This window comes from Pseudomonas sp. lyk4-TYG-107, from assembly GCF_030209055.1.
GTDB lineage: Bacteria > Pseudomonadota > Gammaproteobacteria > Pseudomonadales > Pseudomonadaceae > Aquipseudomonas > Aquipseudomonas putida_A.
The window spans coordinates 341,561-388,768 of sequence record NZ_JARVST010000001.1; the positions used below are offsets into that span (position 1 = coordinate 341,561).

Genomic DNA, 47,208 nt, shown 5'->3' on the forward strand with positions numbered 1-47,208 from the left:
CCTGCGCCGCTTCCGACGAGCCGCCGAAGTACAGCGGCGGACGCGGTTGCTGGATCGGTGGATAAAGCAGCTTGGCGCCCTTCACGCTGATGTGTTCGCCGTCGTAATCAACGGTTTCGCCTTCCAGCACCCGACGCCAGATGCGGGTGAACTCCACCGAGGCCTGATAACGCTCTTCGTGGTTGAGGAACAGACCATCACCGGCCAACTCTTCCGGATCGCCACCGGTCACCAGGTTGAACAGCGCACGACCGCCGGACAGACGATCCAGGGTCGCTGCCTGTCGCGCCGCCACCGTCGGGGAAATGATCCCGGGGCGCAGGGCGACAAGGAATTTCAGACGCTGGGTCACCGGGATCAGCGACGCGGCGACCAGCCACGAGTCTTCGCAGGAACGGCCGGTGGGAATCAGCACGCCGCCAAAGCCCAGACGATCCGCCGCTTGCGCGACCTGTTGCAGATAACCGTGGTCGACGGCGCGAGCGCCTTCGGCGGTGCCAAGGTAATGGCCGTCGCCGTGGGTAGGCAGGAACCAGAAGATGTTGAGGCTCATGGAGTGGTCTCCTTGGGGATTCGATTTACTGGGTTTGGCTAACCGAGCTTTGGGCCACAGCGGCCGGTGGTGTCCAGATCACATCCTTGATGCTCAACGGCTTGGGAATCAGCTTGAGCTGGTAGAAGGTGTCGGCGATTTTCTGTTGTGCGGCGACCACTTCCGGGGTCAGGAACAGCGCACCGTAGCCCTGGCGTTTCACCGAGGTCAGGGTGATGTCCGCCGGCAGGCCGAGCAGTGGCGCGACCTGTTGGGTCACGTCTTCAGGGTTGGCTTTGGACCACTCGCCGACAGCGCGCACTTCTTCGACGAGGGTCTTGATCACCTCGGGATTTTTCTGCGCGTAAGGTTTGGTCGCGAGGTAGAACTGATGGTTGTCGACGATGCCTTTGCCGTCACGCAGGGTGTGCGCTTGCAACTGTTGCTCGGCAGCGGCCTGGTATGGGTCCCAGATCACCCAGGCATCGACGCTGCCACGCTCGAACGCAGCGCGGGCATCGGCCGGCGGCAGGAACACGGTCTGGATATCGGAGTATTTGAGGCCGGCATCTTCCAATGCGCGAACCAGCAGGTAGTGCACGTTGGAGCCTTTGTTCAGGGCGACTTTCTTGCCCTTGAGATCCGCTACCGATTTGATTGGCGAGTCTTTCGGTACGAGGATCGCTTCGCTGTTCGGCGCTGATGGCTCGTAAGCGACGTAGAGCAGATCGGCACCCGCAGCCTGGGCAAACACTGGCGGAGTCTCACCGGTCACGCCGAAATCGATCGAGCCGACGTTCAGGCCTTCCAGCAGCTGCGGGCCGCCGGGGAATTCAGTCCATTGCACGTCCACGCCTTGGGCGGCCAGACGCTTTTCCAGCGTGCCTTTGGCCTTGAGCAGCACCAGCGTGCCGTACTTCTGATAACCGATCCGCAATGTCTCGGCTTGAGCTTGAGTAATGGCGCCGAAGGACACAGCCGCAGCAAACAGAGCGACCAGACCACGACGCAAAAATACAGTGCGCATAGCGCTCTCCTTTTTGCTGTTGGGTTTTGGCTGCACCTGCTTGGCCGTTAGCGGCTGAGTAAGGTGAGTGGAGCAAATTCGGGTAAGGCTCAAATGCTCCAGCGAGCACTCAATAAACGTTCATTCAACAGGCCCGGCTCCAGCGGTTTCGGCCGGCGAGCCATGGCACTGACAAACTGATCCAGCGCTTCATGCAGACGCTGTTCCAGCGCTGGCGCCAGTTGCGCCTGGGCGCTGCCTTCGCCGTAAGCGATCTGGCTGTCCTCGGCGAAAATGCCCTGGAGCATTTCCTGGGCTTTCAATGCCGACAGCACGGGCTTGAGCGCGTAATCGACCACCAGCATGTGGGCGATGCTGCCGCCGGTGGCCATCGGCAGAACAATCTTGTGGTTCAAGGCGCGTTCGGGCAGCAGATCGAGTACGGTCTTCAGCGCCCCGGAAAACGACGCCTTGTACACCGGCGTGGCGATCAGCAGACCGTCAGCGTTTTCAATCTGCGCCAGCAGGTCGAGCACCTTCGGGCTGTCGAAGCGGGCGTGGAGCAAATCTTCGGCCGGGAAGTCCCGCACCTGATAACTCACCACTTCCACCCCTTGCGCCTGCAACCAGCGTTGCGAGCGCTCAAGCAACACTCCTGAGCGGGAGCGCTGGCTGGGACTGCCACCGAGTGAGACGACCAGCATTGAGACAATTCCTTAAGCGTTACAGGCGATTCGCGGGTTGCGATCTCGCTTCGATGGGAGTGACCTTACCAGCTGATTTATATATCCATAAATCATATTTATTCATTTGGTTATGCTTTTAAGAGATATGCGATTTGCTTTGTTCCGGGCAAAAAAACAGGCCGTGAAAACGGCCTGAAATCCCCTGCTTTGTGGTTCTGGATTCTCAATTCTGTGTTGCCTGGACTGGCGTCTTCGCGAGCAAGCCCGCTCCCACAGGGGAACGCATTTCAAATATAGGAGTGAGCCTGCTCGCAATGACGGTGGTGACTACACCGCCAATCTCACTGATTCACTTGTTCGGCTGCGGCGTCAGGCGCAGGTATGGTTTCACCGCGCGATAGCCTTTGGGGAAGCGCCGCTTGATTTCTTCCTCGTCCTTGAGCGACGGCACGATCACCACCTCTTCACCGTCCTGCCAGTTGGCCGGGGTGGCCACCTTGTAGTTGTCGGTGAGCTGCAGCGAATCGATCACCCGCAGGATCTCGTGGAAGTTGCGCCCGGTGCTCGCCGGGTAGGTGATGGTCAGGCGGATCTTCTTGTTCGGATCGATCACGAACAGCGAGCGCACGGTCAGGGTGTCGTTGGCGTTGGGGTGGATCAGGTCATAGAGGTCGGAAACCTTGCGATCGGCGTCGGCCAGGATCGGAAAGTTAACGATCGTGTTCTGGGCTTCGTTGATGTCTTCGATCCACTTGTGGTGCGAGTCCACCGGATCCACCGACAGCGCGATGGCTTTGACGCCACGCTTGGCGAACTCATCCTTGAGCTTGGCGGTGAAGCCCAGTTCGGTGGTGCACACCGGGGTGAAGTCGGCCGGGTGGGAGAACAGCACGCCCCAGCTATCGCCCAGCCACTCGTGGAAACGAATCTTGCCGGCGCTGGAATCCTGTTCGAAGTCGGGGGCGATGTCGCCGAGTCTGAGGCTCATGGTGCTGCTCCTGATGAGTTGTTGGAGAACTCAACTGTAGCTCGGGATTCGACATCATGAAAAAGAATAAATAAATAGATATCTAGAATCTAAAGGAATATTAAACATCGTTCACTGGACGCTCGCCCGCATCGCGACGAACATCGCCCTCAAGGTTCGAGAAGGCCTTGAGTAGCTGCAAAAGAGGGGAATTTCGGGCCAGGCTTACGGGGGTGAGCCCTGACCCGAAAATGCAAAAGCCCCGTCCGGCGCGATGCCGGACGGGGCTTTTTTTACATCAACAGCTTGAACGCGCTATTACAGCAGCGGGATCGAGTAGCTGACGATCAGGCGGTTTTCGTCCTGGTCGCGCTGACCTGGGATATCGTTGCGCCAGGTAGCGTTTTTCCACATCAGGCCCAGGTTCTTCAGCGGACCTTCTGGTACGACATAACCAACGGTCAGGTCGCGTTCCCATTCGGAGCGGCCAGTGGCGTTGACGGTAACTTGGTTGTAACCAACTTTGCCGGTGGTATCGATGTTATCGCCACGCAGGTAAATCAGACCGGCTGTCAGGCCAGGGATGCCCACTTTAGCGAAGTCATACGAGTAGCGAGCCTGCCAAGTGCGCTCGCCAGCACGGCCGAACTTCTGGATCTGCATGTCGGTAATGGTGTAGTTCGACGAACCGTCACCCTGGTTCAGCCAAGGGAAGTCGCTGTTACCGTTGCTGACCTGATAACCGCCACCGAAGGTGTGACCTTCAACGGTGTACAAGAACAAGCCGCTGTACAGGTTGTTGTCAACTTTGCCTTTGGTGACGCCAGTACCGTAATCGCCGGAGGTGAAATAGTTGGCATCGTGACCGTTAGCGCCATCGTCACGGCTGTTGAAGTAACGGAAGTCAGACTTCAATACGCCCGGGCCGATTGCCCAGTTGTGAACCAGGCCCAGGAAGTGTTGCTTGTAGAACTGGTCCAGATTGCCGTAGTAGTACTGAGCGGTCAGATCTTTGGTGATCTTGTAGTCACCGCCGGCATAGATGAACTTGTTGCTGTCACGGCCAGACGCAGTACGGCCGTTGGCACCCGCGATCGACAGTTCTTCGTTGTTGCTGGAGTTACGACCTTTTACGTGCTCGATCTGGCCGCCCACAAGGGTCAGATCCTTGATCTCGCCCGAAGTGATCTGGCCACCCTGGAAAGTTTGCGGCAACAGACGACCATCGTTGGTGACGATAACCGGGTTTTTAGGCTGCAAAGTACCCAGCTTCAGTTCGGTCTGGGAGATCTTGGCCTTGGCGGTCAGACCCAGGCTGGAGAAGTTATCAACCGCTTCACCATTGGATTTGCTTGGGAAAACAGTGCCGCCGTAGGAACCGTAGTTAGTCGGTGTCGCCGGGGAAGCACCGTTAGTGCCACCACCGGAATCCAGACGCACACCCAACAGGCCGATCGCATCGATACCGAAACCCACAGTGCCTTGGGTGTAACCGGAGATGAAGCGCAGATCGAAGCCTTGGCCCCATTCTTCTTGCTTGCTCTGCACGCCTGCACGCTTGTTGGCAGGAGCGTTGACGTCGCTGTCACGGTTGTCAGTATTGATGTAGAAGTTGCGCAAGCCCAGAGTGGCCTTGCTGTCTTCGATGAAACCGGCGGCGCCTGCCTGCTGCGCCATAACCCCTACGGCCACAGCCAGGGCCAAGGTGGACTTGTTCATGTAAAGCTCCTCTCGTTTCTAATTCTTGTGTTCCTGGCCCGGGGTCTGATGCCCTGGATCCTAAGATGCGCGATTAGCGCCAGACCGTGACTGACAAGTCAATCGTAACCTTGTGTGTCTACGACCAAGGTCTAATCGCAGTGATTTGGTCCGTGCAGAGTAAAGATTTCCTGATAAACCCAAAAAGAATTTATTCATTCTTTTTCATATCATTCGGGAATATGGCCACTATCTCGCCATCCTCGCCCGGATACAACGTATCGGCGACTAAGCTCATTCCTAAATGGTATTTGTTAGCCTTTTTTTATATCGATTAGCTTTGGCGCAACCCCAATTCGTCAAACCCTATCGAAAAGGCGACGCCATGATGGCTAAACGCGCACTATCTAGTCAATTTGTTACAGTTTGTGTGTCGGCGCTGATTTGTTTTTCCGCGCAGGCTGCCAACCTCACCATCGGTTATCAAACCGGGATCGACCCCAGCAAAGTCCCCCAGGCCGACGGTACTTACGAAACAACCATCGGCCAGAAGATCGACTGGCGACGCTTCAATAGTGGCCCGGAAGTTGTGACAGCCATTGCCTCCGGCGATGTGCAGATCGGCAACCTCGGCTCCAGCCCTCTGGCAGCGGCCGCTTCACGCAATCTACCAATCGTCGCCTTCATTGTTTCAGCACAGATCAATGCCGCCGAAGCCTTGGTGGTGCGCAATGGCAGCGGAATCAATTCGCCGCAGGATCTGGTCGGCAAGACCATCGCCACGCCCTTCGTTTCCACGTCCCACTACAGCCTGCTCGGCGCACTCAAGCACTGGGGCCTGGACACCTCGAAAGTCAAAGTGGTGAACCTGCAACCGGCGGAAATCGCCGCAGCCTGGAAGCGTGGGGATATCGACGGTGCGTTCGTCTGGTCGCCAGCGCTGGGGGAAATCCGCAAGAGCGGCAAGACCCTGACCGATGCCGCTCAAGTCGGCCAATGGGGCGCACCGACCTTCGAAGTCTGGGTCGCGCGCAAGGACTACGCCGAGAAGCATCCTGACGTCGTCGCGAAGTTTGCCAAAGTCACGCTGGATTCATTTGCCGATTACGCAGCGCATAAAGACAGCTGGACGGCTGACTCGGCGCCGGTTCAGAAAATCGCCAAACTGACCGGTGCCAATGCCGCCGATGTACCGGAACTGCTGGCCGGTTCAGCCTTCCCGGATGCCAAGGCACAGCAATCCACCGCACTGCTGGACGGCGGCACGGCCAAGGCGATTGGTGAGACGGCGAAGTTTTTGAAGGAACAAGGCAAGGTCGAGACGGTGCTGCCGGACTACTCGCCGTACGTCAGTGCGAAGTTTGTAACCGAAAACAATTGAATAGGTGGCGAGGGGATTCATCCCCGATGGACTGCGCAGCAGTCCACTGCTTTTGCTGAAGCGGGGGCCGCTGCGCGGCCCATCGGGGATGAATCCCCTCGCCACAAAAGTCCTTCGCTAATCTTCAGAGGGTCTTTTCGAAGATCTTCGAGTTACGCTGATAGTTGTACAGCGACGCCCGTGCCGCCGGCAGACGCTCGACGCTGCTAGGTTCGAACCCGCGCTCGCGGAACCAGTGCGCGGTACGGGTGGTAAGAACGAACAGAGTCTTCAACCCTTGCGCCCGGGCACGGGTCTCGATGCGCTCCAGCAGCTCATCGCCTCGACCACCGTGACGGTACTCCGGATTCACCGCCAGGCACGCCAGCTCACCGGCATCCGAATCGGCAATCTGGTACAGCGCCGCACAGGCGATGATCATCCCTTCGCGCTCGACCACGCTGAACTGCTCGATCTCGCGCTCCAGCACCTCGCGCGAACGACGTACCAGAATCCCCTGCTCTTCCAGCGGACTGATCAAATCGAGCAAACCACCGACGTCTTCAATCGCCGCCTCGCGCACCAGCTCGAATTGCTCTTGCGCGACCAGTGTGCCGCCACCGTCGCGGGTGAACAGTTCGGTCAGCAGCGCACCGTCTTCGGCATAACTGACGATATGGCTGCGCGCCACGCCGCCACGGCAAGCCTCGGCGGCGGCATCCAGCAGCTCCGCCTGATAGTTGTTGCCCAGACGCGCCAGATGCGCCGGCACCTGTTGCGGACGCAGTTCGCGCACCAGTTTGCCGTTCTCGTCGATCAGACCGAGGTCGGCGCCGAACAGCAGCAGCTTGTCGGCACCGAGGTCGATGGCGGCGCGGGTGGCGACGTCTTCGCAGGCGAGGTTGAAGATTTCCCCGGTCGGCGAGTAGCCCAGCGGCGACAGCAGCACGATCGAACGCTCGTCGAGCAGACGATTGATGCCTTTGCGATCGACCCGGCGCACTTCACCGGTGTGGTGATAGTCGACGCCTTCGAGCACGCCGATCGGCCGCGCGGTCACAAGGTTGCCGCTGGCCACCCGCAAGCGCGAGCCCTGCATCGGCGACGAGGCCATGTCCATCGACAGCCGCGCTTCGATAGCGATACGCAGCTGACCGACCGCGTCGATCACGCACTCCAGCGTCGCCGCATCAGTGATGCGCATGCCGTGGTGGTAGTGCGGGGTCAGGCCGCGCGCAGCGAGGCGGGTTTCAATCTGCGGGCGCGAACCGTGGACCAGCACCAGGCGCACGCCGAGGCTGTGCAGCAGCACCAGGTCGTGGACGATGTTGCCGAAGTTCGGATGCTCCACGCCGTCGCCGGGCAGCATGACGACGAAGGTGCAGTCGCGGTGGGCATTGATGTAAGGGGACGCGTGACGAAGCCAATTGACGTATTCGGGCATGAACCTGGGCCTGTAATAAATAGCAGCCGGAAATAAGGGCGAAACGGAAAACGCACAGCGGGCTGATGGTTATCGTCGGAACAGGCTTGGCGACACGCGCGCTCTCCTCATGAATACGGGTTGGGGTGCTGGCAATTTACAGCGTTTGATCGGATAAAACACATACCTCCTGTGGGAGCGAGCCTGCTCGCGAAAGCGGTGTATCTGTCGACATTGAGGTGTCTGGAATGGCGCTTTCGCGAGCAGGCTCGCTCCCACAGGGGTTGATCATCGTTCGTCAGCTGTCAGGCAGTAATGTTCAATCAACTGCCGCAATAGATGCACGGTAGGCTGCAAACGTGACATTTCAAGGTATTCGCCGGGCTGGTGTGCACAGGCGATGTCGCCAGGGCCGAGCACGATGGTTTCGCAGCCAAGGCGCTGAAGATAAGGCGCTTCGGTGCCGAACGCTACTGCTTCGGCACTATGACCGGTGAGCTTTTCAGCGATGCGCACCAATTCAGCGTCTTCGGCCTGCTCAAACGACGGCACTTCCGGGAACAATGGCTGGTAGTCGATCTTCACTTGATGCCGCTCGGCCACCGGGTTGAGCTTGCGCAGAATCTCCGCACGCAAAATTTTCGGGTCCATGCCCGGCAACGGGCGCAAGTCGAACTCCAGCGAACACTGTCCGCAAATCCGGTTGGGGTTGTCGCCGCCATGAATACAGCCGAAGTTCATGGTCGGCTGTGGAACGCTGAACTGCGGGTTGTTGAATTCACGCTGCCATAGCAGACGCAAACCGCGCAGCTCGCCAATGGCATCGTGCATCGCTTCGAGGGCGCTGTGGCCCAGGCGCGGATCCGACGAATGGCCGCTCTGCCCGAGGATATCGATGCGCTCCATCATGATGCCCTTGTGCATGCGGATCGGTTTGAGCCCGGTCGGCTCGCCGATCACCGCCGCACGGCCCAGTGGCTTGCCGGCCTCGGCCAGCGCCCGGGCACCGGACATCGAGCTCTCTTCATCACAGGTGGCGAGGATCAGCAGCGGTTGCTTGAACGGTTGCTCGAGCAGCGGCTGCACGGCTTCGATGATCAGGGCGAAAAAGCCCTTCATGTCGCAACTGCCCAGGCCGACCCAGCGACCATCGACTTCGGTGAGTTTCAGCGGATCGGTCTGCCACAGCGCATCGTCATAAGGAACAGTATCGCTGTGCCCGGCCAGCACCAGGCCGCCGGGCCCGCTGCCAAAACTGGCGAGCAGGTTGAATTTGCCGGGGCTGACCTGCTGGATATCGCAGCTGAAGCCCAGATCCCCCAGCCAGCCGGCAAGCAAATCGATCACCGCCCGGTTGGACTGATCCAGGCTCGGTTGGGTGCAACTGACCGATGGTGCGGCGATCAGTGCAGCGAACTGGTCTTGCATGGATGGCAAAGGCATCGCTGACTCCAACTCCCGATTTGAAGTCCATCATAGAGCCATCCGGCGCTCGGAATAAACCGCCGCAGGGCGTAGGAAGTTTGAGTCCTGTACACTGCACGGCCTTGGCAGCCACACATTCCCCCGGCTGCGCTCCCGATCCTGGATTTTCCGGCCATGCAGAAAGAAACCGAAATCAAACTCCGCGTCAGCCGCGAAACCCTCGCGGCCCTGCGCGAGCACCCGCTACTGAAAAAACGCAACAAAAATGGCTGGGAACGCCGTGAGTTGATGAACCAGTACTTCGACACCCCCGAGCGCGATCTGGCTCAAGCCAAAGTCGCCCTGCGTCTGCGCAAGGACGGTGACGAAGTGATTCAGACCCTCAAGACCCGCGGCCAGAGCGTGGCCGGTCTGTCCGAGCGTAACGAGTACGACTGGAAGTTGCCCAAAGCCAAGCTCGACGTGAAGAAACTCGACGGCGAATGCTGGCCCGAGGCGCTGGCCGAGCTGGACAAGAAAACCCTGAAACCGATCTTCACCACAGATTTCGTCCGCGAGCGTGCGGAAATCGCCTGGGGCCGCGGCAAGGCCAAAGTGGTGATCGAAGCCGCGCTGGACCTCGGTCACGTGGTGGTCGGCAAACAGAAAGAAGAAATCTGCGAGCTGGAACTGGAACTGCGCGAAGGTGAGCCTGCCGCGTTGCTGGAATTGGCCGCCGAACTGGCCGAAACCCTGGCCCTGATGCCGTGCGACATCAGCAAGGCCGAGCGCGGCTACCGTCTGTACGACGCCAACAGCTACTCGCTGAGCTTGCCCGCGCCGCAACTGACCCCGGAAACCCAACTCGACGACGCCTTCGCCGCCCTGCTCTGGCACTTGCTCGGCAGCAGCCAGCGTCTGGCCGAACAATATCGCTTCAACGGCCACTGGCGCCTGCTGCAGGACTGGGTCGAGAACCTCGCGGAAATGCGCGCCCTGCTCAGCAGCCTCGGCCAGGCCGCACCGCGTCCGGCCACTCACGACCTGCGCGTGGCGCTGGACGCATTGCTGGAAGACTGGCGCCCACTGGTTCAGGTCGGTATCGAAGACGAAGACGTACGCAAGGCCGCGCCGGAGCAATTCCTCGAAGAACTGGAAGACCCACGCTGGGGCCTGTTCTCGCTGACTGTTTCGCGCTGGCTGCTGGCCCGCACCTGGGCCGCCGAGCGCAACACCCGCGGCAATCGTCAGGGCGCCGCGCAACTGCACAGCTGGCTGCCGCGCATGCTCGGCGAAGAAGCCACGTCCCTGCAACTGCAGCGCTATCAGCAGCAGCCGGAAGATCTGGCCGAGCAACTGCCGCGCATCGAACGCATCCAGGTCTGGCTGCACCATGCGCGTAACGTGCTGGAGATCGCGGAAATGGATCGCCTGTACGGCGAGCTGAACAAACTGGCGCAACTGGCCAACGAACCGACCATCACTGACGAACTGCTCGATGCGCGCAAGCAGCAGGCGATTGCGGTTTATCAGAATCGTGCGTGGAAAATGCTGCTGCGCATGTAAAACCGCTTTCGCGAGCAGGCTCGCTCCCACATTGGAATGCAATCCCCTGTGGGAGCGAGCCTGCTCGCGAAGAGGCCATCTGCCTTACCTCAGACAGGCAAGCTTGTTGTGGACTTGATCTCCGACAGCGCCACAATCGAGTTCACCTCCTGAATCCCTGGCACCAGCGACAGCTTTTCGAAGAAGAATCGCTCATACGCCTCGATGTCCGCCGCGACAATCCGCAACAAAAAATCCACCGCACCCATCAGCACATAACACTCCAGCACTTCCGGAAAACCGCGAATCGCCTCGGTGAATTCGGTGAAGTTCGAACGCCCGTGGGCGTTGAGTTTGATCTCGGCGAAGATCTGCGTGTTCAGGCCGATCTTCTTGCGATCAAGCAAGGTCACCTGCCCGCGAATGATCCCCTCCTCCTTCATCCGCTGAATCCGCCGCCAGCACGGCGACTGCGACAGCCCCACCTGCTCGGCGATCTGCGCGCTAGACAGTGACGCGTCCTCTTGCAGCAGGGCGAGAATCCGCCGGTCGTAGCTGTCCAGCTCGCTATGCATAATCAATCCTCAAAATGATCATTTTGCGAATCGTTCCAGTCGAGCAATCCGCGAATCCGCTCATCTTAGACAAGAAATGCCCGGCATCGAATGTAAAAATTCCTCCACTGACTCTGGAGACCGGACATGCCTCACCTCGAAGCCGTAAATACCCCTGCGCCCCGCGCCGATGTGTGGAACGTCAACAATGCCCACCGCTGTGCGCGTTATCAGTTGCTCGCCGAAGCCGAGCCGGATCTGTTGGTGCGGGTGCTGAATCTGTTTGCGCTGCAATTCCTCACGCCGCAACAGGTCCACGTCGAGCGGCTCGACGATCTGCTGTCGATCGATATCGTCATTGACGGTCTGAGCTGGCATCGCGCCCAGGTGATTGCGGAAAAACTTCGTAACCTGATCAGCGTCTGCTCGGTGAACCTGCAAGACGCCGACACGGCGTGGGCTGCGCCGGCCCAGGCGTCCGGCTGACAAATCCGGCAACGGCTTTGTCGGGTAGTGGCCCAACAGTCTGCGGGGCCACGACTATCCTTTGCGCACAGTCGTTCAAAAGGAGCCCGCATGTCCGTTCAACTCGCCACTCAGGACCGCTGGCTGGATCTCAACGATGTGTTGCGTGAGCTGGTCGCCCAAGGCTTTATCAGCCAGGACTCGGCGGAGCAGGCGCTCAACGCCCGGCGCCGCCATGCGACCCACGGCCAGCAACATCCGCTGGAGTTCATCGCCAGCCAGCAACTGGATGACCTCAGCCGTCCGGGCAAACATCTGGACCTGGAAAGCCTGACCCTGTGGCTGGCGCAGCAGGCCGGCCAGCCGTACATGCGCATCGACCCGTTGAAGATCAACGTTGCGGCGATCACCCCGCTGATGTCCTACGCCTTTGCCCAACGCCACAAGATTCTCGCGGTGGCGGTCGACCGCGATGCGGTGGTCGTGGCCAGCGCCCAGCCCTACGTCACCGGTTGGGAGGCTGACTTGACCCACGTGCTGAAGCTGCCGATCAAACGGGTGGTCGCCAACCCGGTGGACATCCAGCGCTTCAGCGTCGAGTTCTTCCGCCTCGCCAAATCGGTCAGCGGCGCCAACAACGCCGATCAGCAAAACGGCAACCTCGGCAACTTCGAACAACTGCTCAACCTCGGCGCCAGTGATCAGGAGCCGGACGCCAACGACGCGCACATCGTCAACATCGTCGACTGGCTGTTCCAGTACGCCTTCCAGCAGCGCGCCAGCGATATCCACATCGAACCGCGCCGCGAACAGGGTACCGTGCGCTTTCGCATCGATGGCGTGTTGCACAACGTCTATCAATTCCCGCCGCAGGTGACCATGGCGATCGTCAGTCGCCTGAAAAGCCTCGGGCGGATGAACGTCGCCGAGAAGCGCAAACCCCAGGACGGCCGGGTCAAGACCAAGACCCCGGACGGCGGCGAAGTGGAACTGCGGCTCTCAACGCTGCCCACCGCGTTTGGCGAAAAAATGGTCATGCGGATCTTCGACCCGGAAGTGCTGCTCAAGGACTTCGATCAGTTGGGCTTTTCCGCCGATGACCTGCGCCGCTGGCAGGACATGACCCGCCAGCCCAACGGCATCATCCTGGTCACCGGGCCGACCGGTTCGGGCAAGACCACCACGCTCTACACCACGCTGAAGAAACTGGCGACGCCGGAGATCAACCTCTGCACCATCGAAGACCCGATCGAAATGGTCGAGCCGGCGTTCAACCAGATGCAGGTCCAGCACAACATCGACCTGAGTTTCGCCGCCGGGGTACGCGCGCTGATGCGGCAAGACCCGGACATCATCATGATCGGCGAGATTCGCGACCTGGAAACCGCGGAAATGGCGATTCAGGCGGCACTCACCGGCCATCTGGTGCTGTCGACCCTGCACACCAACGATGCCCCCAGCGCGATCAGTCGGCTATTGGAACTCGGCGTGCCGCACTATCTGATTAAAGCCACGGTGCTCGGGGTCATGGCCCAGCGTCTGGTGCGCACCCTGTGCCCGCACTGCAAGGCGCCGCTGACGCTGGAAGAGGAAGACTGGCAAACCCTGACCCGGCCCTGGCAGGCGCCGCTGCCGGGCAATGCGCAACGCGCTATCGGTTGCCTGGAGTGTCGCGACACCGGTTATCGCGGACGCGCCGGGGTCTACGAAATCATGCAGTTGAGCGATAGCCTCAAAGCGCTCATCACCCCGGACACCGACCTCACCGCCATCCGCCGGCAAGCCTTCAAGGAAGGCATGCGCAGCCTGCGCCTGTCGGGTGCGCAGAAGGTCGCGGCGGGGCTGACCACCCTCGAAGAAGTGCTGCGGGTGACACCGCAGAGCGAGCAGAAATAGGCCACTACGGAACCGGATTGGCGAATCGTTATCCAACGCCGTAGTTAACCCCCAGGAGTCACTCAATCATGCGTCTCAAACTTGCTGTCGCCACCCTTGCCTTGCTGTCCCTTCCCGTTGGTTCAGCGATGGCCGACAGCTTTTGGCGTAACGTCATTTCGTCCGGCGCCACCACCGGTTCGACCTACCTGACCTTCAAGGATCACAAGCTAATCGTTGCCGCACAGGACGATGCGGGTAGCTTCGTCGCCAGCGATGGCGGCATCCGTGGGCCGTACCTGGAAGCAGCGATGCAGAAAGTCCGCGCCGACAATCCGGGCCTGCAGGCCACGGACATGGAACTGGCGAATGCGATTCTGGCGAAGAACGCAGTGGCTTCCGAGTAAGCAGGGCGCCAACAAAAATGCCGCTCGATCGAGCGGCATTTTTTTGCCCGTAATGTCGAATTCACCACGCCCCCCCTGTGGGAGCGAGCCTGCTCGCGAATAAAGTGGGTCAGATACATGTTTGTCTTCTGACACGACGCCTTCGCGAGCAGGCTCGCTCCCACATTTGGACGGTTGTACAACCTGGAAATCAGCGGTAATCGTCTACCGGGACGCAGGCACAAAACAGATTGCGATCCCCATAAACGTTATCCACCCGATTCACCGCCGGCCAATACTTGTGCGCCTTGGTGTGCGCATCCGGGGTGATCCCCTGCTCGATGCTGTAAGGCCGCTCCCAGACTCCGGTGACGTCGGCCAAGGTATGTGGAGCACGCTTGAGCGGGTTGTCTTCCGCCGGCCAGTTGCCGTTCTGCACTTCGGTGATTTCCGCGCGGATGCTCAGCATCGCGCCGATAAACCGGTCGAGTTCGGCCTTGGACTCGCTCTCGGTTGGCTCGACCATCAACGTCCCTGGCACCGGGAATGACATGGTCGGCGCATGGAAACCATAGTCCATCAGGCGCTTGGCGACGTCCTCTTCACTGATCCCGGTCTGCGCCTTCAACGGCCGCAGATCGAGAATGCATTCATGGGCCACCCGCCCGTTGCGCCCGGTGTAGAGCACCGGGAATGCGCCGGATAAATGCTGCGCCAGATAGTTCGCCGCGAGGATCGCCACTTCGCTGGCATCCGCCAGTTGCGGCCCCATCATCGCGATGTACATCCAGCTGATCGGCAAAATGCTCGCACTGCCCCACGGCGCCGCGCTGACCGCGCCGTTCTGTGGCAGCGGGCCGTCAATCGGCACCACCGGGTGATTGGCAACGAACGGCGCCAGATGCGCACGAATACCGATCGGCCCCATGCCCGGCCCGCCACCGCCGTGGGGAATGCAGAAAGTCTTGTGCAGGTTCATGTGCGACACGTCGGCGCCGATGTCCGCCGGCCGCGCCAGCCCGACCTGCGCATTGAGATTGGCGCCGTCCATGTACACCTGCCCGCCGTGCTGGTGAATAACTTCGCAGATCTCGCTGATGCCCTCCTCGTACACACCATGGGTCGACGGATAGGTCGCCATCAGGCACGACAACTTGTCCCCCGCCTCGGCAGCCTTGGTTTTCAGGTCGTCCAGATCGACGTTGCCGGCCTCGTCGCACTCGACGATCACCACGCGCATCCCGGCCATCTGCGCCGAGGCCGGGTTGGTGCCATGGGCCGAGGAGGGGATAAGGCAGATATCCCGCGCGCCCTGCTGCCGGCTCTCGTGATATTTGCGAATCGCCAGCATCCCGGCGTACTCGCCCTGAGCGCCGGAATTGGGCTGCATGCAGATCGCATCGAACCCGGTGATCGCGCACAACCAACGCTCCAGTTCTTCAATCATCAAGGTGTAACCGACCGCCTGTTCCCGTGGCGCGAACGGGTGCAGATTGGCGAACTGCGGCCAGGTGATCGGGATCATCTCGCTGGTGGCGTTGAGTTTCATGGTGCAGGAGCCCAGCGGGATCATCGACTGGTTAAGCGCCAGATCCTTGTTCTCCAGTTGCTTGAGGTAGCGCAGCATCTCGGTTTCGCTGTGATGCGCATTGAACACCGGGTGGCGCAGGTACGGCGTGTTGCGCTGCAGGTGGTCGGGAATGCCGGAAACCAGTGCTTCTGCGTCAATGTCGTCGACGTTCAAACCATGATCGGCACCGAGCAGCACATCGAACAGCTTCGCCACCGTGTTTTCATCGCACGTCTCGTCGAGGCTCAACCCCACTCGGCCACGGCCGAGAATCCGCAGGTTGATCTGCGCAGCCTTGGCGCTGTCGATGATCGCGCTCTGCGCGCCGCCAACCTCCAGCGTGAGGGTGTCGAAAAACTGTGCGTTGATCCTTTGGATGCCATGGCGCTCAAGGCCCGCCGCCAGGATGCAGGTCAAGCGGTGCACGCGCTGGGCGATGCGTTTCAAGCCTTGCGGCCCGTGATACACCGCGTAGCAACTGGCGATGTTGGCCAGCAGCACCTGCGCGGTGCAGATATTCGAGTTGGCCTTCTCGCGGCGAATATGTTGCTCACGGGTTTGCAGGGCCATGCGCAACGCGACGTTGCCACGAGCGTCTTTCGACACGCCGATGATCCGTCCCGGAATCGCCCGTTTGTACTCCTCACGGCTGGCAAAAAACGCTGCGTGCGGGCCACCGTAGCCCATCGGTACGCCAAAGCGCTGGGACGAACCGAACACCACGTCCGCGCCCAGTTCACCCGGCGGTGTCAGCAGCAACAGGCTCAGCAGATCGGTGGCGACACACGCTAACGCCTGCTGCGCGTGCAACTGATCGATGACCGGACGCAGATCACGGATCTCGCCGTGAGTGTCGGGATACTGCAGCAACGCGCCGAACACCTGATGCTGGTTGAGGTTATCCACAGCGTCGATGATCAGCTCGAAGCCGAAACCTTCGGCGCGGGTCTGCACCACGGAGATGGTTTGCGGATGACAGTTCTCATCGACGAAAAACAGATTGCTCTTCGACTTCGCCACCCGCTTGGCCAGCGCCATGGCTTCTGCAGCGGCGGTGGCTTCGTCGAGCAAAGAGGCGTTGGCCAGTTCAAGCCCGGTGAGGTCGATGGTCAGTTGCTGAAAATTCAGCAACGCTTCGAGACGGCCCTGGGCGATCTCCGGTTGATACGGGGTGTAGGCGGTGTACCAACCGGGATTTTCCAGCACATTGCGCAGGATGACCGTCGGCGTGAGCGTGCCGTGGTAGCCCATGCCGATCAGGCTGGTCCAGACCTGATTCTGCTCGGCGTAACTGCGCAGCTTGGCCAGCGCCGCCTGCTCATCAAGGGCCGGCGGCAAGTCCAGCGCCCGATTCAGGCGAATGCCCGGCGGCACCGTCTGCTCGATCAGTTCGACCCGGCTGCCCAGACCGAGGCTGTCGAGCATCGCCTGTTGTTCGGCGGCGTCGGGGCCCAAATGGCGGCGCAGAAAAGCTTCGGGGTCGCGTAACTGGCTCAAGGATGGCAACTGGGACATGACGGGCTCTCTCTTGGCTGGCGCTCGGCGTCAATGCAACACGGTCAAACCAGCATAGCAGCCGATCCCGACGCGCACGGCTTGGCGGCAGAGGGGGTTCCGGGGCATGCTGTAGCGCCTGCATCAGGCGTCCAACCTTCGGATGATCCAATCCTCATGAACCAACTGCCGTTCCTGCCGTTTTCCAAACCTGTCATTGATGAAGCCACGATTGCCGCCGTCGGCGATGTGCTGCGCTCCGGCTGGATCACCAGCGGGCTGAAGGTCCAGGCCTTTGAAGCACAGTTGTCGGAATACTTCGGCGGACGCCCGGTGCGCACCTTCAACTCCGGCACCTGCACCATGGAAATCGCCTTGCGCATCGCCGGCATCGGGCCGGGTGACGAAGTGATCACCACGCCGATTTCCTGGGTCGCCACCGCCAACGTGATCCTCGAAGTCGGCGCCACACCAGTGTTTGCCGACATCGATCCGGTGACCCGCAACATCGATCTGGACCAGTTGGAAGCGGCCATCACCCCGCGCACCAAAGCGCTGATTCCGGTGTACCTCGCCGGTCTGCCAGTGGATATGGATCGGCTATATGCCATCGCGCGCAAACACAATCTGCGTATCGTCGAAGACGCCGCTCAGGCCCTGGGTTCGAGCTGGAACGGCCAGCGCATCGGCGCCACCGGCGATTTCGTGTCGTTCAGCTTTCAGGCGAACAAGAACGTCACCTGCTCCGAGGGCGGCTGCCTGGTGCTGAACACCCCGGAAGAGGCGCGGCTGGCGGAGAAGTACCGCCTGCAGGGCGTGACCCGCAACGGCTTTGATGGTCTGGACGTCGATGTGCTCGGTGGCAAGTTCAACATGACCGACATCGCCGCCACCATCGGTCTGGGTCAATTCGCCCATATCGAGGCGCTGACCGCCCATCGTCAGGAACTGGCCCGGCACTACTTCAAATGTTTTGGCGATGACTTTGAAGCGACTAATGGCGCCCAACTGCCACCGGCGGACTTTACCCAGAGCAACTGGCACCTGTTCCAACTGGTCCTGCCGGAGCGCAAGGACGGCTTGCCGGCCCGCGCCACGTTCATGGAACAGATGCAGGCCAAAGGCATCGGCATCGGCTATCACTACCCACCGATTCACTTGCTGAGTCTGTACCGCGAGCGCGGTTTCAAGGAAGGCATGTTGCCAGTTGCCGAGCGCGTTGGACGCTTGATCGTGTCATTGCCGATGTTCACCACCATGACCAAGGACGACGTCGAGCGTTCGGTGGCGGCAGTGAAAGCGGTATTGCGCGACGCCTGATCGACGCCTACAAAAAAGCCCCGAGAGATCGGGGCTTTTGCAGTATTACAGTCTGCTTATTCGCCGATGGCAGCCTTGTAGGCAGCAGCGTCCAGCAGCTTGTCCAGCTCGGCCTTGTCGCTTGGCTTGAGCTTGAAGATCCATGCGGCGTACGGATCGTTGTTCAGCTCTTCCGGCGAGTCAGCCAGCGTTTCGTTGACCGCGATCACTTCACCGCCGATCGGGGAGTAGATGTCGGACGCGGCCTTCACCGACTCGACAACACCGGCAGCCTCACCGGCAGCAAACACCTTGCCGACTTCGGCCAGTTCAACGAACACCACATCGCCCAGCGCTTCCTGCGCGTGATCGCTGATGCCCACGGTAACGGTGCCGTCGGCTTCCAGGCGTGCCCATTCATGACTTTCGGCAAAACGCAGTTCAGCGGGGATATTGCTCATGCTCGGTGTCCTCAAGAAAATTGTCAGCGGTCAGGCCCGCCGGAAAAGGTCAGATCAAGGTTTTACCATGGCGCACGAAGGTCGGTTTGACCACTCGTACCGGATACCACTTGCCACGGATTTCCACTTCGGCGCGGTCGGCGGTAGCCATCGGTACACGCGCCAAGGCAATCGATTTGCTTAGCGTAGGAGAGAAACTACCACTGGTGATCTCTCCTTCGCCAACATCGGCGATACGAACCACTTGATGGGCGCGCAAAACACCGCGCTCCTCAAGCACCAGACCCACCAGTTTGTGCGCAACGCCGGCGACTTTTTCCGCTTCCAGCGCCGAGCGACCGATGAACTGCCGCGAAGCCGGTTCCCAAGCGATGCTCCAGGCCATATTGGACGCCAGCGGCGAGACATCCTGATGAATGTCCTGGCCGTAGAGGTTCATCCCGGCTTCGACCCGCAACGTGTCGCGGGCGCCGAGGCCGATTGGCGAAATGCCGGCACCGACCAGATCGTTGAAAAACCCCGGCGCCTGCTCGGCCGGCAAGGCGATTTCCAGGCCGTCTTCACCGGTATAACCGGTGCGGGCGATGAACCAGTCGCCATCGACTTCGGCTTCGAACGGTTTGAGGTGCTGGATCAGTGCGGCGCGGGACTGGGTCACCAGTTCGGCAATCTTCTGCCGGGCCTGCGGGCCTTGAATGGCGAGCATCGCCAGATCCTGACGCTCGTGCAGATGCACGTCGTAACCGGCGACCTGCGCCTGCATCCACGCCAGATCCTGGTCGCGAGTGGAGGCGTTGAACACCAGACGATAACGGTCTTCGAGGCGATAGACGATCATATCGTCGACGATGCCGCCACGTTCGTTGAGCATCGTGCTGTAGAGCGCGCGGCCGGGGCGATGCAGGCGTTCGACGTCATTGGCCAGCAAATGCTGCAGCCAGGCCTTGGCCTGTGGGCCATCAACGTCGATAACGGTCATATGGGAAACATCGAACACCCCGCAATCGCGGCGCACCTCGTGGTGTTCCTCGACCTGCGAGCCGTAATGCAGTGGCATGTCCCAACCGCCAAAATCGACCATCTTCGCGCCGAGGGCGAGATGCAGGTCATACAGAGGCGTACGCTGTCCCATGGGTTTCTCCTTCCGGGCGTGGCGAAGGTGCGGACAGCCGCTGTACGGGGTGAAAGCCTCGAAATAGAAGGCTTTCAGCCGATTTCAGCGAACGGGTCTGTCAGACGAACCGCACCGAATGCCGCGCATTGTAGCCGCATGATTCAGGACTGACGACTAAGTGTTTCGGTGCGCCGAGCGGCGGATCAGGCCGATGACCGGTAACAGGCCGACCAACACCAGGGTCAGCGCCGGCAGCGATGCCCGCGCCCATTCCCCTTCACTGGTCATTTCGAAGATCCGCACCGCCAGCGTGTCCCAGCCAAACGGGCGCATCAGCAAGGTCGCGGGCATTTCCTTGAGCACATCGACGAACACCAGCAACGCCGCGCTCAGCGTGCCGGGCAGCAACAGCGGCAGATACACTTTGAAAAACAGTCGCGGTCCACTGACACCCAGACTACGTGCCGCTTCGGGCAATGAAGGCCGTATACGCGCCAGACTGTTTTCCAGTGGTCCGTAGGCCACCGCGATAAAGCGCACCAGATAGGCCATCAGCAACGCCGCCAGACTGCCCAGCAGCAATGGTTTGCCGGCGCCGCCGAGCCAGCCCGACAGCGGAATCACCAGTTCGCGGTCGAGATAACTGAACGCCAGCATGATCGACACCGCCAGCACCGAACCCGGCAGCGCATAACCAAGATTGGCCAGACTGACCCCGGAACGGATTGCCCGGGTCGGCGCCAGACGTCGGGCAAACGCCAGCAGCAGCGCGACGCTGACGGTGATCAACGCCGCCATGCCGCCCAGATACAGGGTGTGCAGGATCAGCCCGGCATAACGCTCATCGAGATCGAAGCGCCCGCGCTGCCAGAACCATACGAGCAGTTGCAGCAACGGAATCACGAACGCGCAGGCAAACACCAACGTGCACCAGCCGGTCGCCGCGAACGCCTTTAGCCCGCGCAGCTGATACAACGCCTTGACCCTGGGGCGCTCGTTGCTCGCCCGGTTGGCGCCACGTGCGCGCCGCTCGCCATAGAGCACCAGCATCACCACCAGCAGCAACAGGCTCGCCAGTTGCGCGGCGCTCGGCAGGCTGAAGAAGCCGTACCAGGTCTTGTAGATGGCGGTGGTGAAGGTGTCGAAATTGAACACCGAAACAGCACCGAAATCCGCCAACGTCTCCATCAGCGCCAGCGCCACACCGGCGCCAATCGCCGGACGCGCCATCGGCAACGCCACCCGCCAGAACGCCTGCCATGGCGATTGCCCGAGTACCCGCGCCGCCTCCATCAAGCCTTTGCCCTGCGCGAGAAACGCGGTGCGCGCCAGCAGGTAGACGTAGGGATAAAACACCAGCACCAGTACCACAATCACCCCGCCGGTAGAGCGCACGCGCGGCAGGCGCAGGCCGCTGCCGAACCACTCACGCAGCAGGGTTTGCACCGGGCCGGCATAGTCCAGCAGACCGACAAAAACGAACGCCAGCACATAGGCCGGAATGGCGAATGGCAACATCAGCGCCCAGTCGAGCCAGCGCCGTCCGGGGAATTCGCAGAGGCTGGTGAGCCAGGCGAGGCTTACACCGAGCAGCGTCACGCCGACGCCAACGCCGAGCACCAGCGTCAGGGTGTTGCCGAGCAGGCGCGGCATCTGGGTTTCCCACAGGTGCGACCAGATCTGCTGATCGATGGTCTGCCACGACAGCAGCAGGACACTCAGGGGCAACAGCACCAGCGCGGCAATGGCGAGGACGATGGGGTACCAGCGGCGTTGGGCGGGGTGAGCCAAGGGGGTTCTCTAATAAATCGTGGGTTGGCGCAAGAGTAATGCCAGCCCCAATTGTGGCGAGGGGATTTATCCCCGATGGGGTGCGAAGCACCCCCATGTCGTTAATCAAGGCGTAGTGATACACCGCGGGCATCGCCTTTACGAATGCTGCGCATCCGATCGGGGATAAATCCCCTCGCCACAGGATATAACCAGGTTTTAGTTCCAACCCGCCCGATCCATCATCCGGATCGCTTCCGCCTGACGCTTGCCCGCCACTTCCACCGGCAAGGTGTCAGCGACGAACTTGCCCCACGCCGCCACTTCTTCCGAAGGTTTCACTGCCGGGTTGGCCGGAAACTCCTGGTTGACGTCGGCGAAGATTTTCTGCGCCTCAGGCGTGGTCATCCACTCCACCAGCGCCTTGGCTGCTTCCGGGTGCGGCGCATGCTTGGTCAGGCCGATGCCCGACAGGTTCACGTGTACGCCGCGGTCGGCCTGATTCGGCCAGAACAGTTTCACCGGCAGGTCGGGCTTCTGCTTGTGCAGGCGACCGTAGTAGTAGGTGTTGACGATGCCGACGTCGCACTGCCCGGCGTTGATCGCCTCCAGCACCGCAACGTCGTCGGAGAACACATCGGTGGACAGGTTGTTGACCCAGCCCTTGAGGATCTTCTCGGTCTTTTCGGCGCCGTGCACTTCGATCATGGTCGCGGTCAGCGACTGGTTGTAGACCTTCTTCGCCGTGCGCAGGCACAGACGCCCTTCCCAGTTCTTGTCGGCCAGCGCTTCGTAGGTGGTCAACTCGCCCGGCTTAACGCGCTCGGTGGAGTAAGCGATGGTCCGCGCGCGCAGGCTCAGGCCAGTCCAGGCATGGGTGGACGAGCGGTATTGCGCGGGAATGTTGGCGTCGATGGTCTTCGAGGTAAACGGCTGCAGGATGCCCATCTGCTCGGCCTGCCAGAGGTTGCCGGCATCCACGGTCAGCAGCAGGTCGGCAGTGGCGTTTTCGCCTTCGGCCTTGATCCGCTGCATCAGCGGCGCTTCCTTGTCGGTGATGAACTTGATCTTCACCCCGGTTTTCGCGGTGTAGGCGTCGAACACCGGTTTGATCAGCTCATCGATACGCGAGGAGTAGACCACCACCTCGTCGGCGGCCTGGGCGGCAGTGCTGCCGATCAGGGTCAGGGCCAGTGCGGTCAGGAGACGCTTGGGTGCCAACATGGGAGTGATCTCTCGGTCGGAAAATGTGGGCCAAATGATAAGGACTCACATTTACCAGCTCAATCGAACACTTGGGCAAGGAGTTACCAGATGTTGCACAAGCTGAAATTCATGGCATCGGTTCTGGCCCCTTCGCGAGCAAGCCCGCTCCCACCCTTGAAATGCATTCCAATGTGGGAGCGGGCTTGCTCTCGAAGGGGCCATCAGCCTCAAACAGATCTCAGGGTTTGGCCAGTACCGGCAGATCCCCGGTCAACCCCAGCGCCTCACGCACAAACAACGCCTTGGCCTCCGGCATCTGCTCCACCAGTTTCAATCCGGCGTTGCGCAACCAGCGCACCGGCAACGGGTCAGCCTGGAACAGACGCTCGAAGCCCTCCATCGCCGCCATCAATGCCAGGTTGTGCGGCATGCGCCGACGCTCGTAACGACTCAGCACTTTCACATCCGCCAGCCGTTCGCCGCGTTCCGCCGCCTGCAACAACACTTCAGCCAGCACCGCCGCATCAAGGAAACCCAGGTTCACCCCCTGCCCGGCCAACGGGTGAATGGTGTGCGCGGCGTCGCCGATCAGTGCCAAGCCTTCGGCCACGTAGCGTTTGGCGTGGCGTTGACGCAACGGCACGCACAGCCGTGGATCAGCGCTGATCACCTCGCCCAGGCAACCTTCGAATGCCCGCTCCAGCTCACGGCAGAACGCGGTTTCATCCAGCGCCATCAGGCGTTCGGCTTCACTTGGCGTGGTCGACCAGACGATCGAGCACCAGTCCTGCTGCCCGTCACGTTCCAGCGGCAGAAACGCCAGCGGCCCGTGATCGGTGAAACGCTGCCAGGCGGTCATCCGGTGCGGCTTGCTGCTGCGCACGCTGGTGACGATGGCGTGGTGCAAGTAATCCCACTCGCGGGTGGCAACGCCGGTCAGCCGGCGCACCGCCGAATTCGCACCGTCCGCCGCAATCACCAGCGGCGCACGCAACTGCCGACCATCGGCCAGGGTCAGCAGCCAGTCGTCACCGGAGCGGCGCATCTGTTCCAGCCGTGCGTTGGCCAGCATGCCCAGATCGCAATCGTGCAAGCGATCGAGCAAGGCATCCTGCACCACACGGTTTTCGACGATATGACCGAGCACTTCGGCATGCACACTGCTCGCCGAGAAATGAATCTGCCCGGTGCCGCTGCCGTCCCACACGTGCATGTCGGTGTAGGGGCTGCTGCGGCGCTTGGCGATGCCGTCCCAGACGCCAAGGCGTTCGAGTATCCGCTGGCTGGCCGCCGACAAGGCGCTCACTCGCGGCTCGAACGGCGCGGCGGCGTCGAACGGTTTGACGCTCAGCGGGCTGCCGTCGAGCAGCAACACTTCCAGGCCGCTGTCCTGCAACGCCAACGCGAGGGCGCTGCCGACCATTCCGGCTCCGACAATCAGCAGATCTGCGCGCATTTCCATGCTTTAAGCCTGTCTCGCTGGCGGCATGCGCCGCTCGTAAAAGGTTTTAGCGAGCGCGCCAGTTAGCGGCGCGCTGCTGAAAGTGAAAGTGCCGACCCGCCGCTCAAGCATCCGGCCGCGTCCCCAGCCCCATGGCCTGACGAGCAAACCAGCGCTTGGCCGGTGGCAACAGATCGAGACCGAGCAGGCCGATGTTGCGGCCCAGCGAGACCAGCGGCTGGGTGCTGCCGAACAGTCGGGTGACCTGATCGGAGAAGCCCACGGTGAGCTCCTGATCCAGACGCTGCCGCTCGCGATACGCCTGCAATGTAGCGATGTCGCCCAACGGTTTATCGCTCGCAAGCAGCGCCGCGGCCAATGCATCGGCATCACGCAAGGACAGATTGAAACCTTGTCCGGCAATCGGGTGCAGGCTGTGCGCGGCATTGCCGAGTACGGCCAGATGCGAGCGTACTTGCTCTTCGGCCTCGACCAGCGACAACGGATACAAATGCCGCGCGCCGACCTGTTTCAAGGTGCCGAGGCGGTAGCCGAACACACCCTGCAGTTCGCTGAGGAAATCGCGCTCGCTGAGGTCGGCCAGACGTTGCGCGTCCATGCCCAGGCGGGTCCAGACCAGTGCGCAACGGTTGTCCGGCAGCGGCAGCAAGGCCATCGGGCCTTCGTCGGTGAAGCGCTCGAAGGCCATGCCGTTGTGCGCTTCGCTCGGAGTGATGTTGGCGATCAGCGCGCTCTGGTTGTACGGACGCTTGCGCACGTTGATGCCCAGTTGTTCGCGCAGACCGGAGCGACCACCATCGGCGAGCACCGCCAGATCGCACTCGACGGTGGTTTCATCGTTGAGGGTCAGGCGATAGCCGTCGGGCAGCGGCTCCATGCGCGTGACTTCCGCCGGGCAGCGCCAGCTGATCACGTCTTTATCCAGATGCTGCCACAGGCACTGGCCGAGCCAGGCGTTTTCCACCACGTAGCCCAAGGCCGGCACGCCCTCTTCCATCGCCGACAGACGGGCGGTGGAGAAGCGACCACGGTCGGACACGTGAATCTGTTTGATCGGCTCGGCGCGGCGGGAAATCTCCTGCCACACGCCCAGCCGTTGATAGATCTGCCGGGAACCGAAGGACAGCGCCGACGAACGTGCGTCGTAGCTCGGCTGCCAGCTGTCGCCGGGGGCGAACGGTTCGATCAGGACGATTTTCCAGCCGCGGGCCTTGGCCCCGGCCTGCAAGGCCAGCGCCAGACTGGCGCCGACCAGGCCGCCACCGATGATTGCCAGATTGACTCGACTCATGCCGCGTGTGTCCGTGCTTGCGCCATCAGCGCTTCGATTTCGGCAACGGTTTTCGGTACGCCGCTGGTCAATATTTCACAACCGGTCTTGGTCACTACCACGTCATCCTCGATGCGCACGCCAATGCCGCGCCATTTCTTCGCTACGTGCTGGTTGTCCGGGGCGATGTAGATGCCCGGTTCCACGGTCAGCGCCATGCCGACCTCCAGCACCCGCCATTCGCCGCCGACCTTGTACTCGCCAACGTCATGTACATCCATGCCCAGCCAATGGCCGGCACGGTGCATGTAAAACGCTTTATAGGCTTCGGTCGCGATCAACTCATCGACCTCGCCTTGCAGGATTCCGAGCTTGACCAGGCCTGCGGTAATCACCCGCACCGTCGCTTCGTGCGCCTGGTTCCAGTTTTTGTTCGGGGCGATTTCAGCGAACGCGGCTTCCTGCGAGGCCAGCACCAGTTCGTAGATCGCTTTCTGCTCGGCGGAAAACTTGCCGTTGACCGGCCAGGTGCGGGTGATGTCGCTGGCGTAGCAGTCGATTTCGCAACCGGCGTCGATCAACACCAGATCACCGTCCTTGAGCAGCGCGTCATTCTGCTGGTAATGCAGGATGCAACTGTTGCGCCCGGCGGCGACGATGGAACCGTAGGCCGGCATCTTCGCCCCGCCCTTGCGGAATTCGTAATCCAGTTCGGCTTCGAGGCTGTATTCGTACAGTCCCGGCCGGCTGGCCTGCATCGCCCGGATATGCGCCTGAGCGGAAATCCGTGCGGCTTCGCGCATCACCTTCACTTCTGCCGCCGATTTATACAGGCGCATGTCGTGCAGCAGATGATCCAGGGCAACGAATTCGTTCGGTGGCTGGGCGCCGAGGTGCGCCTTGGAGCGGATCACGTTGATCCAGTCCATCAGATGGCGGTCGAACTCCGGGTTGCTGCCCATCGCCGAATACACCCGGTCGCGGCCTTCGATCAGGCCCGGCAGGATGTCGTCGATGTCGGTAATCGGGAACGCGTCGTCGGCGCCGTAATCACGGATCGCGCCTTCCTGGCCGGCGCGCAGGCCGTCCCATAACTCGCGTTCGGCGTTGCGCTCACGGCAGAACAGTACGTACTCGCCGTGCTCGCGGCCGGGCATCAGGACGATGACGGCTTGCGGCTCGGGGAAACCGCTGAGGTACTGAAAGTCGCTGTCCTGACGGTAGACGTGCTCGACGTCGCGGTTGCGGATCGCCACTGCGGCGGCGGGCAGGATCGCGATGCTGTTGGGTTCCATCTGCGCCATCAGGGCCTTGCGGCGACGGCTGTATTCCGCTTTGGGGATATGGGTCATGGGCAGATGGCTTTCCCTGGCACGCGATTAATGCAGCGACGGCTTGGCGGCTGGCGGCACGTCGGCTTTCTTGGTTTCCGAGAACAGCAGCAGCGGCGCGACGCGCAGGTATTCCATGACTTCCATGTAGTCGCTTTCGCCGTCTTCGGATTCTTCCAGAGCGTCTTGCACCTGGGAGATCGCCGCCAGATCCTGCAGCACTTCGGTGGCTTCAGTGCTGAGCATGCTGCTGTCGCGGCAGTTCAGGCCGAAACCGCTGAGGAAGCCCTGGCACCATTGGCCCAGTGCGGCGGCGCGGTCGGCCAGCGGCGCGTCATCGGTCGGCAGCAGCAGAACGACGGTGACGTCGTCACCGGTCAACTCACCCTTGACCATCTCTTGCAGGCCGATCAGGGCGTTGCGGACGTTGTCCTGTGGCTCGTTTTCCAGAAGTTCGGCGGCATCGATCAGCCACTCGTCGGCGTTGAAGCCGGCACCGGCGCAGCTGCGGCCGAGCAGCAGGCCGTGCAGTTCGGCAGGCGAGACGTTGTGGCCGCTGGCAGTCAGCAGAGTGGCAAAGGCTTGGTACGGGGAATTCGCAATGGTCATGGGCAGCTAGGCGCCAGACGGCGCTATGTCTAGAATGAAGGCCTTGTATCCTACATCGACAGACTCGCCAAGACTATTAAAGGCTGTCCGCCAGCCAGGCGCCTGCCGCCCATCAGATGAATTCAGTGGACACAATGGAAGACACCGACCTGCAAGCGCTGATGGCCAGACTCGAAAAGCTGATTAGCCGAGTCGAGCAACTAAAGAGTCAAAACGCACTCTTACTAGCTCAGGAAAAGACCTGGCGCGAGGAACGCGCTCACCTCATTGAAAAAAACGAAATCGCCCGGCGTAAGGTCGAATCGATGATTTCGCGCCTCAAGGCCCTGGAGCAAGACTCATGAGTTCAAGCAATAGCGTTACCGTGCAGATCCTCGACAAAGAATATTCGATCATCTGCCCCCAGGAAGAACGCAGCAATCTGGTCAGCGCCGCCCGCTACCTGGACGGCAAGATGCGCGAGATCCGCAGCAGCGGCAAAGTCATCGGCGCCGACCGTATTGCGGTAATGGCCGCGCTGAACATCACCCACGACCTCTTGCACAAAGAAGAGCGCCCGGACATCCAGGCCAGCGGCTCGACCCGTGAACAGGTGCGCGACTTGCTCGATCGTGTCGATCTGGTGCTGGCCGACGATCCGGACATCAGCAAGGGCTGATTCGCCAGGCCGCTTGAGGTATACTCGCCGCACTCCCTGGGGTGCTTGCCAGTTGACGATGTCCCTGAGCCGATTTGCACTACCCTGGAGGTTGCACGTTGGGCTGGTGTGCATGTCCGCCAGACGGAAAGCCTTAAAGTCTACTGCATCCTCCACCTTGAACTTTCGGGTTCAAGGGCTAAGTTGACAGCGGTTCATCCGGGGAGCCTGATTCGAATCCGATGCCGGTTTTTGCCGGCATCGGATTTTTTATGCGTGCGTTTTCGCCCTCACCTGCCGAAGCCGAACCATGACCGAACCTGCGCTGCTGCCCCGCCCGCAACTCCGCCGCCTGCTGCGCAAGGCGCGCCGCTCACTGACTCCCGCCGAACAACGGCAGGCCGCCAAAGGCCTGTTCCGCCAACTGACGCAAGACCCGCACTTTCGCCGGGCGAAACACATCTCTCTGTATCTGCCCACCGACGGTGAAATCGACCCGCGCCTGCTGCTGCGCGAAGCCCAGCGGCGCGGCAAAGCCACCTACCTGCCGGTGCTCAGCGCCTGGCCGCGAACCAAAATGGTGTTCCAGCGAATTCGCCCCGGCGACAAGCTCAAGCCCAATCGCTTCCGCATCCTCGAACCGCGGGCCAATCTGGCCCATCAGCGCAAGATCTGGACCCTGGATCTGGTGCTGTTGCCACTGGTGGGGTTTGACGATGTTGGCGGACGCCTGGGGATGGGCGGCGGATTCTACGACCGCAGTCTGGCATACCTGGCCCGGCGCAAGAACTGGCGCAAGCCGACGTTGCTGGGCCTGGCCCATGAATGTCAGAAGGTCGAACGCCTGGCGCAGGCCAGCTGGGATGTACCGTTGCAAGGCACGGTCACCGATAAGGCGTGGTATTTCGCAGGATAGACGCCGCGCAGATCAGCGGCGTCGGGAAGGCAGTTTCAGCGTTTGAAGGCGGTCGACTGTTGGACCTGTTGCGCGACTTCAACCGGAGCATCGGTCTTGCTCGTCCACAGACTTTGCGCGTAACCGGTGGTCACGACACCAAGGCCGAACAAAATAACCAAAGTCCATAGCAAATCCGGTTTGCGTTTCATCGATTGCCCCCCTCAAGGCACATCATCACGATGACAGCAGCGGTTTCCGTTCGTAGGCCGTGCAGCAGCGTCAAGCTTTAAAGGCCGGCATTTTGCGACAACGTGAACCCGGGCGCAAACGCTGACGTCAACCGACCGTCGGTTTGTCATAAAATTGCCCGACAACCTGCCCAATCACCGCTTGAGGAGCAAAAGACATGGCCTATTGGCTGATGAAATCCGAGCCCGACGAACTCTCGATCAAAGATCTGGAGAAACTCGGCAAAGCGCGCTGGGACGGGGTTCGCAACTATCAGGCGCGCAATTTCCTGCGGGCGATGGCGGTGGGCGATGAGTTCTTTTTCTACCACTCCAGTTGCCCGGAGCCGGGTATCGCCGGAATCGGCAAAATAATCGAGGCGGCGTACCCGGATCCCACCGCACTGGAACCCGAGAGCCATTACTTCGACCCGAAGGCCACACCCGAGAAAAACGCCTGGAGTGCGATTGATGTGGCACACGTCGAGACGTTTGCCCGGGTGCTGAAGCTCGATTACCTGAAACAGCAGACTGCGCTGGCCGAAATGCCGCTGGTGCAAAAAGGCAGTCGCCTGTCGGTGATGCCGGTGACGGCCGAACAGTGGGTCGCGGTGCTTGGTTTGCGCTGAGAACTCGCCGGTCACGGTTTTTACCGACAAAAGGGGCTAGGCTTGGCGCTCATTTGACTGACATCAAGCGAATGGAACGCTTGAACAGTCAGACTGCAAGCCACAGCCGCAGGATGCCCCCATGTCGACGCACAGCCGTTCTTCACTTCTATACGCCGGTTCGCTCCTGGTATTACTCGCCGCCGCTGGCGGATTAGGTTACTGGATGTCCATCAGCAGCCGCCTGGTCGAAGGACTGTCGATGGGCAACGGGCGGCTGGAAGCCACCGAAGTGCAGATCGCCAGCAAGACCCCCGGGCGCCTCGCCGAGGTGCTGGTCGACGAAGGCGATAAGGTCAGCAAGGGCCAACTGCTGGCGCGTATGGACACCCGCACCCTTGAAGCCCAGCGTAATCAGGCCGAAGCCGAAGTGTTGCGCGCCCGGGAGAATCTCAACGCCGCTCAGGCCAACGTGCAATTGCGCCAGAGTGAACTGCTGCTGGCCCAGCAAGAGCTCGGGCGTTCGCAATCACTGTTCAAGCACGGTTATGTCAGCGCGCAGATCATCGATCAGCTGCAGTCACGCATCGGCACTGGCAACGCTGCCGTTGTCGCCGCCCGGGCCCAAGTGTCTGCTGTCAGTGCGGCGATTGGCGCGGCACAGGCTCAAGTCGCACAGTTGACCAGTGAAATTGACGACAGCAGTCTGCGCGCGCCGATTGATGGCGTGATCCAGCTGCGCATGGCCGAGCCCGGCGAAGTGCTGGGAGCCGGTGGCCGGGTCTTGCTGCTGATCGATCCCAACGACCAATACATGAACCTCTATCTGTCAGCCGCGGTGGCCGGGCGCCTGGCGGTGGGCGATGAGGCTCGCGTGCTGCTCGATGCCTTGCCCGATAACCCGCTGCCGGCAAAAATCAGCTTCGTCGCAGCCAAATCGCAGTTCACTCCCAAAGAGGTCGAGACCCGCGACGAGCGGCAAAAACTGGTGTTCCGCGTCAAGCTGCGCCTGGTCCAGCCCAGCGCCGTGCCGCAGGCCAAACCCGGCATGCCCGGGGCCGGCTACGTGCGGATCGCGCCCGTCGAATGGCCGGCCAATCTGCAATGAGCGGCCTTGCGGCTCAAGCGAACGGTATCGCCCACCGCTACGGCAAACAGCAAGCGCTGAGCAACATTGCCTTCAGCCTGCCCACCGGCACCCGCTGCGGGCTGATCGGCCCCGATGGCGCGGGCAAATCCAGCCTGCTGGGGTTGATTGCCGGCGTGAAGACCTTGCAGCAAGGGCAACTGGACGTGCTCGGTGGCGCGATCGAGGATCGCCGGCATCGCGACACACTCTATGCGCGCATCGCCTTCATGCCGCAGGGACTGGGCGGCAACTTGTACCCGGAGCTGTCGATCCGCGAGAACATCCAGTTCTTCTCGACGCTGTTCGGCCTGTCCAAGGCTGAAAGCGAGCAGCGCATGCACAGCCTGTTGCTCGCCACGGATCTGCTGAAGTTCGCCGAGCGCCCCGCCGGCAAGTTGTCCGGCGGCATGAAGCAGAAACTCGGGCTGTGCTGCGCGCTGATCCATGAACCGGATCTGCTGATCCTCGATGAGCCGACCACCGGCGTCGACCCGCTCTCGCGCCGGCGCTTCTGGGAGTTGGTCGACGATGTGCGACGCCAGCGCCCGCAACTGACGCTGCTGGTCGCCACGGCCTATATGGAAGAAGCCGAGCAGTTCGAGCATTGCCTGATGCTCGATGCTGGCAAGTTGATCGCCACCGGCCTGAGCCGCGAGCTGGCGAACGTCACCCCCAGCGGAAAACTCGATGACGCCTTCACCCATTTTCAGGGTGACAGCCAGCATGACGCTCAGCCGCTGGTGATTCCACCGCGCACCGGCAACAGCAGCGACATCGCCATCGAAGCCCACGACCTGACGCTGCGCTTCGGCGATTTCACCGCCGTGGATCACGTCAGTTTTGCCATTGGCCGTGGCGAGATTTTCGGTTTTCTCGGCTCCAACGGCTGCGGCAAGACCACCACCATGAAGGTCCTGACCGGGCTGATGCCGGCCAGTGAAGGCAGTGCGACGCTGCTCGGCAACCCGGTGAACGCCAAGGATCTGGCCACGCGCAAGCGGGTCGGCTTCATGTCGCAGAGTTTTTCGCTGTACGGCGAACTGAGTGTGCGGCAGAACCTCGAGCTGCACGCGCGGCTGTTCGACCTGCCCAAAACCGAGAGCGCACAACGCATCGAGGCATTGATTCAGCGCTTCAATCTGCTCGCGGTCGCCGACCAGCCATCCGGAGCATTGCCATTGGGGCTGCGCCAGCGTCTGTCACTGGCGGTGGCGGTGCTGCACCGCCCGGAGGTGCTGATTCTCGACGAGCCGACTTCCGGCGTCGATCCGGCAGCCCGTGATGATTTCTGGCGACTGTTGATCGAGTTGTCCCGCGAACAGGGCGTGACGATCTTCCTCTCCACGCACTTCATGAACGAAGCGCAGCGCTGCGACCGCATCTCGCTGATGCACGCGGGCAAAGTTCTCGCCTGCGACACCCCGGCGGCGCTGCAACGCCAGTTTGCCGGCGAGACGCTGGAAGCGGCCTTCGTCACCTGCCTGGAACAGGCTCAGGGCGCTCAGCCACCAGCGCCTGTGGCCGAGCCGCAAATGGCACCGCCGAGCGCAGCGACAACACCAGTGCCCCGCCATGGTTTCAGCCTCGGTCGCCTGTTGGCCGTGGCCAGTCGCGAAGGCAAGGAGCTGTTGCGCGACAAGGTGCGCATGGCGTTCGCCTTGGCCGGGGCGATTTTCATGATGGTGATTTTCGGTTACGGCATCTCGCTGGACGTGGAAAACCTCGCGTTCGCCGTGTACGACCAGGATCAGACGCCGCAGAGCCGGGCTTATCTGGAGGCGTTTCGCGGCTCCCGGTACTTCGACGAACAGCCGGCCATTCATGACCCGCAGGAACTGCACCGGCGCCTGCAACGCTCGGAAATCAAACTGGCGCTGGAGATTCCCCCCGGATTCGGCCGCGATCTGTACGCCGGGCGCCAACCCGCTGTGGCGGCGTGGCTGGATGGCGGCATGCCGTTTCGCGCCGAAACCAGCCGCAATTATGTTGAAGCCGTACACATGGGCAATCTGCAACAGTTGGCCGAACAAAGTAGCCCGGCGCTGGCCCACCCGGCGGCGGCCAGCCTGGAAACCCGCTTTCGCTACAACCAGGACGTAGTCAGCGTCAACGCCATCGGCCCCGGGGTCATGGCGCTGATCCTCGCCTTCATTCCGGCGATGCTCACGGCGCTGGGCATCGTCCGCGAAAAGGAGTTGGGGTCGATCACCAATTTCTACGCCACGCCCCTGACCCGCCTCGAATTTCTGCTGGGCAAACAGGCGCCGTACCTGCTGGTCAGTCTGGTCAACCTGGCGCTGCTGGTGGCGATGAATCGCTGGCTGTTCGGCGTGCCGTTCAAGGGCAGCCTGCTGACGCTGGCATTCGGCGGCCTGCTGTACGTGCTGGCGACCACCAGCATGGGCCTGCTGATCTCGGCGTTCACCCGCACACAAATCGCCGCGATCCTCGGCACCATGATCATCACCAGCCTGCCGACCATCCAGTTCTCCGGGCTGATCGTGCCGCGCTCGTCGCTGGAAGGTGCGGCAGCAGTGATGGGCATGCTGTTTCCGGCGGGGCACTTCCTCGACATCGCGGTGGGTACGTTCACCAAGGCGCTGGACTTGCGTCAGCTGTGGCCACAGTGCCTGGCGCTGTTCGGGTTCTTTGTCGGGTTCACCGGGCTGAGCCTGATCATGCTGAAAAAGCAGGAGGCCTGATGCACAAGTTCGCGCACATCCTGCGCCTGGGACTCAAGGAACTGACCAGCCTGCGCCATGACAGCGTGTTGCTGCTGTTCCTGTTCTACGCCTTCACCGTGGCGATTTACATGCCCGCCGCCGGTTCGGTGATCGGCGTGCACAACGCCAGCGTGGCGATCGTCGACGAAGACCACAGCGCCCTCTCACGCCAATTGGCCCAGGCCCTGCAGCCGCCGGAATTCCAGACGCCGGTGCTGCTGCCTTATGCGCAACTGGATCAGGTCATGGACAGCGGTGAGTACACCTTCGTGATCAATATTCCGGCGGGCTTTCAAACCGACTTGCTCGCCACGCGGCAACCGGCGATTCAGGTCAACGTCGATGCCACAGCCATGAGCCAGGCGTTCATGGGCGCCGGCTACATCGGCCGGATCTTCCAGCGCGAATTGCTCGACTATGCCGGTCAGGGCGGTGCAGCGGCCAAGGCACCCGTGCAACTGACTACTCGCGCCCTGTTCAACACCAATCTGGAGGGCGGCTGGTTTCTGGCGGTGATTCAGATCGTCAACAACATCACTATTCTGGCGATCATCCTCACCGGCACGGCGCTGCTGCGCGAACGCGAACACGGCACGCTCGACCATTTGCTGGTGCTGCCGCTGACGGCGCTGGAAATCATGCTGGCGAAAATCTGGAGCAACCTGCTGGTGGTGGTGTTGTGCACCTGGCTGTCGCTGGAGGTGGTGGTCAAAGGCCTGTTGGGTGTGCCGTTGGCCGGCTCGATGAGCCTGTTTTTGCTGGTGACTGCGGTTTATCTGTTTGCCAGTACCGCGCTGGGTATCTTTCTGGCGACGCTGGCGCGCTCGACGCCGCAGTTCGGTCTGCTGGCGATTCCGGTGATCATCCCGATGTTGCTGCTGTCGGGCGGCAGCACGCCATTGGACAGCATGCCGCAGTGGCTGCAATGGGTCATGCAGGGCTCGCCGTCCACACACTTTGTCAGCCTCAGCGCCGCGATTCTGTTTCGCGACGCCGGGCTGAGCGTGGTCTGGCCGGACTTGCTGGCGCTGACGGCCATCGGCCTGCTGTTCTTCGTTATCGCCCTGGCGCGCTTTCGCAAAAGCCTGGCGTCCTGAACAGCGGCCAGCGTGGTTACTGAATGATCAGGTTGTTGAACAACAGATCTTCAACCACCGGCTTGCCGGTCTCGTCATTCATCACTTGCTGGGTCTGCTTCAGGGCTTCCTGACGCAGCTTTTCCTTGCCTTCGATGCTGCCCATCGCCTCGGTGGTCTGCTGAGTGAACAGCGCCACCAGTTGATTGCGGATCAGCGGCTCGTTGGCCTTGACCAGTTTGGTCGCCTCTTCGCCCGTTACACGCAGCGCCACGTCGGCCTTGTAGACCTTCAGCTTGGGCGTGCCGTCCAGCCCGTAGTTGCCCACGAACGGCGGGCTCAGGGTGATGTAGTTGACCTTCGGCGCCTCGCCTTCTTTGGCTTCTTCGGCCAGCGCTGCCACAGGCAGAGACAGGGCCAGCAACAACATGATCCACGCTTTCACAATTCGCTCCTTATCCGGTTTGCGGCCTAGCATAACGACCCGCCGCGCAAGCACAAGCTTATGGCTGACTATCAGGGCCGGGCATGCTCGTTGACCCGTTGACTGACACACCTACACTTATCGGCCATCACTCCCAAAGGAATAGCCCTGATGAAAGCCGTGCTGTGCAAAGCCTTCGGCCCTGCCGAATCGCTGGTGCTGGAAGACGTCGCCAGTCCTGTCGCGAAGAAGAACGAAATCCTGCTGGAGGTGCACGCCGCCGGGGTCAACTTCCCGGACACGCTGATCATCGAGGGCAAGTATCAGTTCAAGCCGCCCTTCCCGTTTTCGCCGGGGGGCGAAGCGGCCGGCGTGGTCAGCGCCGTCGGTGAGAAAGTCAGCCACCTGAAAGTCGGCGACCGGGTCATGGCCCTGACCGGCTGGGGCAGCTTCGCCGAACAGGTCGCGGTGCCGGGCTACAACGTGCTGCCGATCCCGCCGTCGATGGATTTCAACACCGCCGCCGCGTTCAGCATGACCTACGGCACTTCGATGCACGCCCTCAAGCAACGGGCCAACCTGCAACCTGGCGAGACCCTGCTGGTGCTCGGCGCTTCCGGTGGCGTCGGTCTGGCGGCGGTGGAAATCGGCAAAGCCATGGGTGCCCGGGTCATCGCCGCCGCCAGCAGCACGGAAAAACTCGCCGTGGCAAAGGCCGCCGGTGCCGATGAACTGATCAACTACAGCGAAACCAGCCTCAAGGACGAAATCAAACGCCTCACCGACGGCCAGGGCGCCGACGTGATCTACGACCCGGTCGGTGGCGACCTGTTTGACCAGGCCATCCGCGCCATCGCCTGGAACGGCCGCCTGCTGGTGGTCGGCTTCGCCAGCGGACGCATCCCCGAGCTGCCGGTCAACCTCGCCCTGCTCAAGGGCGCCGCGGTACTCGGCGTGTTCTGGGGCTCCTTCGCCCAGCGCCAGTCGCAGGACAACGCGGCGAACTTCCAGCAACTGTTCGACTGGTTCGCCGAGGGCAAGTTGAAACCGCTGGTGTCGCAGGTGTATCCGCTGAGCAACGCGGCGCAGGCGATCAACGATCTGGGGCAGCGCAAGGCGGTGGGCAAGGTGGTGGTGCAGGTGCGCTGAGTGTTTTCTGGCCGGTGACCTCTCGGAGCCGGCCTGATTCGCGCCAGGCAGCAACACAGCGTCGCTGGCTCAAAGCAACTCACGAACCTCTCCCGGCAGAAAACTCATGTAGCTACGCATAGGAGCTTCCCGGCAGCCTCTGACGATCATCGGTACGCGCCGGTTCATCTTGGCGATGATTGCCAGACGTTGTTCATCGGCCAACTGACTCTTGAGAATCACGTTGGAAACGTAAGCACGGGTGTAATTAAACACTTCTGCGTCGACCCAGGCGTGCTCAGGCATGTTCCTGAAACCGTCATTGATGACGCGACACTTTACTGACTTCAGCCACTGGTTGATGTCGATCGGCTGGTCCCTGGCCAATCGAAAGAGCATCGGCGCCACGACGGGCTGTTCCGCAGGCCGACCGTCTTCAATCGTCCAGGGCCTGAAGCGCCACTGTGTTATGGCGTCTTTGACCGCCTCAGCCAGATCGGGGTGATCACTTTGCACGATGTCGATCGCGCTGACCGAGCCATCCGCCTTGACGATAAAGCTGACCCTGACCTCGCCTTCGACCCCTGCCCTGGACAACCTCTTCGGGTAAATCGGCTGCGGGTTGTTTTCAGGTATGAGTAACCCTTCTGCCGCCAGTGCAAGACTGAAGATCGTCAATAAAAGCCCTGCAAAAAACCACCGCATGATCGCGCCCCTTCCCTATTGAGATGCCTGTCCGGCAACAACAGAAAGTTTAAGGAGCACTGTCTTTTTACTGAATGGCGCAGCTTCGCTATTGAATGCAGGACATTTCCTGATCCCGATGGGAAATCCGACGAAACCGCTGGGCAAATGACGGCAGGTACATTTTCTGACGGACGTTTAGCCGCCGTTCGGCCCGGCAGAGTCGCCCGGCAACAAGTGCTCCTGCACCTTCAGACTGCGCGACGGAATCAGCCGGCCCTTGTCATCGAAGCGCAGGACGATTAGCCAGTCGAAGACATCATCCGGCCATTTTTCCTGGCCCATCAGCGCTGTGGGGTCGCCGCCAAAGGCTTTGAGCAGTTTATTGATATGGCCGTGGTGCCAGGCAATCAGCACCGTCTGCGCCTGATTGCTCTTGCGCAACAGTTTGACCATTTGATGCAGATCGCCGTTGACGTAGGGCTGCTCGATCGCAAGGTTCAAGCGCTGGGCCAACGGGGTCAGGGTCAGGCGTGAGCGCGAACTTTCCGGGGTATCGCCGGCAGCGATCAAACGCTGGGGGGTGAACGTCTGGCCGTCGAGTTTCAGCGGATTGAAATAGTCGACGTAGGCGGCGGCGCGTTGCTCGCCTCGGGCATTGAGCACCGATCCTGTATCCGGTTTTTCCGCATGCCGAATGATCAGCACCGTGGCATTGCGCAGGCCGGAATGAGCAGGATGATCGGTGACGATCAATGTCAGCAACACGACGGCAAGTCCCGCTGCCACCAAAAATCTCGGCACCAACATGCGAACCTTCAGTGACATTGCTTATCTCGGCTGATCAATCGGCTGAACGGGCCGCGAGTCTAAGTCACTCCAGGTAGATAAGTGGTGAAAACGCCCTGTTCTTACAGCTGAGCGACAGGTTCGTAAAAGAACGCGCGAATTCCAACATTTCCCCTGTTTTGCCAATGCGAACCGGTGCTATTTTCGGTAACGAAACTGTAACATTCGCATCCGCAGTCAAAACAAGAAATCTGGAGCTCTTGAATGTTTGCTTTCTTTCGTCCTGCCGCACATCAGGCTCCATTGCCTGAAGAAAAAATAGACAGTACTTACCGACGCCTGCGCTGGCAGATCTTCGCCGGTATCTTCTTTGGCTACGCGGGTTACTACCTGCTGCGCAAAAACTTCTCGCTGGCCATGCCGTACCTGATCGACGAAGGCTACAGCCGTGGCGATCTGGGTCTGGCGATGTCGGCCATCGCCATTGCCTACGGTCTGTCGAAGTTCCTGATGGGCCTGGTGTCCGACCGTTCCAACCCGCGCTACTTCCTGCCATTCGGCCTGCTGGTGTCAGCCGGGGTGATGTTCATTTTCGGTTTTGCGCCTTGGGCGACTTCCAGCGTGACCATGATGTTCATCCTGCTGTTCATCAACGGCTGGGCCCAAGGCATGGGCTGGCCGCCGAGCGGACGCACCATGGTGCACTGGTGGTCGCAGAAGGAACGTGGCGGCGTGGTTTCGGTGTGGAACGTGGCGCATAACGTCGGTGGCGGTCTGATCGGCCCGCTGTTCCTGATCGGCATGGGCCTGTTCAATGACTGGCACGCAGCCTTCTACGTTCCGGCAGCGGTGGCGCTGGGCGTGGCGGTGTTTGCCTTCATCACCATGCGCGACACCCCGCAATCGGTCGGCCTGCCGCCGATCGAGAAGTACAAGAACGATTACCCGGAAGGCTACGACGCCAGCCACGAAGACGTATTCAGCGCCAAGGAAATTTTCGTCAAATACGTGCTGCGCAACAAAATGCTCTGGTACATCGCCATGGCCAACGTGTTCGTTTACCTGCTGCGCTACGGCGTACTGGATTGGGCGCCGACCTACCTGAAAGAAGCCAAAGGTTTCACCGTGGATAAAACCTCGTGGGCCTATTTCTTCTACGAGTGGGCGGGCATTCCGGGCACGCTGCTGTGCGGCTGGATGTCGGACAAGATCTTCCGTGGCAATCGTGGCCTGACCGGCATGGTGTTCATGGCGCTGGTGACCGTGGCGACGCTGGTGTACTGGCTGAACCCGGCCGGCAACCCGACGGTGGACATGATCGCGCTGTTCTCGATCGGCTTCCTGATCTATGGCCCGGTGATGCTGATCGGCCTGCAGGCGCTGGAACTGGCACCGAAGAAAGCCGCCGGCACGGCTGCGGGCTTCACCGGTCTGTTCGGTTACCTGGGTGGTTCGGTCGCGGCGAGTGCGGCGATGGGCTACACCGTTGACCACTTCGGCTGGAACGGTGGTTTTGTCCTGCTGGTGGGCGCTTGCCTGCTGTCGATGGCCTTCCTGGCCCCGACCCTGTGGCACAAGCAAGTCGCCAGTCAGAGCCGCGAAGCCGTCGCCTGATCGACCTTTGATTTGCAGCGCTTGAGCCGCGCCTCCAGATTTCGATCCGGCATGGCGTGGCTGCGCAGGGCGTGGGCGGTCTGCTCGACATAATCGCGAGTGGTGCCGTAACGCCCGCAAGCGCTTTCGAATACCTGACTCAGCACGTGATCCGGCAAGTTGCCGGCATAGCTGGGCAGGTGTCGCTCCAGAACAAATCCCAACGCCTGCACCTGACTGCCATCTTCGAGCCGGCAGTTCAGCCAGTGCGGGCGATAGGACGGGAACGGCATCTCGCGTTTCCACAGCGCGTACAGCGCAGCGTCGAGGTTCTCTTCCGGCAGCCGATAGGCGAAGCCGCTGCATGAACCGCCGCGATCCAGACCAAATACCAGCCCGGGCATTTCCGGCGTCCCCCGATGCTCGTGCGACCACAAATACAGGCCGCGGTGGTAGCCATGGACGCGCCCGCGCACCCGCTCCACCGCAGTACATTCCGGGCGCCAGATCAGCGACCCGTAGGCGAACAGCCACACCGGGCCTCCCTTGTGGCGCGCCATGGTCGATTGCATCGAGACGACAAGTTGTTCGTGGGTCAGCTGCGGCCCCAGATCGAGCCGCGGAGGGTAAGCCAGATTCACAAAAGCAGATTCAATGGCTGTCATGACGGAAGTGTTCGGCCCCGCAAGTATTACAAGATGTAAGCACAATTCGCTGGATAGAACATATAGCAGTAACTGTAAAACGAAAAGTGCTAAAGGATGTATGGCCTGCCCGATAGCGCTACTGGGGGTTATCAGCCCCGGCTATGCGGCTTTATATAGCCTAATACCATTGCAGAAATATCTTAAATACCCGAATGAAATATGCATAAGCCTTCGCTTGTTCAGGTTTCGTTCATGAAGGCGCAGGAAACTTCCTACTAAAATGTCGGACTTTCTTTCTTCTCCGTCGCTGAACGCCTACGTATAACGGCCTTCCTCTGGCGCAAGCCATCCCGTTTAACCGAGGCTGCACTATGAAAATCCCAAGACTTCTGGCCGCGTTGCTGATGGCTCAGGCCGGCCATGCATTGGCCGAGGACAATGCGCAAGGCAAAGGCTTCTGGTATGCCCAGACCAGTGTCTACACCCGACATTACTCGCCCGACCCCGAACACAATAATCATCAGGACTTGATCGGCATCGAACGCAATCAGGCTTCCGGCTGGGTATTTGGCGGGGCAACTTTCCGCAACTCGTTCCGCCAGCGCTCGAACTACGCCTATGTCGGCAAGCGCTATGACAGCAGCGAATATCCGCTGTATCTGAAAGTCACGGGTGGGCTGTTGCAGGGTTATCGCGGTGATTACAAGGACAAGATTCCTTTGAACCGCTACGGCATTGCGCCGGTGATCATTCCGTCCGTCGGGACTCACTACGGCCCATTGGCCGCCGAGCTGGTATTTCTCGGCGCCAATGCGGCGATGGTGACTAGCGGCGTGCGTTTCTAGAAGCGCGGCTCAGGCGCGGGACGCAAGAGCTCGGCTCAAGAGCTCGGCTCAATTCGCGCGGCTCAAGAGCGCGGCGCATACGCAAATACATCGGCGCGCATCTGGTGCGCATCCATCCCGGCTTCCACCAGCGCATCCAGCGTGCCGTAGACCATCGCCGGCGAGCCGCTGGCGTAGACGTGCAAGGGCTTCAGATCCGCGAAGTCTTCACACACCGCCTGATGCAACATCCCGCAGCGCCCTTCCCAACCGCACTGGTCGCTGACCACTTTGTGCAGGAACAGGTTGGGCAGCTTCAGCCACTCGTCCCAATGCTCGATTTCATAGAAATCTTCCGGACGCCGCACGCCCCAGTACAGATGCACCGGGTGTTTGAAGCCGTTGGCGCGGCAGTGTTCGATCAGGCTGTGAATCTGCCCCATGCCGGTGCCGGCGGCGATCAGCACCAGCGGACCGTCAGGCAATTCGGCGAGGTGGGTGTCGCCGAACGGCAGCTCGACGCGCACCAGCGGGTTGCGTTGCAGCTGTTCGATCAGGCTCAGCGCACTGGCTTCACGGGCCAGCACATGGATTTCCAGATCACGCCCGCCGTGCGGCGCCGAGGCCATGGAGAACGCCGATTTCTCGCCGTTCTCACGCTCGATCATCAGGTATTGCCCGGCGTGATAGCGCGGCGGCTTGCCGGCCGGCGCACGCAGGCGCACGCGCCAGGTGTCGCCACCGACATCCCGGCATTCGATGACCTGACACGACAGGCTGCGCACCGGCAGTTCTCCCAGCGCGAGCACGCCATCCCACAGCAGGACGCAGTCTTCCAGCGGCTCGGCTATGCAAGTGTAGAACTCGCCGTGGTCGTGCACCTTGCCGGCCTGCTCGACCCGGCCTTCCACCAACAGCGCCGCACACACGTGGCAATTGCCATTGCGACAGCTTTGCGGACATTCATAGCCCAGGCGCCGCGCACCATCGAGAATCCGCTCGCCGGGCCGTATCTCAAGCACCGCTCCGGAGGGCTGCAGGGTTACACGCATCAATCTATTCCTAACTGATTCCAGATGGCATCGATCCGCTGGGTGACGGCGTCGTCCTTGACGATTACGCGGCCCCACTCGCGAGTGGTTTCGCCCGGCCACTTGTGGGTGGCATCCAGGCCCATTTTCGAGCCCAGGCCGGACACCGGCGAGGCGAAGTCGAGGTAGTCGATCGGCGTGTTGTCGATCATCACTGTGTCGCGCTTGGGGTCCATGCGCGTGGTGATGGCCCAGATCACGTCGTTCCAGTCCCGGGCGTTGATATCGTCGTCAGTGACGATAACGAACTTGGTGTACATGAACTGTCGCAAAAACGACCAGACACCGAGCATCACGCGCTTGGCATGCCCCGGATACGACTTCTTCATCGTCACCACGGCCATGCGGTACGAGCAGCCTTCCGGCGGCAGGTAGAAGTCGGTGATCTCCGGGAACTGCTTCTGCAGGATCGGCACGAACACTTCGTTCAGCGCCACGCCAAGGATCGCCGGCTCATCCGGAGGACGGCCGGTGTAGGTGCTGTGATAGATCGGCTTGATCCGGTGGGTAATGCGCTCGACGGTGAACACCGGGAAGCTGTCGACTTCGTTGTAGTAACCGGTGTGGTCGCCGTACGGGCCTTCGTCGGCCATTTCGCCCGGATGGATCACCCCTTCGAGGATGATTTCGGCAGTGGCCGGCACTTGCAGGTCGTTGCCACGGCACTTGACCAGCTCGGTGCGGTTACCGCGCAACAGACCGGCGAAAGCGTATTCGGAGAGACTGTCCGGCACCGGCGTCACGGCGCCGAGGATGGTCGCAGGGTCGGCGCCCAGCGCCACGGAGACCGGGAACGGCTGGCCCGGGTGCTTCTCGCACCACTCACGGAAGTCCAGCGCACCGCCACGGTGGCTGAGCCAGCGCATGATCACCTTGTTGCGGCCGATCACTTGCTGACGGTAGATGCCGAGGTTCTGGCGATCCTTGTTCGGGCCTTTGGTGACGGTCAGGCCCCAAGTGATCAGCGGGCCGACGTCGCCGGGCCAGCAGGTCTGCACCGGCAGCATCGCCAGGTCGACGTCGTCGCCTTCGATGACCACTTCCTGGCACACCGCGTCTTTGACGACTTTGGGCGCCATCGAGATGATCTTGCGGAAGATCGGCAGTTTCGACCACGCGTCCTTCAAGCCCTTCGGTGGCTCCGGCTCCTTGAGGAAAGCCAGCAGCTTGCCGATCTCGCGCAGTTCGCTGACCGACTCGGCGCCCATGCCCATGGCCACCCGCTCCGGGGTGCCAAACAGGTTGCCGAGCACCGGGATGTCGTAGCCGGTCGGCTTCTCGAACAGCAGCGCCGGGCCCTTGGCCCGCAGTGTGCGGTCGCACACCTCGGTCATCTCCAGCACCGGCGAGACGGGAATCTGGATGCGTTTCAACTCTCCGCGCTGCTCAAGCTGCTGCACGAAATCCCGAAGATCCTTGAATTTCATTGACGATGGCACCCTCAAAATAGGCGTACATCCTACCTGCTATGCAGGCCTGTGGCAGCCTGTCGCTGCTTACTTGGCTGCATTCGTCTGCGCTTTGCCAAGGTTTTCCCGGCCTTGCAGGCCGATAAACAGCGGCTCGAGGATCGGCGCCACAAACCGCGCACCGACTTCGGACAGGTGATTGTCATCGGTGTACAGCGAGTAGCCGCCCAGTTCGGCGTGGCACAGGCCCTTGTCATCACACAGCCGCGGCGCCGGATCGACCACGCGCACCGCCGGATCCTCCTGCGCCAGTTGCGCGAACAACTGACTGATGAACACCTGACGCTTGTGGTGCGCCTCGACGGCCAGTCCGACGTCATCCACCGGACGATCGAGCATCGCCAGCCGCGTCAGCCGATACGGCGGGCTGAACGCCTGCAACGGCGCCTCTTTCACCAGCCATACGCGATGCCCGGCCCCCCGCAATTGCGCGACACGAGTGCGCAGGCCTGCGGCAAAACGCTGCTCGGCCTCGGCGCGATCGTAACGACCGTCTGGCGTTCTCAAGACATGCCCGAGATCACCCTTGGCATCGCCGTACAGGTACAGGCTCCAGCGGGCGACCAGCACCACATCGCTGATCGCCTGGGTTTTCAACCCCTGCTCGACCCGCTTGTTGAAGCGTGCACAAACCCCGTCATGCTCCAGCCCATCGACCGGAATGCAACCCGGAGAACTGGCCAGAATCACGCTGACACCGTGGGCTTTGGCACCGTCATCGAACACCGGGATCAGCGCCGTGGCATGGCTGTCGCCCCAGACCAGCGCGCGAGTCGGCAGATCCGCCACGCCGTAATGGCAGAACAGCTTGTCGTCCGGGGTCTTGTCGTCCGCCAGACATGCCATCAGCTCCGGCCGCCACTCGCGGCCCTTGGCATATTGCAGCGCCTGCTCGGACAGGCGCCATGGCAAGCCATCGGTCCAGCGCAGTGATTGCCCGGCCAGACCGAGCACCAGGATCCCGCAGAAACCGGCCAGCAGAATCTGCCGACGACCGGCGAGCAGGCGCCGTTCACGGAACGGCGTTTCGACGAACTTCCATGACAGATAACCCAGCACCAGGGTCAGCAGAATCAACCCGGCCGTGTCGAGCGCGCCCGGCTCATCGACACTGGCGTAGCTGGAAAACACGAATACCGGCCAGTGCCACAAATACCAGGAATAGGAGATCAGCCCGAGGCCGACCATCACCCGACTGCTCAACAATTGACCAACCAGCGTTTCGCGATGACCGTTGGCCAGAATCAGCAGCACCACGCCCAGTACAGGCAGCAACGCCGTGACACCCGGGAACGGCGTCGACTTGTCATAGGCAAACACCGCCAGCAGGATCAACCCCATGCCGAGCAGGCTCAAGACCTGGGCGGCCAGCGGTTTCAAGCGCCAGGCGTGTTTCGGCGCAACCGCCAGCATCGCCCCGGCCAGCAACTCCCAGGCGCGCATCGGCAGCAGGAAGAAGGCTTTCTCCGGATGATGCTGGATCGCCCACACACTCAGCCCGAACGACACCAGCAGCACGCCGAACAGCGCCAGCCGCCAGTGTTTCAGGCGGCTCGAGAGCAACGTCAGCAGCAGCGGGAAGAAGATGTAGAACTGCTCCTCCACCGCCAGTGACCACGTGTGCAACAGCGGTTTCAGGTCAGAGGCAACGTCGAAGTAGCCGTCCTGACGCATGAACAGGATGTTCGAGACGAACGTCACCTGATAGCGCACCGAACGCCCCAGCTCTTCGTAGTCCTTGGGCGCCAGCAGGAACCAGCCCACCGCCAGCACCGCAATGATCATCGCGAACAGCGCCGGCAGAATCCGCCGCGCACGCCGCGCCCAGAACTCGACGAAGCTGAAACGGCCAGCCTGACGCTGATTCCAGATGATCGAGGTGATGAGGTAGCCGGAAATCACGAAGAACACGTCCACGCCGACAAAACCGCCGGTAAACCCCGGGACGCCAAAATGGAACAGCACCACGGCGATCACCGCGACTGCTCGCAGGCCGTCGATATCCCTTCGATAAGCGAGTGTGCTCATAAAATCTTTAATGCCAATCAGGTGGTTGTTTTTTGTACAGCTCGAGCCTTATTCACAGAGGCTCCAAGCGCTGTTTGTGGGTTGCCCGATCACAGACCTTACCAGATCAGGAACCTCCCATTGCCGGGGTAAATTTCATGCAAAAAAAAGGCGCCCCCCAAAGGGGCGCCCTTTTTATCGGTTCAACCGGCGATGTTACTTGCGCTTCATCGACAGGAAGAACTCGTCGTTGGTCTTGGTCGTTTTCAGCTTGTCGACCAGGAACTCGATGGCAGCCACTTCGTCCATCGGGTGCAGCAGCTTGCGCAGGATCCACATGCGCTGCAGTTCGTCGTCGGCGGTCAGCAACTCTTCGCGGCGGGTGCCGGAACGGTTGATGTTGATGGCCGGGAACACACGCTTCTCGGCGATCTTGCGATCCAGAGGCAGTTCCATGTTGCCGGTACCCTTGAACTCTTCGTAGATCACTTCGTCCATCTTCGAGCCGGTTTCAACCAGCGCGGTGGCGATAATGGTCAGCGAGCCGCCTTCTTCGATGTTGCGCGCAGCACCGAAGAAACGCTTCGGTTTCTCCAGGGCGTGAGCATCGACACCACCGGTCAGCACCTTGCCGGAGCTCGGGATCACGGTGTTGTAGGCACGGGCCAGACGGGTGATGGAGTCGAGCAGGATCACCACATCCTTCTTGTGTTCGACCAGGCGCTTGGCCTTCTCGATCACCATTTCGGCAACCTGCACGTGACGGGTCGGCGGTTCGTCGAAGGTCGAGGCAACCACTTCGCCGCGCACGGTGCGCTGCATTTCGGTTACTTCTTCCGGACGTTCGTCGATCAACAGCACGATCAGGTGAACTTCAGGGTTGTTACGGGCGATGTTCGCCGCGATGTTCTGCAGCATGATCGTCTTACCGGCTTTCGGCGGTGCAACGATCAGACCACGCTGGCCTTTGCCGATCGGGGCGCACAGGTCGATCACACGACCGGTCAAGTCTTCGGTGGAACCGTTGCCGGCTTCCATCTTCATGCGCACGGTCGGGAACAGCGGGGTCAGGTTCTCGAAGAGAATCTTGTTCTTCGCGTTCTCCGGACGATCGAAGTTGATCGTGTCGACCTTGAGCAGAGCGAAGTAACGCTCGCCTTCCTTCGGAGGGCGGATCTTGCCAACGATGGTGTCACCGGTGCGCAAGTTGAAACGACGGATCTGGCTCGGCGAGACGTAGATATCGTCCGGGCCGGCGAGGTAGGAAGCGTCAGCGGAGCGCAGGAAGCCGAAGCCGTCCTGGAGAATCTCCAGCACGCCATCACCGGAGATTTCCTCGCCGCTTTTCGCGTGCTTTTTCAGCAGGGAGAAAATCACGTCCTGCTTGCGCGAACGGGCCATATTTTCTATGCCCATCTGTTCGGCCAATTCGAGCAGTTCGGTAATCGGCTTTTGCTTGAGTTCAGTCAGATTCATATAGGAATGACGTAATCATTTATGGAGGGGGGAAATTAAGCTTTTGGCTTAATGAGGCCGCGCCGCGGAGAAGGCGACAGGATCGCGAACTTGTTCGAAAAGGAGTGCGTCGGCGACGGCTAGCAGGGGGCAGTGGAGAAACCAGTGCGGGGCCGAATGTACCACCTGAGTTTCGGAGCGTCTAGCCCTGAATACGCAAAAAGCCCCGCAAATTGCGAGGCTTTTTTTCGGCGATTTGTCGCGTCCTGAATAAGGTTTACACCTTCTGACCAATCTTCAGGAGGATTCAAT

42 protein-coding genes and 1 other RNA gene (1 of these 43 running past the window's edge) are annotated in these 47,208 nt (G+C 61.1%); 17 read left to right on the top strand and 26 right to left on the bottom strand.

Going from position 1 to position 47,208, the window contains the following annotated elements:
• The 5 genes from ssuD to QRN61_RS01555 all read right to left on the bottom strand — a co-directional run.
• Positions 1 to 553, bottom strand: partial view of an FMNH2-dependent alkanesulfonate monooxygenase gene (gene ssuD, locus QRN61_RS01535; RefSeq protein ID WP_003229262.1) — the 5' end (the start) only. It extends 596 nt beyond the left edge of the window; 553 of the gene's 1,149 nt are visible here — the first part of the coding sequence; the start codon lies at positions 551 to 553; its stop codon lies off the left edge, out of view.
• Between the two features lie 25 nt (positions 554 to 578).
• Complete coding sequence (locus QRN61_RS01540) at positions 579 to 1,559, bottom strand: sulfonate ABC transporter substrate-binding protein (protein ID WP_285373058.1); 981 nt, start codon at positions 1,557 to 1,559, stop codon at positions 579 to 581.
• 89 nt (positions 1,560 to 1,648) lie between these two features.
• Positions 1,649 to 2,242, bottom strand: a complete 594-nt coding sequence (gene ssuE / locus QRN61_RS01545; RefSeq protein WP_096797603.1) for an NADPH-dependent FMN reductase — start codon at positions 2,240 to 2,242, stop codon at positions 1,649 to 1,651.
• Positions 2,243 to 2,573: 331 nt separating this feature from the next.
• Positions 2,574 to 3,212, bottom strand: a complete 639-nt coding sequence (locus QRN61_RS01550) for a peroxiredoxin (RefSeq protein ID WP_285373059.1) — start codon at positions 3,210 to 3,212, stop codon at positions 2,574 to 2,576.
• A gap of 297 nt (positions 3,213 to 3,509) precedes the next feature.
• Complete coding sequence (locus QRN61_RS01555; protein ID WP_103368205.1) at positions 3,510 to 4,910, bottom strand: OprD family porin; 1,401 nt, start codon at positions 4,908 to 4,910, stop codon at positions 3,510 to 3,512.
• A 364-nt stretch (positions 4,911 to 5,274) separates the two neighbouring features.
• Here QRN61_RS01555 and tauA point away from each other — a divergent pair, with 364 nt between their 5' ends.
• A complete protein-coding gene (tauA, locus tag QRN61_RS01560; RefSeq protein WP_285373060.1) occupies positions 5,275 to 6,270 on the top strand; it encodes a taurine ABC transporter substrate-binding protein in 996 nt (331 codons plus the stop codon).
• A gap of 124 nt (positions 6,271 to 6,394) precedes the next feature.
• Here the strand turns inward: tauA and argA are convergent, their stop codons facing one another.
• Together argA and argE are read right to left on the bottom strand one after the other, a co-directional pair.
• The gene (argA, locus tag QRN61_RS01565) at positions 6,395 to 7,693 is read right to left on the bottom strand and encodes an amino-acid N-acetyltransferase (protein WP_007967974.1); all 1,299 of its coding nucleotides are present in this window, start codon (positions 7,691 to 7,693) and stop codon (positions 6,395 to 6,397) included.
• Positions 7,694 to 7,960: 267 nt separating this feature from the next.
• Positions 7,961 to 9,115, bottom strand: coding sequence for an acetylornithine deacetylase (gene argE / locus QRN61_RS01570; RefSeq protein WP_103368202.1), 1,155 nt, complete (start codon positions 9,113 to 9,115; stop codon positions 7,961 to 7,963).
• A gap of 156 nt (positions 9,116 to 9,271) precedes the next feature.
• Between argE and QRN61_RS01575 the strand changes: the two genes are divergently transcribed.
• Positions 9,272 to 10,642 carry a CYTH domain-containing protein gene (locus QRN61_RS01575; RefSeq protein WP_285373061.1) on the top strand — a complete coding sequence of 457 codons (1,371 nt, stop codon included), beginning with the start codon at positions 9,272 to 9,274 and terminating at the stop codon, positions 10,640 to 10,642.
• Between the two features lie 89 nt (positions 10,643 to 10,731).
• On the opposite strand, the gene QRN61_RS01580 is transcribed toward QRN61_RS01575, so the two are convergent.
• The gene (locus QRN61_RS01580) at positions 10,732 to 11,196 is read right to left on the bottom strand and encodes an Lrp/AsnC family transcriptional regulator (protein WP_027610503.1); all 465 of its coding nucleotides are present in this window, start codon (positions 11,194 to 11,196) and stop codon (positions 10,732 to 10,734) included.
• A gap of 126 nt (positions 11,197 to 11,322) precedes the next feature.
• Here QRN61_RS01580 and QRN61_RS01585 point away from each other — a divergent pair, with 126 nt between their 5' ends.
• From QRN61_RS01585 to QRN61_RS01595, 3 genes are all read left to right on the top strand, one after another.
• Positions 11,323 to 11,661, top strand: coding sequence for an ACT-like domain-containing protein (locus tag QRN61_RS01585; protein ID WP_097089583.1), 339 nt, complete (start codon positions 11,323 to 11,325; stop codon positions 11,659 to 11,661).
• A gap of 90 nt (positions 11,662 to 11,751) precedes the next feature.
• Entirely contained in the window at positions 11,752 to 13,536 is a 1,785-nt protein-coding gene (gene tfpB / locus QRN61_RS01590) for a type IV pilus assembly ATPase TfpB (protein WP_027610501.1), read from the top strand.
• A 65-nt stretch (positions 13,537 to 13,601) separates the two neighbouring features.
• Positions 13,602 to 13,922: a DUF2388 domain-containing protein gene (locus QRN61_RS01595; protein ID WP_169843014.1), complete on the top strand. Its 321-nt coding sequence runs from the start codon at positions 13,602 to 13,604 to the stop codon at positions 13,920 to 13,922.
• Positions 13,923 to 14,112: 190 nt separating this feature from the next.
• Here QRN61_RS01595 and gcvP read toward each other — a convergent pair whose 3' ends face one another.
• Positions 14,113 to 16,986, bottom strand: a complete 2,874-nt coding sequence (gene gcvP, locus QRN61_RS01600) for an aminomethyl-transferring glycine dehydrogenase (RefSeq protein WP_285373062.1) — start codon at positions 16,984 to 16,986, stop codon at positions 14,113 to 14,115.
• Positions 16,987 to 17,142: 156 nt separating this feature from the next.
• Between gcvP and QRN61_RS01605 the strand changes: the two genes are divergently transcribed.
• Complete coding sequence (locus QRN61_RS01605) at positions 17,143 to 18,285, top strand: DegT/DnrJ/EryC1/StrS family aminotransferase (protein WP_285373063.1); 1,143 nt, start codon at positions 17,143 to 17,145, stop codon at positions 18,283 to 18,285.
• 56 nt (positions 18,286 to 18,341) lie between these two features.
• On the opposite strand, the gene gcvH is transcribed toward QRN61_RS01605, so the two are convergent.
• The 8 genes from gcvH to QRN61_RS01645 all read right to left on the bottom strand — a co-directional run bounded on the left by gcvH (position 18,342) and on the right by QRN61_RS01645 (position 27,487).
• Positions 18,342 to 18,725, bottom strand: coding sequence for a glycine cleavage system protein GcvH (gene gcvH, locus QRN61_RS01610; protein ID WP_027610498.1), 384 nt, complete (start codon positions 18,723 to 18,725; stop codon positions 18,342 to 18,344).
• A 49-nt stretch (positions 18,726 to 18,774) separates the two neighbouring features.
• On the bottom strand, positions 18,775 to 19,857 hold the full coding sequence (gcvT, locus tag QRN61_RS01615) for a glycine cleavage system aminomethyltransferase GcvT (RefSeq protein ID WP_285373064.1): 1,083 nt from the start codon (positions 19,855 to 19,857) through the stop codon (positions 18,775 to 18,777).
• A gap of 156 nt (positions 19,858 to 20,013) precedes the next feature.
• The gene (locus QRN61_RS01620; protein WP_285373065.1) at positions 20,014 to 21,630 is read right to left on the bottom strand and encodes an ABC transporter permease; all 1,617 of its coding nucleotides are present in this window, start codon (positions 21,628 to 21,630) and stop codon (positions 20,014 to 20,016) included.
• A gap of 198 nt (positions 21,631 to 21,828) precedes the next feature.
• Entirely contained in the window at positions 21,829 to 22,833 is a 1,005-nt protein-coding gene (locus QRN61_RS01625; protein ID WP_096796138.1) for an extracellular solute-binding protein, read from the bottom strand.
• A gap of 220 nt (positions 22,834 to 23,053) precedes the next feature.
• Entirely contained in the window at positions 23,054 to 24,271 is a 1,218-nt protein-coding gene (locus QRN61_RS01630) for a 2-octaprenyl-3-methyl-6-methoxy-1,4-benzoquinol hydroxylase (protein WP_179353296.1), read from the bottom strand.
• A gap of 109 nt (positions 24,272 to 24,380) precedes the next feature.
• Positions 24,381 to 25,568 carry a 2-octaprenyl-6-methoxyphenyl hydroxylase gene (gene ubiH, locus QRN61_RS01635; RefSeq protein WP_183782963.1) on the bottom strand — a complete coding sequence of 396 codons (1,188 nt, stop codon included), beginning with the start codon at positions 25,566 to 25,568 and terminating at the stop codon, positions 24,381 to 24,383.
• The gene (gene pepP / locus QRN61_RS01640; RefSeq protein WP_183782965.1) at positions 25,565 to 26,899 is read right to left on the bottom strand and encodes a Xaa-Pro aminopeptidase; all 1,335 of its coding nucleotides are present in this window, start codon (positions 26,897 to 26,899) and stop codon (positions 25,565 to 25,567) included. Before pepP ends, ubiH begins: the two co-directional genes overlap by 4 nt.
• 27 nt (positions 26,900 to 26,926) lie before the next feature.
• Positions 26,927 to 27,487 carry a YecA/YgfB family protein gene (locus QRN61_RS01645; RefSeq protein WP_285373066.1) on the bottom strand — a complete coding sequence of 187 codons (561 nt, stop codon included), beginning with the start codon at positions 27,485 to 27,487 and terminating at the stop codon, positions 26,927 to 26,929.
• 134 nt (positions 27,488 to 27,621) lie between these two features.
• On the opposite strand from QRN61_RS01645, the gene QRN61_RS01650 reads away from it, so the two are divergent.
• From QRN61_RS01650 to QRN61_RS01665, 4 genes are all read left to right on the top strand, one after another.
• The gene (locus QRN61_RS01650; protein WP_047597101.1) at positions 27,622 to 27,831 is read left to right on the top strand and encodes a TIGR02449 family protein; all 210 of its coding nucleotides are present in this window, start codon (positions 27,622 to 27,624) and stop codon (positions 27,829 to 27,831) included.
• Positions 27,828 to 28,145 (top strand): cell division protein ZapA, encoded by a 318-nt coding sequence (locus QRN61_RS01655; RefSeq protein WP_007967943.1) that lies wholly within the window; start codon positions 27,828 to 27,830, stop codon positions 28,143 to 28,145. The genes QRN61_RS01650 and QRN61_RS01655 overlap by 4 nt, the downstream gene beginning before the upstream one ends.
• Before the next feature lie 30 nt (positions 28,146 to 28,175).
• Positions 28,176 to 28,354: non-coding RNA, 6S RNA (gene ssrS, locus QRN61_RS01660), on the top strand.
• A gap of 80 nt (positions 28,355 to 28,434) precedes the next feature.
• Positions 28,435 to 29,040 (top strand): 5-formyltetrahydrofolate cyclo-ligase, encoded by a 606-nt coding sequence (locus QRN61_RS01665; RefSeq protein WP_285373067.1) that lies wholly within the window; start codon positions 28,435 to 28,437, stop codon positions 29,038 to 29,040.
• Between the two features lie 35 nt (positions 29,041 to 29,075).
• On the opposite strand, the gene QRN61_RS01670 is transcribed toward QRN61_RS01665, so the two are convergent.
• Positions 29,076 to 29,231 (bottom strand): hypothetical protein, encoded by a 156-nt coding sequence (locus QRN61_RS01670; RefSeq protein ID WP_003229308.1) that lies wholly within the window; start codon positions 29,229 to 29,231, stop codon positions 29,076 to 29,078.
• Positions 29,232 to 29,428: 197 nt separating this feature from the next.
• Between QRN61_RS01670 and QRN61_RS01675 the strand changes: the two genes are divergently transcribed.
• From QRN61_RS01675 to QRN61_RS01690, 4 genes are all read left to right on the top strand, one after another.
• Complete coding sequence (locus QRN61_RS01675; protein WP_183782975.1) at positions 29,429 to 29,878, top strand: EVE domain-containing protein; 450 nt, start codon at positions 29,429 to 29,431, stop codon at positions 29,876 to 29,878.
• 121 nt (positions 29,879 to 29,999) lie between these two features.
• Positions 30,000 to 30,965, top strand: a complete 966-nt coding sequence (locus QRN61_RS01680; protein ID WP_202369138.1) for an HlyD family secretion protein — start codon at positions 30,000 to 30,002, stop codon at positions 30,963 to 30,965.
• A complete protein-coding gene (rbbA, locus tag QRN61_RS01685) occupies positions 30,962 to 33,688 on the top strand; it encodes a ribosome-associated ATPase/putative transporter RbbA (RefSeq protein ID WP_285373069.1) in 2,727 nt (908 codons plus the stop codon). Before QRN61_RS01680 ends, rbbA begins: the two co-directional genes overlap by 4 nt.
• Positions 33,688 to 34,806, top strand: coding sequence for an ABC transporter permease (locus tag QRN61_RS01690; RefSeq protein ID WP_285373071.1), 1,119 nt, complete (start codon positions 33,688 to 33,690; stop codon positions 34,804 to 34,806). The genes rbbA and QRN61_RS01690 overlap by 1 nt, the downstream gene beginning before the upstream one ends.
• 16 nt (positions 34,807 to 34,822) lie before the next feature.
• Here the strand turns inward: QRN61_RS01690 and QRN61_RS01695 are convergent, their stop codons facing one another.
• Complete coding sequence (locus QRN61_RS01695; RefSeq protein ID WP_027610485.1) at positions 34,823 to 35,230, bottom strand: flagellar basal body-associated protein FliL; 408 nt, start codon at positions 35,228 to 35,230, stop codon at positions 34,823 to 34,825.
• 150 nt (positions 35,231 to 35,380) lie between these two features.
• On the opposite strand from QRN61_RS01695, the gene QRN61_RS01700 reads away from it, so the two are divergent.
• Positions 35,381 to 36,358: an NADPH:quinone oxidoreductase family protein gene (locus tag QRN61_RS01700; RefSeq protein ID WP_285373072.1), complete on the top strand. Its 978-nt coding sequence runs from the start codon at positions 35,381 to 35,383 to the stop codon at positions 36,356 to 36,358.
• 69 nt (positions 36,359 to 36,427) lie between these two features.
• On the opposite strand, the gene QRN61_RS01705 is transcribed toward QRN61_RS01700, so the two are convergent.
• Positions 36,428 to 37,042: an energy transducer TonB gene (locus QRN61_RS01705; protein WP_027610483.1), complete on the bottom strand. Its 615-nt coding sequence runs from the start codon at positions 37,040 to 37,042 to the stop codon at positions 36,428 to 36,430.
• Positions 37,043 to 37,219: 177 nt separating this feature from the next.
• Complete coding sequence (locus QRN61_RS01710; RefSeq protein ID WP_285373075.1) at positions 37,220 to 37,849, bottom strand: flagellar basal body-associated protein FliL; 630 nt, start codon at positions 37,847 to 37,849, stop codon at positions 37,220 to 37,222.
• Positions 37,850 to 38,074: 225 nt separating this feature from the next.
• On the opposite strand from QRN61_RS01710, the gene glpT reads away from it, so the two are divergent.
• A complete protein-coding gene (glpT, locus tag QRN61_RS01715) occupies positions 38,075 to 39,424 on the top strand; it encodes a glycerol-3-phosphate transporter (protein ID WP_285373077.1) in 1,350 nt (449 codons plus the stop codon).
• Here glpT and QRN61_RS01720 read toward each other — a convergent pair.
• A complete protein-coding gene (locus QRN61_RS01720; RefSeq protein ID WP_285373079.1) occupies positions 39,400 to 40,068 on the bottom strand; it encodes a gamma-glutamylcyclotransferase in 669 nt (222 codons plus the stop codon). The genes glpT and QRN61_RS01720 overlap by 25 nt on opposite strands.
• A gap of 353 nt (positions 40,069 to 40,421) precedes the next feature.
• Between QRN61_RS01720 and QRN61_RS01725 the strand changes: the two genes are divergently transcribed.
• Complete coding sequence (locus QRN61_RS01725; RefSeq protein ID WP_285373081.1) at positions 40,422 to 40,895, top strand: sn-glycerol-3-phosphate transporter; 474 nt, start codon at positions 40,422 to 40,424, stop codon at positions 40,893 to 40,895.
• A gap of 62 nt (positions 40,896 to 40,957) precedes the next feature.
• Here QRN61_RS01725 and QRN61_RS01730 read toward each other — a convergent pair whose 3' ends face one another.
• The 4 genes from QRN61_RS01730 to rho all read right to left on the bottom strand — a co-directional run bounded on the left by QRN61_RS01730 (position 40,958) and on the right by rho (position 46,917).
• Positions 40,958 to 41,926, bottom strand: a complete 969-nt coding sequence (locus tag QRN61_RS01730) for a CDP-6-deoxy-delta-3,4-glucoseen reductase (protein ID WP_027610478.1) — start codon at positions 41,924 to 41,926, stop codon at positions 40,958 to 40,960.
• Complete coding sequence (gene ubiD / locus QRN61_RS01735; protein WP_003229330.1) at positions 41,926 to 43,392, bottom strand: 4-hydroxy-3-polyprenylbenzoate decarboxylase; 1,467 nt, start codon at positions 43,390 to 43,392, stop codon at positions 41,926 to 41,928. The genes QRN61_RS01730 and ubiD overlap by 1 nt, the downstream gene beginning before the upstream one ends.
• A gap of 69 nt (positions 43,393 to 43,461) precedes the next feature.
• The gene (locus tag QRN61_RS01740; RefSeq protein WP_285373084.1) at positions 43,462 to 45,462 is read right to left on the bottom strand and encodes an acyltransferase family protein; all 2,001 of its coding nucleotides are present in this window, start codon (positions 45,460 to 45,462) and stop codon (positions 43,462 to 43,464) included.
• A gap of 195 nt (positions 45,463 to 45,657) precedes the next feature.
• Positions 45,658 to 46,917 (bottom strand): transcription termination factor Rho, encoded by a 1,260-nt coding sequence (gene rho, locus QRN61_RS01745; RefSeq protein ID WP_003229334.1) that lies wholly within the window; start codon positions 46,915 to 46,917, stop codon positions 45,658 to 45,660.
• Positions 46,918 to 47,208: the final 291 nt, after the last annotated feature.

Coding starts and splice junctions, on each gene's coding strand:
- QRN61_RS01575 (WP_285373061.1), top strand. CDS start 9,272: ATGCAGAAAGAAACCGAAATCAAACTCCGCGTCAGCCGCGAAACCCTC.
- argE (WP_103368202.1), bottom strand. CDS start 9,115: ATGCCTTTGCCATCCATGCAAGACCAGTTCGCTGCACTGATCGCCGCA.
- QRN61_RS01690 (WP_285373071.1), top strand. CDS start 33,688: ATGCACAAGTTCGCGCACATCCTGCGCCTGGGACTCAAGGAACTGACC.
- argA (WP_007967974.1), bottom strand. CDS start 7,693: ATGCCCGAATACGTCAATTGGCTTCGTCACGCGTCCCCTTACATCAAT.
- QRN61_RS01710 (WP_285373075.1), bottom strand. CDS start 37,849: ATGTCACTGAAGGTTCGCATGTTGGTGCCGAGATTTTTGGTGGCAGCG.
- QRN61_RS01555 (WP_103368205.1), bottom strand. CDS start 4,910: ATGAACAAGTCCACCTTGGCCCTGGCTGTGGCCGTAGGGGTTATGGCG.
- QRN61_RS01730 (WP_027610478.1), bottom strand. CDS start 41,926: ATGCGTGTAACCCTGCAGCCCTCCGGAGCGGTGCTTGAGATACGGCCC.
- pepP (WP_183782965.1), bottom strand. CDS start 26,899: ATGACCCATATCCCCAAAGCGGAATACAGCCGTCGCCGCAAGGCCCTG.
- QRN61_RS01675 (WP_183782975.1), top strand. CDS start 29,429: ATGGCCTATTGGCTGATGAAATCCGAGCCCGACGAACTCTCGATCAAA.
- QRN61_RS01700 (WP_285373072.1), top strand. CDS start 35,381: ATGAAAGCCGTGCTGTGCAAAGCCTTCGGCCCTGCCGAATCGCTGGTG.
- ssuE (WP_096797603.1), bottom strand. CDS start 2,242: ATGCTGGTCGTCTCACTCGGTGGCAGTCCCAGCCAGCGCTCCCGCTCA.
- QRN61_RS01605 (WP_285373063.1), top strand. CDS start 17,143: ATGAACCAACTGCCGTTCCTGCCGTTTTCCAAACCTGTCATTGATGAA.
- tauA (WP_285373060.1), top strand. CDS start 5,275: ATGATGGCTAAACGCGCACTATCTAGTCAATTTGTTACAGTTTGTGTG.
- ubiD (WP_003229330.1), bottom strand. CDS start 43,392: ATGAAATTCAAGGATCTTCGGGATTTCGTGCAGCAGCTTGAGCAGCGC.
- QRN61_RS01680 (WP_202369138.1), top strand. CDS start 30,000: ATGTCGACGCACAGCCGTTCTTCACTTCTATACGCCGGTTCGCTCCTG.
- QRN61_RS01625 (WP_096796138.1), bottom strand. CDS start 22,833: ATGTTGGCACCCAAGCGTCTCCTGACCGCACTGGCCCTGACCCTGATC.
- QRN61_RS01630 (WP_179353296.1), bottom strand. CDS start 24,271: ATGCGCGCAGATCTGCTGATTGTCGGAGCCGGAATGGTCGGCAGCGCC.
- QRN61_RS01665 (WP_285373067.1), top strand. CDS start 28,435: ATGACCGAACCTGCGCTGCTGCCCCGCCCGCAACTCCGCCGCCTGCTG.
- tfpB (WP_027610501.1), top strand. CDS start 11,752: ATGTCCGTTCAACTCGCCACTCAGGACCGCTGGCTGGATCTCAACGAT.
- QRN61_RS01585 (WP_097089583.1), top strand. CDS start 11,323: ATGCCTCACCTCGAAGCCGTAAATACCCCTGCGCCCCGCGCCGATGTG.
- QRN61_RS01725 (WP_285373081.1), top strand. CDS start 40,422: ATGAAAATCCCAAGACTTCTGGCCGCGTTGCTGATGGCTCAGGCCGGC.
- rbbA (WP_285373069.1), top strand. CDS start 30,962: ATGAGCGGCCTTGCGGCTCAAGCGAACGGTATCGCCCACCGCTACGGC.
- rho (WP_003229334.1), bottom strand. CDS start 46,917: ATGAATCTGACTGAACTCAAGCAAAAGCCGATTACCGAACTGCTCGAA.
- gcvT (WP_285373064.1), bottom strand. CDS start 19,857: ATGGGACAGCGTACGCCTCTGTATGACCTGCATCTCGCCCTCGGCGCG.
- QRN61_RS01580 (WP_027610503.1), bottom strand. CDS start 11,196: ATGCATAGCGAGCTGGACAGCTACGACCGGCGGATTCTCGCCCTGCTG.
- QRN61_RS01550 (WP_285373059.1), bottom strand. CDS start 3,212: ATGAGCCTCAGACTCGGCGACATCGCCCCCGACTTCGAACAGGATTCC.
- QRN61_RS01655 (WP_007967943.1), top strand. CDS start 27,828: ATGAGTTCAAGCAATAGCGTTACCGTGCAGATCCTCGACAAAGAATAT.
- QRN61_RS01720 (WP_285373079.1), bottom strand. CDS start 40,068: ATGACAGCCATTGAATCTGCTTTTGTGAATCTGGCTTACCCTCCGCGG.
- QRN61_RS01645 (WP_285373066.1), bottom strand. CDS start 27,487: ATGACCATTGCGAATTCCCCGTACCAAGCCTTTGCCACTCTGCTGACT.
- QRN61_RS01540 (WP_285373058.1), bottom strand. CDS start 1,559: ATGCGCACTGTATTTTTGCGTCGTGGTCTGGTCGCTCTGTTTGCTGCG.
- QRN61_RS01740 (WP_285373084.1), bottom strand. CDS start 45,462: ATGAGCACACTCGCTTATCGAAGGGATATCGACGGCCTGCGAGCAGTC.
- glpT (WP_285373077.1), top strand. CDS start 38,075: ATGTTTGCTTTCTTTCGTCCTGCCGCACATCAGGCTCCATTGCCTGAA.
- ubiH (WP_183782963.1), bottom strand. CDS start 25,568: ATGAGTCGAGTCAATCTGGCAATCATCGGTGGCGGCCTGGTCGGCGCC.
- QRN61_RS01670 (WP_003229308.1), bottom strand. CDS start 29,231: ATGAAACGCAAACCGGATTTGCTATGGACTTTGGTTATTTTGTTCGGC.
- gcvH (WP_027610498.1), bottom strand. CDS start 18,725: ATGAGCAATATCCCCGCTGAACTGCGTTTTGCCGAAAGTCATGAATGG.
- QRN61_RS01650 (WP_047597101.1), top strand. CDS start 27,622: ATGGAAGACACCGACCTGCAAGCGCTGATGGCCAGACTCGAAAAGCTG.
- gcvP (WP_285373062.1), bottom strand. CDS start 16,986: ATGTCCCAGTTGCCATCCTTGAGCCAGTTACGCGACCCCGAAGCTTTT.
- QRN61_RS01705 (WP_027610483.1), bottom strand. CDS start 37,042: ATGCGGTGGTTTTTTGCAGGGCTTTTATTGACGATCTTCAGTCTTGCA.